The sequence below is a fragment of the Micromonospora okii genome, from assembly GCF_020884795.1.
In the GTDB taxonomy this organism is placed as follows: Bacteria; Actinomycetota; Actinomycetes; order Mycobacteriales; family Micromonosporaceae; genus Micromonospora; species Micromonospora okii.
Genome location: NZ_BBZF01000013.1, coordinates 567,428 through 625,098, shown reverse-complemented (window position 1 = coordinate 625,098; position 57,671 = coordinate 567,428). Strand labels below are relative to the sequence as shown.

General features: G+C 71.8%; 53 protein-coding genes (2 of these 53 running past the window's edge). 45 read left to right on the top strand and 8 right to left on the bottom strand.

What is annotated here, in order from left to right; translation table 11 throughout:
* The 12 genes from dpgC to LPU43_RS05905 form a co-directional block, all read left to right on the top strand.
* A protein-coding gene (gene dpgC / locus LPU43_RS28650; protein WP_305073493.1) for a (3,5-dihydroxyphenyl)acetyl-CoA 1,2-dioxygenase DpgC crosses the window boundary here: on the top strand, nt 1-492 show its end. It extends 825 nt beyond the left edge of the window; 492 of the gene's 1,317 nt are visible here — the last part of the coding sequence; its start codon lies off the left edge, out of view; the stop codon is at nt 490-492.
* Nucleotides 489-1,862 (top strand): aminotransferase-like domain-containing protein, encoded by a 1,374-nt coding sequence (locus LPU43_RS05955; RefSeq protein WP_229399199.1) that lies wholly within the window; start codon nt 489-491, stop codon nt 1,860-1,862. Before dpgC ends, LPU43_RS05955 begins: the two co-directional genes overlap by 4 nt.
* Entirely contained in the window at nt 1,859-3,172 is a 1,314-nt protein-coding gene (locus tag LPU43_RS05950) for a preATP grasp domain-containing protein (RefSeq protein ID WP_229399198.1), read from the top strand. The genes LPU43_RS05955 and LPU43_RS05950 overlap by 4 nt, the downstream gene beginning before the upstream one ends.
* Before the next feature lie 12 nt (nt 3,173-3,184).
* Nucleotides 3,185-4,399, top strand: coding sequence for a DegT/DnrJ/EryC1/StrS family aminotransferase (locus LPU43_RS05945; RefSeq protein ID WP_229399197.1), 1,215 nt, complete (start codon nt 3,185-3,187; stop codon nt 4,397-4,399).
* The gene (locus LPU43_RS05940) at nt 4,392-6,152 is read left to right on the top strand and encodes a carbamoyltransferase family protein (protein ID WP_229399196.1); all 1,761 of its coding nucleotides are present in this window, start codon (nt 4,392-4,394) and stop codon (nt 6,150-6,152) included. The genes LPU43_RS05945 and LPU43_RS05940 overlap by 8 nt, the downstream gene beginning before the upstream one ends.
* The gene (locus tag LPU43_RS05935; protein ID WP_229399195.1) at nt 6,152-6,829 is read left to right on the top strand and encodes a PIG-L deacetylase family protein; all 678 of its coding nucleotides are present in this window, start codon (nt 6,152-6,154) and stop codon (nt 6,827-6,829) included. Before LPU43_RS05940 ends, LPU43_RS05935 begins: the two co-directional genes overlap by 1 nt.
* 27 nt (nt 6,830-6,856) lie before the next feature.
* The gene (gene pseB, locus LPU43_RS05930; RefSeq protein ID WP_229399194.1) at nt 6,857-7,864 is read left to right on the top strand and encodes a UDP-N-acetylglucosamine 4,6-dehydratase (inverting); all 1,008 of its coding nucleotides are present in this window, start codon (nt 6,857-6,859) and stop codon (nt 7,862-7,864) included.
* Entirely contained in the window at nt 7,861-9,513 is a 1,653-nt protein-coding gene (locus tag LPU43_RS05925) for a hypothetical protein (RefSeq protein ID WP_229399193.1), read from the top strand. Before pseB ends, LPU43_RS05925 begins: the two co-directional genes overlap by 4 nt.
* Nucleotides 9,504-10,259, top strand: a complete 756-nt coding sequence (locus LPU43_RS05920) for a protein phosphatase 2C domain-containing protein (protein ID WP_229399192.1) — start codon at nt 9,504-9,506, stop codon at nt 10,257-10,259. Before LPU43_RS05925 ends, LPU43_RS05920 begins: the two co-directional genes overlap by 10 nt.
* Nucleotides 10,260-10,408: 149 nt before the next feature.
* The gene (locus LPU43_RS05915; RefSeq protein WP_229399191.1) at nt 10,409-12,004 is read left to right on the top strand and encodes an ABC transporter ATP-binding protein; all 1,596 of its coding nucleotides are present in this window, start codon (nt 10,409-10,411) and stop codon (nt 12,002-12,004) included.
* Nucleotides 12,001-13,743 carry an ABC transporter ATP-binding protein gene (locus tag LPU43_RS05910; RefSeq protein WP_229399190.1) on the top strand — a complete coding sequence of 581 codons (1,743 nt, stop codon included), beginning with the start codon at nt 12,001-12,003 and terminating at the stop codon, nt 13,741-13,743. Before LPU43_RS05915 ends, LPU43_RS05910 begins: the two co-directional genes overlap by 4 nt.
* A 614-nt stretch (nt 13,744-14,357) precedes the next feature.
* Entirely contained in the window at nt 14,358-15,233 is an 876-nt protein-coding gene (locus LPU43_RS05905) for an alpha/beta fold hydrolase (protein ID WP_229399189.1), read from the top strand.
* A gap of 149 nt (nt 15,234-15,382) precedes the next feature.
* Here the strand turns inward: LPU43_RS05905 and LPU43_RS05900 are convergent, their stop codons facing one another.
* Together LPU43_RS05900 and LPU43_RS05895 are read right to left on the bottom strand one after the other, a co-directional pair.
* Nucleotides 15,383-15,565 carry a DUF397 domain-containing protein gene (locus LPU43_RS05900; protein WP_229399188.1) on the bottom strand — a complete coding sequence of 61 codons (183 nt, stop codon included), beginning with the start codon at nt 15,563-15,565 and terminating at the stop codon, nt 15,383-15,385.
* A gap of 14 nt (nt 15,566-15,579) precedes the next feature.
* The gene (locus LPU43_RS05895) at nt 15,580-16,458 is read right to left on the bottom strand and encodes a helix-turn-helix domain-containing protein (RefSeq protein ID WP_229399187.1); all 879 of its coding nucleotides are present in this window, start codon (nt 16,456-16,458) and stop codon (nt 15,580-15,582) included.
* A gap of 517 nt (nt 16,459-16,975) precedes the next feature.
* Between LPU43_RS05895 and LPU43_RS05890 the strand changes: the two genes are divergently transcribed.
* The 6 genes from LPU43_RS05890 to LPU43_RS05865 all read left to right on the top strand — a co-directional run bounded on the left by LPU43_RS05890 (nt 16,976) and on the right by LPU43_RS05865 (nt 25,044).
* Complete coding sequence (locus LPU43_RS05890) at nt 16,976-18,178, top strand: helix-turn-helix domain-containing protein (protein WP_229399186.1); 1,203 nt, start codon at nt 16,976-16,978, stop codon at nt 18,176-18,178.
* Nucleotides 18,179-18,180: 2 nt separating this feature from the next.
* Nucleotides 18,181-18,447 (top strand): hypothetical protein, encoded by a 267-nt coding sequence (locus LPU43_RS05885; RefSeq protein ID WP_229399185.1) that lies wholly within the window; start codon nt 18,181-18,183, stop codon nt 18,445-18,447.
* Between the two features lie 59 nt (nt 18,448-18,506).
* On the top strand, nt 18,507-20,024 hold the full coding sequence (locus LPU43_RS05880) for a type I restriction-modification system subunit M (RefSeq protein WP_229399184.1): 1,518 nt from the start codon (nt 18,507-18,509) through the stop codon (nt 20,022-20,024).
* Entirely contained in the window at nt 20,021-21,178 is a 1,158-nt protein-coding gene (locus LPU43_RS05875) for a restriction endonuclease subunit S (RefSeq protein WP_255684273.1), read from the top strand. The genes LPU43_RS05880 and LPU43_RS05875 overlap by 4 nt, the downstream gene beginning before the upstream one ends.
* Before the next feature lie 43 nt (nt 21,179-21,221).
* Nucleotides 21,222-24,653 (top strand): DEAD/DEAH box helicase family protein, encoded by a 3,432-nt coding sequence (locus LPU43_RS05870; protein WP_229399182.1) that lies wholly within the window; start codon nt 21,222-21,224, stop codon nt 24,651-24,653.
* A 193-nt stretch (nt 24,654-24,846) separates the two neighbouring features.
* Nucleotides 24,847-25,044: a hypothetical protein gene (locus LPU43_RS05865; RefSeq protein ID WP_229399181.1), complete on the top strand. Its 198-nt coding sequence runs from the start codon at nt 24,847-24,849 to the stop codon at nt 25,042-25,044.
* 54 nt (nt 25,045-25,098) lie between these two features.
* Here the strand turns inward: LPU43_RS05865 and LPU43_RS05860 are convergent, their stop codons facing one another.
* From LPU43_RS05860 to LPU43_RS05850, 3 genes are all read right to left on the bottom strand, one after another.
* Nucleotides 25,099-25,491 carry a type II toxin-antitoxin system VapC family toxin gene (locus tag LPU43_RS05860; RefSeq protein WP_229399180.1) on the bottom strand — a complete coding sequence of 131 codons (393 nt, stop codon included), beginning with the start codon at nt 25,489-25,491 and terminating at the stop codon, nt 25,099-25,101.
* Nucleotides 25,488-25,772 (bottom strand): type II toxin-antitoxin system Phd/YefM family antitoxin, encoded by a 285-nt coding sequence (locus LPU43_RS05855; RefSeq protein WP_229399179.1) that lies wholly within the window; start codon nt 25,770-25,772, stop codon nt 25,488-25,490. The genes LPU43_RS05860 and LPU43_RS05855 overlap by 4 nt, the downstream gene beginning before the upstream one ends.
* Before the next feature lie 89 nt (nt 25,773-25,861).
* Nucleotides 25,862-27,112, bottom strand: coding sequence for a glycosyltransferase (locus LPU43_RS05850; protein WP_229399178.1), 1,251 nt, complete (start codon nt 27,110-27,112; stop codon nt 25,862-25,864).
* Nucleotides 27,113-27,192: 80 nt separating this feature from the next.
* On the opposite strand from LPU43_RS05850, the gene LPU43_RS05845 reads away from it, so the two are divergent.
* The 4 genes from LPU43_RS05845 (at nt 27,193) to LPU43_RS05830 (ending at nt 31,931) form a co-directional block, all read left to right on the top strand.
* Nucleotides 27,193-28,053, top strand: a complete 861-nt coding sequence (locus tag LPU43_RS05845; protein WP_229399177.1) for an Fpg/Nei family DNA glycosylase — start codon at nt 27,193-27,195, stop codon at nt 28,051-28,053.
* Between the two features lie 264 nt (nt 28,054-28,317).
* Nucleotides 28,318-29,889 (top strand): sugar transferase, encoded by a 1,572-nt coding sequence (locus LPU43_RS05840; RefSeq protein WP_229399342.1) that lies wholly within the window; start codon nt 28,318-28,320, stop codon nt 29,887-29,889.
* A gap of 33 nt (nt 29,890-29,922) precedes the next feature.
* The gene (locus LPU43_RS05835; RefSeq protein WP_229399176.1) at nt 29,923-31,146 is read left to right on the top strand and encodes a sensor histidine kinase; all 1,224 of its coding nucleotides are present in this window, start codon (nt 29,923-29,925) and stop codon (nt 31,144-31,146) included.
* Between the two features lie 23 nt (nt 31,147-31,169).
* A complete protein-coding gene (locus LPU43_RS05830) occupies nt 31,170-31,931 on the top strand; it encodes a LytR/AlgR family response regulator transcription factor (RefSeq protein ID WP_229399341.1) in 762 nt (253 codons plus the stop codon).
* Nucleotides 31,932-31,937: 6 nt separating this feature from the next.
* Here the strand turns inward: LPU43_RS05830 and LPU43_RS05825 are convergent, their stop codons facing one another.
* Nucleotides 31,938-32,489 carry a Uma2 family endonuclease gene (locus tag LPU43_RS05825; protein WP_229399175.1) on the bottom strand — a complete coding sequence of 184 codons (552 nt, stop codon included), beginning with the start codon at nt 32,487-32,489 and terminating at the stop codon, nt 31,938-31,940.
* A 159-nt stretch (nt 32,490-32,648) separates the two neighbouring features.
* On the opposite strand from LPU43_RS05825, the gene LPU43_RS05820 reads away from it, so the two are divergent.
* The 7 genes from LPU43_RS05820 (at nt 32,649) to LPU43_RS05790 (ending at nt 41,111) form a co-directional block, all read left to right on the top strand.
* Complete coding sequence (locus LPU43_RS05820) at nt 32,649-33,326, top strand: response regulator transcription factor (RefSeq protein WP_229399174.1); 678 nt, start codon at nt 32,649-32,651, stop codon at nt 33,324-33,326.
* Nucleotides 33,323-34,375, top strand: a complete 1,053-nt coding sequence (locus tag LPU43_RS05815) for a HAMP domain-containing sensor histidine kinase (RefSeq protein WP_229399173.1) — start codon at nt 33,323-33,325, stop codon at nt 34,373-34,375. The genes LPU43_RS05820 and LPU43_RS05815 overlap by 4 nt, the downstream gene beginning before the upstream one ends.
* Nucleotides 34,376-34,422: 47 nt before the next feature.
* Entirely contained in the window at nt 34,423-36,333 is a 1,911-nt protein-coding gene (locus LPU43_RS05810) for a DUF4153 domain-containing protein (protein WP_229399172.1), read from the top strand.
* Between the two features lie 163 nt (nt 36,334-36,496).
* Nucleotides 36,497-36,847, top strand: coding sequence for a DUF485 domain-containing protein (locus LPU43_RS05805; RefSeq protein ID WP_229399340.1), 351 nt, complete (start codon nt 36,497-36,499; stop codon nt 36,845-36,847).
* A 1-nt stretch (nt 36,848) separates the two neighbouring features.
* Nucleotides 36,849-38,507 (top strand): sodium/solute symporter, encoded by a 1,659-nt coding sequence (locus tag LPU43_RS05800; protein ID WP_229399171.1) that lies wholly within the window; start codon nt 36,849-36,851, stop codon nt 38,505-38,507.
* A gap of 139 nt (nt 38,508-38,646) precedes the next feature.
* Complete coding sequence (locus tag LPU43_RS05795) at nt 38,647-39,411, top strand: ABC transporter ATP-binding protein (RefSeq protein ID WP_229399170.1); 765 nt, start codon at nt 38,647-38,649, stop codon at nt 39,409-39,411.
* The gene (locus LPU43_RS05790; protein WP_373321654.1) at nt 39,396-41,111 is read left to right on the top strand and encodes an ABC transporter permease; all 1,716 of its coding nucleotides are present in this window, start codon (nt 39,396-39,398) and stop codon (nt 41,109-41,111) included. The genes LPU43_RS05795 and LPU43_RS05790 overlap by 16 nt, the downstream gene beginning before the upstream one ends.
* A 25-nt stretch (nt 41,112-41,136) precedes the next feature.
* Here LPU43_RS05790 and LPU43_RS05785 read toward each other — a convergent pair whose 3' ends face one another.
* Nucleotides 41,137-41,433, bottom strand: a complete 297-nt coding sequence (locus LPU43_RS05785) for a hypothetical protein (protein ID WP_229399169.1) — start codon at nt 41,431-41,433, stop codon at nt 41,137-41,139.
* Between the two features lie 173 nt (nt 41,434-41,606).
* Here LPU43_RS05785 and LPU43_RS05780 point away from each other — a divergent pair, with 173 nt between their 5' ends.
* From LPU43_RS05780 to LPU43_RS05720, 13 genes are all read left to right on the top strand, one after another.
* Nucleotides 41,607-42,101: an SRPBCC family protein gene (locus tag LPU43_RS05780; RefSeq protein WP_229399168.1), complete on the top strand. Its 495-nt coding sequence runs from the start codon at nt 41,607-41,609 to the stop codon at nt 42,099-42,101.
* An 82-nt stretch (nt 42,102-42,183) separates the two neighbouring features.
* Nucleotides 42,184-42,714: a flavin reductase family protein gene (locus LPU43_RS05775; protein WP_229399167.1), complete on the top strand. Its 531-nt coding sequence runs from the start codon at nt 42,184-42,186 to the stop codon at nt 42,712-42,714.
* 336 nt (nt 42,715-43,050) lie between these two features.
* A complete protein-coding gene (locus tag LPU43_RS05770; RefSeq protein ID WP_229399166.1) occupies nt 43,051-43,446 on the top strand; it encodes a DUF485 domain-containing protein in 396 nt (131 codons plus the stop codon).
* Nucleotides 43,424-45,097 (top strand): monocarboxylic acid transporter, encoded by a 1,674-nt coding sequence (locus LPU43_RS05765; protein WP_229399165.1) that lies wholly within the window; start codon nt 43,424-43,426, stop codon nt 45,095-45,097. The genes LPU43_RS05770 and LPU43_RS05765 overlap by 23 nt, the downstream gene beginning before the upstream one ends.
* Nucleotides 45,098-45,207: 110 nt before the next feature.
* Nucleotides 45,208-46,185 (top strand): NAD-dependent epimerase/dehydratase family protein, encoded by a 978-nt coding sequence (locus LPU43_RS05760; RefSeq protein WP_229399164.1) that lies wholly within the window; start codon nt 45,208-45,210, stop codon nt 46,183-46,185.
* 77 nt (nt 46,186-46,262) lie between these two features.
* Entirely contained in the window at nt 46,263-47,486 is a 1,224-nt protein-coding gene (locus LPU43_RS05755; RefSeq protein ID WP_229399163.1) for an LCP family protein, read from the top strand.
* Nucleotides 47,487-47,707: 221 nt separating this feature from the next.
* On the top strand, nt 47,708-48,913 hold the full coding sequence (locus LPU43_RS05750; protein ID WP_229399162.1) for an LCP family protein: 1,206 nt from the start codon (nt 47,708-47,710) through the stop codon (nt 48,911-48,913).
* 181 nt (nt 48,914-49,094) lie between these two features.
* Nucleotides 49,095-50,060, top strand: coding sequence for an LCP family protein (locus LPU43_RS05745; protein ID WP_229399161.1), 966 nt, complete (start codon nt 49,095-49,097; stop codon nt 50,058-50,060).
* Between the two features lie 143 nt (nt 50,061-50,203).
* A complete protein-coding gene (locus LPU43_RS05740; RefSeq protein ID WP_229399338.1) occupies nt 50,204-50,539 on the top strand; it encodes a rhodanese-like domain-containing protein in 336 nt (111 codons plus the stop codon).
* An 11-nt stretch (nt 50,540-50,550) separates the two neighbouring features.
* Entirely contained in the window at nt 50,551-51,342 is a 792-nt protein-coding gene (locus LPU43_RS05735; RefSeq protein WP_229399160.1) for a glycerophosphodiester phosphodiesterase, read from the top strand.
* Nucleotides 51,343-51,449: 107 nt separating this feature from the next.
* The gene (locus tag LPU43_RS05730; protein ID WP_229399159.1) at nt 51,450-52,901 is read left to right on the top strand and encodes a sensor histidine kinase; all 1,452 of its coding nucleotides are present in this window, start codon (nt 51,450-51,452) and stop codon (nt 52,899-52,901) included.
* Between the two features lie 36 nt (nt 52,902-52,937).
* Nucleotides 52,938-53,387, top strand: a complete 450-nt coding sequence (locus tag LPU43_RS05725; protein WP_229399158.1) for an ATP-binding protein — start codon at nt 52,938-52,940, stop codon at nt 53,385-53,387.
* 118 nt (nt 53,388-53,505) lie between these two features.
* Nucleotides 53,506-54,390, top strand: coding sequence for a DUF5926 family protein (locus LPU43_RS05720; RefSeq protein ID WP_229399157.1), 885 nt, complete (start codon nt 53,506-53,508; stop codon nt 54,388-54,390).
* Between the two features lie 60 nt (nt 54,391-54,450).
* On the opposite strand, the gene LPU43_RS05715 is transcribed toward LPU43_RS05720, so the two are convergent.
* The gene (locus LPU43_RS05715; protein WP_229399156.1) at nt 54,451-55,659 is read right to left on the bottom strand and encodes an arginine deiminase; all 1,209 of its coding nucleotides are present in this window, start codon (nt 55,657-55,659) and stop codon (nt 54,451-54,453) included.
* A 164-nt stretch (nt 55,660-55,823) separates the two neighbouring features.
* Between LPU43_RS05715 and LPU43_RS05710 the strand changes: the two genes are divergently transcribed.
* The 3 genes from LPU43_RS05710 to LPU43_RS05700 form a co-directional block, all read left to right on the top strand.
* Nucleotides 55,824-56,561 carry a hypothetical protein gene (locus LPU43_RS05710; protein WP_229399155.1) on the top strand — a complete coding sequence of 246 codons (738 nt, stop codon included), beginning with the start codon at nt 55,824-55,826 and terminating at the stop codon, nt 56,559-56,561.
* A 180-nt stretch (nt 56,562-56,741) separates the two neighbouring features.
* Nucleotides 56,742-57,197 carry a PAS domain-containing protein gene (locus LPU43_RS05705; RefSeq protein ID WP_229399154.1) on the top strand — a complete coding sequence of 152 codons (456 nt, stop codon included), beginning with the start codon at nt 56,742-56,744 and terminating at the stop codon, nt 57,195-57,197.
* A 93-nt stretch (nt 57,198-57,290) separates the two neighbouring features.
* A protein-coding gene (locus LPU43_RS05700) for an ACT domain-containing protein (RefSeq protein ID WP_229399153.1) crosses the window boundary here: on the top strand, nt 57,291-57,671 show its 5' portion. Its footprint extends 3 nt past the window's final position; the window shows 381 of its 384 coding nt (coding positions 1-381); its start codon is at nt 57,291-57,293; the stop codon falls past the right edge of the window.

Genomic DNA, 57,671 nt, shown 5'->3' with positions numbered 1-57,671 from the left:
CACGGGCTGCGACTCGACGACGGCACAGACGTGCAGAGGCCGTGGGTCGCGGCGGTCGACACGTTCGCGATCGGCGGCGGAATGCAGCTGCTGCTCGTCGCCGACCGTGTCATTGCCGGCGCGGACGCGTGGTTCAGCCTGCCGGCGGCGAAGGAGGGCATCGTCCCGGGCGCAGCGAACCTGCGCCTCGCCAGGCTGACAGGGGCCCGGCTGGCCCGCCGGATCATCCTCGGCGGCAGGCGCATCCACGCCCGCGACCCCGACGCCGGGCTCGTCTGCGACGACGTCGTACCGCCGGAGGAGGTGGGCTCCACGGCGGAACGTGCGTCCGCCGAGCTGGGCTCCGCGGCGGTCCTGGCCAACCGTCGAATGCTCAACCTCGCCGAGGAGCCGACCGACGGGCTACGCGCCTACCTGGCCGAGTTCGCCTACGTCCAGGCATGCCGCCTGCACAGCCCCGACGTCGTCGCCAAGGCTGGAGCCCTGGGATGACCGGCGCCGTCGTGCGGGTCCGACTCGACGAGGAGCTGCTGCACCCGTCGCTGCGCGACCCCGCGCTGAGCTCGATCGGCTTCCTCAACGAGGTGATGAACCGCTATCCCGAGGCGATCTCGTTCGCGCCGGGCGCTCCCGACCTGAGCCACCTGGCCGACACCGACCTGGCCGGGTACGTCGACGCCTACCTGGCGCACGTACGACAGACCCGTGGCATCGGGCCGGAGCGGGCGCGCCGGCTGCTGCACGAGTACGGGCCGAGCGCCGGGCTGATCAACGACCTCGTGGCCGCGGCCCTGCGCGCCGACGGCGGACCCGACGTGCCGCCCGAGGCGATCGTCGTGACGGTCGGCGCCCAGGAGGCGATGTTGCTGGTCCTGCGGGCGCTCTTCCGCGACGGCGCTGACGTGCTCGCCGTGACCAGCCCGTGCTTCCCGGGAATCACCGGGGCCGCCCGGATGCTCGACATCGCCGTCGCACCGTTCCCCGAGTCCGCCGGTGGCCCGGACCTCGAGCGGCTGGCCGTCCTCTGCGCAGAAGCGCGCAGCCGGAACCAACGTGTCCGGGCGGTTTACGTCGCACCCGACTACGCCAACCCGAGCGGCGCCCGCATGAGCTTGCTCGACCGACGGTGCCTGCTCGCACTGGCCGAGCGGGAGGACCTGTTGGTCGTCGAGGACAACGTCTACGGGTTCACCGCACCGCCCGGCCACGAACTGCCCGGTCTCAAGGACCTCGACGAGACCGGCAGGGTCGTCATGGTCGGATCGTTCGCCAAGGTCTGCCTGCCCGGCGCGCGCGTCGGCTTCGTCGTGGCCGACCAGACGGTGCGCGGTCCCGCCGGCGACCGGCTGCTCGCCGCCGAACTGGCCGCGCTCAAGGGCATGACCACGGTCAACACGGCACCTGTCTGCCAGGCCGTCGTCGGCGGCATGTTACTGCGCCACGGCGGGTCGCTGGCCGCGCTCGGCCGGGCGCGGGCCGGCACGTACCAGCGCAACATGCGCCGGCTGCTCGACGCGCTGGAACGCCACGTCGCGCCGGTCGCACCGCCGGGCGTGCGGTGGAACCGGCCTGGCGGCGGCTTCTTCGTGCTGATGGACCTGCCGGTCCCGGCGGACCTCGCGCTGCTGTCGCACTGCGCGGAGCGCTACGGCGTGCTGTGGACCCCGATGGCGGGCTTCCACCCCGACGGCGGTGGCCGCCACCGGCTGCGGTTGTCCTGCAGCTACCTGACCGAGGACCGGATCGAGGAGGGAGTCGCCCGCCTGGCCCGGTTCCTGAGCCGGCTGCCCTCGCATCACGACGGGGCCGGCGTATCCGCACCCACACGCACCAACCGGACGAGTGAGGATGTGACGCGGTGAGACTGCTCATCGGCAACAGTACGAACATCGACCTGGTCGGTGAGTTCGAGAAGGCCGGGGCGGCCTGGTGGGCACAGCGGCTGGTCTGGTTCGCCCGCGAGGGTGACGTACTGGTGCTGCCGGCGCTACCGGAGGACGACTACGTCGACTACGTCACGGGTGTGCTTGGCGTCGACCGGGATTCGCTGCGGCTGCTGGTGCCACCGCCCGGCGCCGACGGGTCGGCCCGGTTGACGGGAGACCGCCTGGCCGACCCGTCGTTCCTGGCCGCCGTCGAGGCGGCCCTGGCCGGCCGCACGGTCGAGCAGGTCTTCGCCACCTGGCCCGACGCGTCCGTCGCCGCCCTCGCCCGCCGGCTCGGCGTGGCGGACAGGCTGCCCGGCCAGGCGTTCGCCGGTCAGGGCGGCGGCGCGCTGGTCAACAGCAAGGCGGTCTTCCGGGCCGTCGCCGCGGGCGCCGGCGTGCCGATCCCGCCGGGCGCTGTCTGCGCCAACCCGGTGGACGCGGAACAGGCGATCTGGGACCTGCTCGCCGAGGACCGCTCGGTGATCATCAAGCACGAGTTCTACTCCGGCGGCGTCGGCAACCACATCCTCAGCCGACGCGAGGGCGTCCAACCCTACGGCGCCCCGCGCGTCTCGATCATGTCGGACCGGACGGCGGTCGCGAAGTTCCTCGTCGCCGAGTGGGACAGGTTCACCAGCGCGGGCCGACACCGCCTCGTCGTCGAGGAGTACTTCCCGGGAAGCCGGGCGGTCTTCTCCGAACTGCTCGTCACCGATGGCGGAATCCAGTTCGGCGCAGACGGCGAGATGTTCTATGTACCGATCGCCAACGCGCAGGCCATCCCGGCACCGGACCAGCCGGCGGACCGCATGGCCAAGGTCACAGAGCACGCCCGGCGGCTCTGCGAGCCGCTGCGCGCGATGGGCTACCGGGGCTGGCTCTCCGCCGACGCGATCGTGACGCCGGGCGGCGCTCTCTACTTCACCGAGTACAACGGCCGGGTCACCGGCTCCACCCACCTGCACGAGGTCCTCGGCCGCCAGGTCGTGGGGCCGGACTTCGCCCGCGACCGGGTGCTGTTCGAACGGGTCGGCTGGAGGGCCCCGTCCTTCCGGGAGGCGCTCGAAGCGGTCGAGGCCGCCGGGCTGGCGTACGACCCTGCCACCCGTACCGGCGTGCTGTTCTGCAGCGCCTACGACCCGGACGCGGGGTCGGTCTGGTACTGCGCCGTGGCACCTGACATGGACGCGATCAGGGTGCTGGAGGAGCGGCTCGCGTCGCTGTTCCCGCAGGACCCGAGCTGAGAGGGGTGGGCGATGTCTGAGAAGAAACCGGTGTTGCTCGGCGGCCGTCCGCTGCTCACCGAGGCGCCGCCGCTGGCGCGGCCTCCACTGCTACGCGACCCCGGTGACCTCCTGGCCGTCTTCGGCGACATCGTCGCCGGCGGCATCCTGACCAAGGGCGGTCACCTCGCCGCGCTGGAAGTCGAGCTGGCGCGGTTCCTCGGGGTGGCACACGCCGTAGCGGTGTCCAGCTGTACGAGCGGGCTGATGCTGCTCATGCGCAGCCTGGGCACGGGCGGTGAGGTTGTCATGCCCAGCTTCACGTTCATGGCCAGCGCGCACGCCGCGCGTTGGAACGGCATGAGGCCGGCCTTCGCCGACATCGAATCCTGCGGGTTCGGCCTGTCAGCGGCGGACGCGTCCGCTGCGGTCGGCGACCGCACCGTGGCGATCCTCGGGGTGCACGTCTTCGGCACCCCGTGCGACGCCGACGCCCTTGCCGAGGTCGCGGCGGCGCGCGGGGTGCCGCTGCTGCTCGACGCGGCCCCGGCGTTCGGCGCGGTCTACAGCGACGGAACGCGCGTCGGCGGCAAGGGTCTCGCCGAGGTCTTCAGCCTCAGCCCGACCAAGCCGTTCACCGCCGGTGAGGGCGGCATCATCACCACCGCGGACGAGGATCTCGCCCGGGAGCTGCGCACCGCCCGGGAGTACGGCAACCCGGGCAGCTACGACAGTGTCTTCGCCGGCCTCAACGCCCGGATGCCGGAGCTGTCCGCAGCGCTCGCCCTGCACCAGCTTCCCGATTTTCCGGATTTGCTGGCCCGCCGGTTGGCGCTCGTGGAGCGCTATCGCGCAGCCCTGGCCGACGTGCCCGGGATCGGGTTCCCCTGGGTGCCGCCAGGCGCAACGAGCACCCACAAGGACCTCTCCCTCACGATCGATCCGGCGCTGTTCGGCATCGACCGCGACACTTTGGTCGTCGCGCTGCGCGCGGAGAACGTCCCGACCCGCAACTACTTCCACCCGCCCGTGCACCGCCAGACCGCCTACCGCGACGTGGCCTCCGGGCCGCTACCCAACACCGAGGCCCGCGCGGCGGCGGTCGTCGCGGTCCCGCTGTACAGCGGAATGACCGACGACGTCGTGGACAGGATCTGTGCGGCCGTCCGCCGTATCCAGGCCCACGCCGACGGTATCGCGCAGGCCGTTCGGCCGACCCCGCCGATGAGGAGTGTGGAACATGCCTGACCAGGTGTTCCTCGGCATATCCACTGCCGAGTTCGATCCGGCGGTGGCTGCGGTCGTCGACGGTCGCGTCATCGCATACGCCGAGGAGGAACGTTTCCTGCGGACGAAGCACGCGCCGGGGCGCTACCCGGACCGGGCGCTGCGCTACTGCCTGGAGGCAGCCGGGGTACGGCTCGACGAGGTCGCCTCGGTCACCGTCGGCTACGACCTGGCCGCCTACACGGAAGGCCGGATGCGGCAGTTCTTCGACGGAATGGCGCAGGAGTGGCCGCTGGACCAGGCGACCCTCGACTGGCAGCGTGGCTGTCTGCGCGAGTTCGACATCGCGGGGCAGACGGCGAAGCACCGTTACCACTGGCGGCGTCAGTTCGGCGACATCGCGTTCCCGCCGATCCGCTTCGCGCCGCACCACTACACCCACGCGTTCCAGTCGGCGATGGAGTCGCCGTTCGCGTCGGCCGTCGTGCTGACCCTGGACGGCTCCGGGGATCAGCACACCACCGTACTCTGGCTCAAGCAGGGCGCGGAGCTCACGCCCCTGCGCGAGTTGTGCATGCCGCATTCCCTCGGTTGGTTCTACGCCGCGTTCACCGAGTATCTCGGGTTCGACGCCTACGACGGCGAGTACAAGGTGATGGGCCTCGCCGCGCACGGAGAGCCGAACCCCACCCTGGCGGACCTGGTCGGCCAGGTGCTGCTGCCGGCGTCCGACGGGGTGGAGTATCGGCTCGACCCGTCCTACATCCACTACGGAGAGCACTCCTACTCCCGGCGGTTCACCGACAAGCTCGTCAAGCTGCTCGGTGCGGCGCCTCGCCTGCCCCGCGACCCGGTGACCCGCTGGCACATGGACCTCGCACTCGCGGTGCAACAGGCGCTGGAGGACGCGGCCTGCCGGTTGATCCGTTGGGGAGTCGCGCACACCGGCGTGACCGACGTCTGTGTCGGCGGCGGGGTCGGCCTGAACGTGAAGATGAACTCGCGGATCTTCTCGCTGCCCGAGGTCACCGACGTCTTCGCCCACCCGCTCTGCGGGGACAACGGTCAGGCGGCGGGCGCCGCGCTGGTTACCTGCCATCGGGAGACAGGGGCGCTGCCGCCGCCGCTCACCTCCCTCGCGTGGGGCCCGGAGCAGGGCGACGAGGAGATCGAGGGAATCCTGCGCAACGCCGGGGTAGCGTTCACCCGCAGCGACGACATCTGCGAGACGATCGCCGTCGACCTGGCTGCGGGCCGGCTCGTGGCCTGGTGCCAGGGGCGGCTGGAGGCAGGGCCACGGGCCCTCGGCCAGCGCAGCATCCTCGCCGATCCACGCACCGTCGAGGTCCGTGACCGGGTCAACGCGGCAGTCAAGCAGCGGGAGTTGTGGCGCCCGTTTGGTCCGTCCATGATCGCCTCGGCGGCCGGGCGCTACCTGGAGCACCACACCGACTCGCGGTACATGACGATGGCGTTCCCGGCGAGCGAAGCGCTGTGCCGCGACGCTCCGGCGATCGTGCACACCGACGGCAGCTCCCGGGTGCAGCTCGTGCATGCGTCGGCGAACCCCCGCTACCACCGGCTCATCGAACGCTTCGGCGAGCTCACCGGCGTGCCGGTCGTGCTCAACACGTCGTTCAACGTCCGGGGTGAGCCGATCGTGTCCACGACGGAGGACGCGCTGCGGACCTTCTTCGCCACCGGCTTGGACGTGCTGGCCGTCGGCGACTTCGTCGTGCGTAAGGACCAGACCGACGAGGCAGGAGACAGGTGATGGCCCAACGGCGCATCCTCGTCGTCGCGGCACACCCCGACGACGAGATCCTCGGTATGGGCGGGACCATCGCGAAGCACGCGCTGCACGAGGACGCGGAGGTCGCGGTGTTGTGGGTCTCCGAGGGCAGTTCGACCCAGTATCCGGGTGACGAACAGATCGCCCAGCAAAAGTTCCGCGAGGCCGAGGCGGCGGCCAAGACCCTCGGGGTGAGGCACTGCATACAGCGCATGCTGCCCGACATGCGCCTGGACACCGTAGGGCACGTCGAGGTGAACCGGGTCGTGGAGGACGCAGTCGACGAGTTCGGCCCCGACACGGTGTACACCGTTCATCCGGACGTCAACATGGACCACCGAACGGTTTTCCACTCGGTGATGGTGGCAACGCGTCCCTACGCCGGCGGTTCGGTGCGACGGGTGCTCAGCTACGCCACCACGTCCGGCATCGAATGGGCGCCACCGTTCGAGGCGTCGTTCGCGCCGAACGTCTTCGTCGATGTCACTGCCACCATCGAGGCCAAGGTGTCCGCCTTCTCCTGCTACCAGACGGAGAGCCGGCCGTGGCCGCACCCGCGGTCGTCTCGCGCGATCCGGTCGAACGCCGAGAGCTGGGGCAGCGGCGTCGGCTGGGCCTACGCGGAGCCCTTCGTCCTGATCCGTGAACTGCGCACCTGACGGGTCGGCCCGAAAAGGAATGAGCCCATGAGCGTCCTTCGCAATTCCACCATTCTCATCACCGGCGGCACCGGGTCGTTCGGCAAGGCGTTCGTCCAGTACGCGCTGTCGATCCTGGACCCCGAACTGGTCCTCGTCTACTCCCGTGACGAGCTCAAGCAGTACGAGATGCGCCAGCTCTTCCCCGGCGAGACGCGGCTGCGCCAGCTCATCGGCGACATCCGCGACCGGGATCGGCTCACGCACTGCATGCGTGGGGTGGATTTCGTGGTGCACGCGGCCGCGCTGAAGCAGGTCGACACGGCCGAGGGGCACGCCTTCGAGTTCGTCAAAACCAACGTCGTGGGCTCGCAGAACGTCATCGACGCCGCCATGGCCAATGGCGTCCGGCAGGTCGTGGCCCTCTCGACCGACAAGGCCTCCAGCCCGATCAACCTGTACGGTGCCACGAAGATGGTCGCGGACAAGCTGTTCACCTCCAGCGACGGCGGTGCGACCGGCTTTTCCGTGGTGCGCTACGGCAATGTCATCGGCAGCCGCGGCTCGGTCATCCCGCTGTTCCGGCGGCTGGCGCGTACCGGCGCGAGCCTGCCCATCACCGACAAGCGGATGACCCGCTACCTCATCACCCTGGACGAGGCGGTCCGGTTCGTCGTGGAGACCTTCGACGTGATGCGGGGTGGCGAGCTGTACGTGCCGAAGATCCCGAGCGTACGAATCTCGGACCTGGCCGAGGCCATCGCGCCGGGCTGCCCCACGTACGAGGTCGGCATCCGCCCGGGAGAGAAGGTGCACGAGGAGTTGATCGCCGCGGAGGACAGCCAGCGTACGTTCCAGGCCGCCGACCGCTACGTCGTCATGCCGACCATCCGGCGCGTCGGCTACCCCGTTCCGGAGGGGTGTCAGCAGGTCGAGGAGGGCTTCTGCTATCGGTCCGACCTGAACACCGCCTGGCTCGGCGTCGAGGAGCTGCGCGAGCTGGTTGAGATCATCGAACGACCGGGGGAGCCGGGCGCCCTGGTGGCGTCGCGGTGAGCGCGGCCGTTCGGCTCACCGGCGCGGTCATGGCACATCCCCGCCGGCTCGCTCCCGGCCGGGAGCTGCTGGCCGTCACCCCGCCCGGGTTTCTGGAGCTGGTACTGGATCCGCAGCCGGAAGGGCCGCCGACCGGCCTGCGTACGGCGATGCGGGCGTGGTCGTCGATCCCCTCGGGCTCGACGCACCACGTCGTGCTGGAGGACGACGCGATCCTGGTGCCGGGCTTCGCAGAGCACGCGGCCCGAGCCGCGGCGGGGGCACCGGACGCGGCCGTGGTGTTCCACGCCAACTGGTGCTCCCGCACCGGCGCAGCCGTTCGGCTCGGCGCGCTGGCCGGTGCCCGGTGGGTGCGCGCGGCGCAGGAGTACACCCCGACGGTGGCGCTCATGCTGCCGGCGGACGTCGGGGCGGGGTTCGCGGCGTTCGCGCGGCAACACGCGGGCACCTGGGCCGGCGACGTGGTGATGGCCCGCTACCTCGCCGCGCGCGGCGTCCGCACGTACGTGACCGTGCCGAACCTCGTCGAGCACGGCGACTTCCCCAGCGTCGCGGAGAACGACACCCACGGGCTGCGGCTCTCGGCGTGCTACGGGGAGCCCCCGGAGGGCGCAGACTGGGCGCTCGCCGGGACGGTGGAGCCGGAGGCGCTGCCCTTTTACAAGTTCGGCCTCGCGCTGTGTGCCGTGCGCGGGCCCGAAGGCCGCTGGTCGACGATCGGTCCGGAGCGCTGGAGCCACCGGCTCGGCGTCGACGTGGAAGATTGCGTCAAGACCTTCGACGCCGCGCTGCCCCGGTGCGCCGCGCTGCGCGGGCGGCTCCACGACGACGTGCTCTTCGAGGTGTGGCGCACGGCGTACGCGACGGGGGCGGTGAGCCGCCGGCCCGGCCAGGACGTGGCGGCGCTGACCAGGAACCCGCTGGTGGTGCGGGCCGCCCAGTCGATCGGTCCGGGTGGCCTCTGCACGAGCATCGGTTCCCGCGAGCTGTCGGCGCTGCGGCAACCGCTCGGTGAGCTCGCGCTGGCCGGGATCGTCGCCGGGCTGCGCGGCCCGGTGAGTACCCGCTCGCTCGGGCGCCGCCGGGTTGGCGCTCGCCACCGCAGGGTGGTCGTCGTGCCGTGCGCGCCGCAAACGGCTCGGTCGCTGGGGCGGACCCTGGCCGGTGAGCTGGCCGATCGGGGGCACGACGTGACGGTGGAGGTGACCGACGCGGCGGTCCGGGTCGTGGGCGCGGGCCCGCAGCCCGGCACCGTGACCGTGCACACCGGTGTCCCGTACGGTCCGGGCGTGCGCTGCCGGCCGCTCGACGACTACGTGGCCCGGTCGCTCGTCGCCCAGCCGATCGTCGTGGATCGCAGCTGCCGGACGACGTCGTACTCGCACGTGTGGGACATCGCCTCCGCGATCGCCCGGGCGCTCGACGGCGCACCGGCCAACCCACCCGACGCCGGGCCGCTCGTGGACCCGGCGGAGCTGGCCGTGCTGGTCTCGCGGGCAATCAAGCCGGTGCCGGTCCTGGACGGGGACGTCCCGTTCAGCCCGGCCGCCGCGCCGGTCGGCCGGGACGGGCCCGGGATCGGCCTCTCCGACGGCATCCGCACCGTCGGCCAGTGGCTGGCCTACGAGGCGGACGAGACGTGGAGGTGACGGTGTGCAGCCGCGCCGCGCCCGGCGGCGGCAACGAGGACGCCGTCGCGGTCGGTGACAGGTTCGCGGTGGTGCTGGACGGGGCGACCGCCGAGCCCGGATTCGGTTCCGGCTGCCGCCACGGGGTTCGCTGGTTCGCCCGCTCGATCGCGGCCGAACTGGGCCGGCTCCTCGGTACGGACGGAGACGGGGCATCGCTGCCGGTGCTCCTGGGCGACGCCGCTGGGACGGTCCGCGCCGCCCATTCGGGCACCTGCGACCTCGCAGATCCGCGCAGCCCGTCGGCGACCGTGGCGATGCTGCGGCTGCGCGGGGACCGGGTCGAGCACCTTGTCCTCGGCGACGCCGTGCTGCTGTTGCGGGACCGCGGAGGGGTGGTCACGGCGGTCACCGACGACCGGATCCGCCGGTTCTACCACCTGCCCTGGTCACAGATGCACGGCAAGCGCAACGTGCCGGGCGGCTTCTGGGTCGTCGGGGCACAGCCGGACGCCGCCGCCGAGGCCCTGACCGGCTCGGTGCCGGTGGCGGAGCTGGAGTGCGCCGCAGTCCTCACCGACGGGGCGGCCCGGCTGGTGGAGCGCTTCGGCTGGATGTGGGAAGACCTGCTCGCCGTGCTGACGCGGGACGGGCCGGCCGCCGTCGTGGCCGCGACCCGGGCGGCGGAGCGGGCCGAACCGCCCGCCGACCCCGACGACAAGGCGCACGACGATGCGACGGCGGCCTTCTGCCGCTTCCATGTTTGAATAGAAAGGATTGTTTCCTGTCCGCGTCCGCCTTCTCCCGGATACGAGGGTGCGTGCGAAACTTCCCGGAATCCTCAGTCGTCACAGCAGATTGTCGATCGTCGCTGCGGTATCTGTTCTGGCTCGCGGGCCAGTTCCGCGTACCGATCATGCTCGGCACCCTCGCCGGCATAGCCTGCATCGTCGCCCAGGCATTGATCCCGGCGGCGATCGGCGTGGCCATCGACGACGGCATCATCGACCGTGACCAAACAGCGCTGCTGTGGTGGGGTGCCGCGATCCTCGCCCTCGGTACGGTGCAGGCGCTGACAGGGCTCCTGCAGGACCGCTGCGGTCTCACCGCTTCGCTCGGTGCGGCGTACCGGACGCTGCAACTCGTCACCGCGCAGGCCACCAGGCTCGGCGGCACGCTGCGCAAGAAAGCCTCCACCGGCGAGGTCGTGAGCGTCGGCGTCGCGGACATCACCCAACTCGGCGCCACGCTGGAGACCACCGGCCGGTTCGTCGGCGCCGTCGTGGTGATCGTCGTGGTGGCCGGCATCATGCTTGCGACGTCCTGGCAGCTCGGTGTCGTCGTCCTCGTCGGCGTGCCCGTCATGGTCTGGGCGGTCGGGCTGCTCCTGCGACCGCTGCACGGTCGCCAGCAGCACCTGCGCGAGCAACAGGCCGACCTGACCACCCACGCCGTGGACATCAGCAGCGGCCTGCGCGTGTTGCGCAGCATCGGCGGCGAGGCACAGTTCTCCCGACGCTACCGACAGATGTCCCAGCGGGTGCGAGGAGCCGGCGTCCGGGTGGCCGGCGTCGAGGCGGCACTGGACTCCGCCAAGACCCTCCTGCCGGGGCTGCTGCTCGTCACCGTCGTGTGGCTGGGCGCGGAGTCGGTCCTCGCCGGCCGGCTCAGCGTCGGGCAGCTCGTCGCCTTCTACGGCTACGCGGTCTTCCTGGCGACCCCGCTGCGCCGCGTCGCCGACGGCGCCGACCAGTTCACCCGGGGCAACGTCGCTGCCGCGCGGGTGATCCGGCTGCTGCGCATCGAACCCGAGCACGGCTCGGGCACGACGCCGCTGCCCGACGGCCCGGCGGAACTCGTCGATCCCGACGCCGGGCTCCGGGTGCCACCCGGCCGGTTCCTGGCGGTGGCATGTGCGACCCCGTCGGACGCCGCGCTGCTCGCCGACCGCCTCGGCCGGCACACCGGCACGGCCGCCACATTCGGCGGCGTACCGCTGCGCGACGCGCCGCTGGAGCAGGTCCGCGCCCGCATCCTGGTCGCCACCAACGAGGACCGGCTCTTCGACGGCTCGCTGCGCGCCGAACTCGACCCCGCCGACCGCTCCGACGGGCTGCACGCCATGATCGAGGCGTCGTCGGCGCAGGACATCGTCGAGGCGCTGCCCGACGGCTTGGACCAGCCGGTCGTGGGCGCCGGGCAGGAGTTCTCCGGCGGGCAGCGGCAACGGCTGCGCCTCGCCCGCGCGCTGATGACCGGTCCGGACGTGCTCGTGCTCGTCGAGCCGACCAGCGCCGTCGACGCGCACACCGAGGCGCGCATCGCCCAGCGCCTGAGTCAGGCCCGGACCGGGCGTACGACAGTGGTCTTCACGACCAGCCCGATCATGCTGAACGCCGCGGATCGGATCGCCGTCGTCGTCGGGGGCAGGGTCGTCACCGAAGGAACGCACCAGGGGCTACGCGGCGATGCCCGGTACCGGCGCATCGTCGCCCGGGAGGACGAGGCGTGAAGACCGACGACACCGTGCACACCCTGCCCGTCGCGTCGGCGCGGGAGGTTCGGGCCCAGGCTCGCCGCATCGCCGCGCGGCACCGTGGCCCCCTGTTCTGCGCTGTCGCCCTGCACGCCCTCGCCGCCGCGTCCGGCCTGGTCACGCCACGGCTGCTCGGCGGCCTCATCGGCGAGGTGTCACGCGGCACCGCAGACGTCACCCGCGCCGTCGTGCTCATCCTGGTGTTCGTGGTGGCGCAGGCGGTCATCCTGGCCGCAGCCGTCTACGCCTCCGCCCGCCTCGGCGAGACCGTCCTGGCCGAGCTGCGCGAGGAGTTCGTCGACAACGTCCTGACGCTACCGCTGGCCACGGTCGAGCGGGCCGGCACCGGCGACCTGGTCAATCGCACCACCCGCGATGTCGACATGCTCTCCCGCGCGGTGCGCCAGGCTGTGCCGGATACGTTGTTCGCCGGCACGACCATCGTGCTGACTGTCGGCGCGCTGATCCTCGTCGACCCGTTGCTGGCCCTGCCGTGCCTGGTCGCGGTGCCCGTGCTGTGGGCCGCCACCCGCTGGTACCTGCGCCGCGCCCGTGACGGCTACCTGCGGCAGAGTGCCTCGTACGCGCGCATCACCGACGGGTTGACCGACACCGCAGAGGGCGCCCGTACCGTCGAGGCCCTGCGTATCGCCCACCGTCGCACGGCCCGCGCCGACGCCGACATCACCGAGTCCTACCAGGCGGAGCGCTACACGCTGTACCTGCGCTCGGTGTTCCTACCGATCTGCGACGTCGCGTACGTGCTGCCCGTCGCGGCGACGCTGGTGCTCGGCGGCGTGTTCTACCTCAACGGGCTCGTCACGCTGGCCGCGGTCGCCACGGCCACCCTCTACGTGCAGCAGGTCATCGTCCCGGTCGACGTGCTGCTGTACTGGATGAACGAGCTCCAGATCGGCGGCGCGTCGCTCGCGAGAACCCTCGGCGTGCGCGGCGCCACCCCGGCCCGCGCGTCACTTCCGTCACCCGACACCGGCGACGGCAGGGTCGAGCTGGACGCCGTCAGCTTCGCCTACCGGGAGGGCCACGACGTCCTGTGCGATGTCACCCTGCGGGTCGAACCGGGTGAGCGAATCGCGGTCGTCGGTCCGTCCGGCGCCGGCAAGTCGACCCTCGGCCGGCTCGTCGCCGGCATCGAGCCGCCGACGACCGGCACGGTCACCATCGACGGCGTGGCCCTGGCCGACCTGGCCGTCGACGACCTGCGCCGCCGGGTCGCGCTTGTCACCCAGGAGCACTACGTCTTCGCCGGCACACTGCGCGAGAACCTCGTCATGGCGAGACCCTCGGCCACCGACGACGACCTGGAGAAGGTTCTCAAGGCCCTGGACGCCTGGGACTGGGTCGCGGAGCACGGCCTTGACACCGCCGTCGGGGCGGGCGGAGCCGCACTGTCTCCCGCACAGGCCCAGCAGTTGGCGCTGGCACGGTTGGCGCTGGCAGACCCGCAGGTGGTGGTCCTGGACGAGGCGACGTCGCTGCTCGCCCCGAGAGCCGCGCGGCACGTCGAACGGTCCCTCGCGGCGGTCCTGGAGGGACGCACCGTCATCGCCATCGCCCACCGGCTGCACACCGCCCACGACGCCGACCGCATCGTGGTGCTGGAGGACGGCCGGATCGTGGAGTCGGGCAGCCACGACGAACTCGTGCGGGCCGAAGGTGCGTACGCAGCCCTCTGGCGCTCCTGGCATGGCTAGCAGCCCATGACCCCCGACATGCTCAACCGGGGCGACCCGACACAGCAGCACGGGCCTGCCGCCCCAGCGGCGCCGGAATCGGCGTCGATCGGGGGCGACATATGCCAATTGGAGTCCTACGTCGTCGACGTGCTTCAGGCGACCCATCCCCTACGCCTCGGCCTGGCACTACGCCGAGCGGAGGAAACGGCGAGGGCTTGCTGGCCGAGGGAGCAGGTGAATGCCGTCTTCGAGCGGGCCATCCTGCTCGCGCTTCGCCAGGACGACGCCTGATCCGGGGGCGAGGCAGCGGACCACGCTCACCGTCCAGTCGGTGGCCGGCACGCCGGACGCCCGCCTGGCAGGTGTCGCCCGGCTCACCGGCGCGCTGCGTCTCAGCGGGCGCGGCCTGCCGCTGGTTCCCTCCGGGCCGCCGGACTCATCACGACCACCCGACGCAGGCAGAGCGTCCTCCACGTCCTCACCCCGACCGGCCGTTCCCTCGGCGCGGGCCGGGCCGGCGTCCCGTCGGCGGCGGGGTGGTGACTGGCCGGCGGTGACCGGCCGGTGATGAGCCGCAACCTCAGAGCACCACGGGCGGATGTTCCTCGTAGCCGGGCATAGGAGGGGGCGCGTTGCAGGCGATTCAGAGGGTCCGCCATCGACAGGCCGACATCGGCGACCTGGAAATCTTCTTCCGCGAGGCTGGCCGCCCCGGCCAGCCGACCGTACTGCTGCTGCACGGGTTTCCCAGCTCGTCGCACACGTTCCGGCAGGTCATGCCCGCTCTGGCCGACGTCGCGTACGTAATCGCGCCTGATCTTCCCGGCTTCGGGATGTCCGCGTCGCCGACTGTCGACCGGTACGACTACACCTTCGAGAACCTCTCAAGGACGGTCGAGAACCTCCTCGACCAGCTCGGGGCCGAGCGCTTCTTCGTCTACCTGCACGACTTCGGCGCACCGGTGGGATACCACCTGGCCACCCGCGACCCGAGTCGCATCCGCGGCCTCGTCGTCCAGAGTGGCAACGCGCACGAGGACGGCCTCGGCGAGCAGTGGGACAGCGCCAGGGCGTACTGGGCCGACCCGACCGATGACAGGCGTGCCGATCTGCCGGACTGGTTGAACTTCGCGGGCACCCGCGACCAGTACCTCGCCGAGCTGCCCGAGCGCCTGCGCACGCTGCACCCGCCCGAGTCGTGGCACCTCGACTGGGCGCGCATGAGCCGCCCCGGCAACATCGACGCGCAGTTCGCGCTGTTCGGCGACTACGCCAGCCACGTCGCCCGGTTCCGTGAGATCGCCGAGTACCACCGGGCTCACCAGCCGCCGGCGCTCGTGCTGTGGGGACGGCGGGACGCGTACTTCGATGTCGAGGAGGTCATCGCGTACCACCGCGCTCTTGATCGCATGGACGCGCACATCTACGACGCCGGGCACTTCCTGCTGGAGACGCACGCGGCCGAGTGCGCCCAGCTCATGCGGGCATTCGTGCTCGACAACACCTGACAGGTCCTCTCCCGCAGCCGGGCTGGCCCTGGGCTTCCCGTTCACGGCTGAGCAGCTCCGCAGCACGGACGGTTGTCGACGCAGCAAACCCGGCTCCGGAGATGGGAGCCGGGGCACCTTACTGCCTCATCCAGTACGGAGAGGTAGCGCTAGTTGCTCTTGAGCGAGTCAATGAAGGTGCGCCAGCCCCGGGCGTCGAAGGCCAGCGTGGGGCCGAACTTGTCCTTGCTGTCCCGGACGGCCACCCCGTCACGGCGGTCCGCGACCTCGACACACTGGCCGTTGGCGTCGCTTCGGCTGCTCTTGCGCCACACCGCAGTTGACCAGTCCATTGCCGCGACTCTCCCTACGTGATGTCCTTGGCGATGGCGGCGATCAGCTCCCGGGACTTGCTGACGCTGAGCGCTGCCGCGTGCAGGTGAGTATAGGCAAGCGTAACGCGCCGTAAGTCATCCTCGCGTTCGAGATAGGCGTCTCCCGCCTGGCTGACCACGTACGCGACTGGGCTGTGGATGTCCTCAGGGAACTCCAGGATCGAGAAGGAGCCCACGGTGCCGGGATGCCACCCTTCACTGAACGGCAGCACCTGAAGCTCGATGTTCGGCCGTTCGCTCATCTCGATGAGGTGGTGAAGCTGGGCGCGCATGACGTCCGGGCCGCCGGTCTGACGGTGTAGCACGCCCTCGTCCACGATGCCCCAGAGCTTCAAGGCCGGCTCTTCAATCAGGCAAGCCTGCCTGGTCATCCGCACCTCGACCCGGCGGCGTGCCTCCTCGCTCTGGCCAGGCCATGCGGCACTGGTGATCGCATAGGCGTACGCCTCGGTCTGGAGCAACCCCGGCACAACGGCCAGCTCGAAGTTGCGCACTGCAGTCGCTGCCGACTCCAGGCCGATATACATGCTGTAGGCGTTCGGGAGCTGGCCGAACTTCGCCCACCAACCGCGTTCCTTGCCTTGACGCTGAAGGTCGAGGGCGGTTTGCCGAATCCCGTCGTCGCTGACGCCGTAGCGGGTGAGCATCACGATCACGTCGGCCCGGCTGACGCCGACGACCCCGGATTCGACCTTGTAGATCTTCGATTCCGAGCAGCCCAGCTCGGTCGCGATCTCCTTGTGTGAAACACCGGCGGCCACTCGGAGCCTCTGCAGCTCTCGGCCGAGCTGCCATCGCGCAATCGTCGGGCCGCTTGCCCTCGCCACGTCAACCTCCAGGATCGCGAACACCGTCAGTGTTCTCCTCTCCACCTCTGAGATCAAGGCACGCCGAGCGAACCAAATCATCCAAAGAAATCTTCCATGGAAGTCTAGATTTCTCAGCACAGCCTTGTCACTCTTTGTTTGGAGGTCACTACTCTCGGGAGGACCAATGGCTCGGCATGCGAAGAACCCGACGCGCCCCGGCTTGCTGCGCAGGCTGTGGCCGTTCAACCGCCGTCGTACGAACCCACTCGACCGCCTGCGCCCGGCACCGGCCTGTCCGAAGTGGGCAGGCACATACCGGGCCGTCGGCGTGGCAAAGGTGACCTACCTGCCGCAGCGGCCGTTGCTGACCCTCGCCGGGGAGCACCGGTCGGGTCGCTGGTCATGAGGGCGAGGTGGAAGCCCGACGGCGAGGATCGAGGCGCGCAGATCCAGGCGGCGGAGCATGAGGCGGCGAAGCAACGAATTCTTGCCCAAGCCGAGGCGGAACGGATACCGGCCGAGGAGACCACCCGGGCAAAGCCGGACCGGCGTTGGCGTCGTGAACAGCCCTGAGCTGCTGCCGGTCGGTCGGCGGGTGGCGTACTGGCGGACGCGGCGGAAGCTGTCGCAGCAGGTGTTCGCCGATCGGCTCGGCAAGTCGAAGTCCTGGGTCGACAAGGTCGAGCGAGGCGTCCGGTCACTCGACAAGGTGTCGACGCTGCGGGAGATCGCCGCCGCCCTGCGCATCGACACCGCCGTACTGCTCGGCCGGGACGCCCAACCCGCCGCGATGGCCGGGCAGGTCGAGGGGGTGGAGCGGATACGAGAGGCCCTGTCGGCGTACGAGATGGCTTTTGGCCAGCCGCTGACCCAGCCTTCCGTGCCGGCGGCCGACCGGGTGGGGCGGGACGTCGAGCACGCCTGGGTGACGTTCCAGCATGCCCGGTACCCGCAGGTGATCGCCGTCCTGCCGCGCCTGCTGGCCAGCGTGCAGCGTGTCGTCGCCGACGGGTCCGGGTGGGGTCGCCCGCTGCTGGTGGAGGCGTACCGGCTCACCGCCTCGCTGCTGGTGAAGCTCGGCGAGGTCGAGCTGGGCTGGCTGGCCGCCGACCGGGCCATGACCGCCGCGACCGGCGATCCCGTGTCGGTGGCCGCCGCTGCGGTGCAGCTCGGCCAGGTGTTCCGCGCCTCCGGGCGGGCACGGGCGGCGCAGTCGGCGGCGCTGACCGCCGCGTACCGGATCGCACCGCTCGATCCGTGTGGCGGCTCCCCCGGCGCGTTGTCGTTGTGCGGAACACTGCTCGTGCAGGCCGCCCTGGCGGCGGCCCGCCGGGGCGACGACCGCGCCACCGCCGAACTCCTCGACGAGGCCGCCGGCATGGCCGCCCGGGTCGGCGAGGGCCACGACCATCACCGTACGGCGTTCGGGCCGACGGCCGTCGACCTCGCCCGTGCCGCCGCAGCCCTCGACCTGGGCGACGCGAGCGAGGCGGTCGCCTGGCACGAGAAGACGACCCGGCGGGACGCCTGGCGCTGGCTGCCGCTGGAGCACCGGGCGGCGCACCTGGTCGACGCTGCCCGCGCCTACGTCCAGGCCGACGACCCGGTCGGCGCGGGCCGCGTGCTGGTCGAGGCCGACCGGTTGGCACCCGCCGAGGTACGCCACCGGCCCGCCGCCCGGGAGGTGCTCGCCCAGGTGGCCCGCGACCGGAACGCCCCGGCCACGATCATCCGGCTCGCCGCCGCCCTCGGGGTGAGCTGAGCATGACCGCGCCGTTCCTGTCGCTGGCCCAGATCCGCAACCGGCTGATCCTCACTGCCCGAGCGATCCTCCGCGACCACGAGACCGGGCCGGACGGCCGCTGCCGGGTGTGCCGGATCGCGGACTGCCGGGTGGCGACCGCCGCCCGCGACGTCATCCGCGCCGCCGAAGAGCCACCGCAGCAAAGCCCAGCAGCCTCACCGACCGAGGCCAAGCCCGATGGCCTCCTGCGCCCGGAAGATGCGCCCGATCTACATCAGACTGAGTAGCCGCTCAGAGAGTAGCCTGTGGACGATCGTGACAAGCGACGCCGTGGGGACGAGGGCACGTGGTAACCGGAGAACTGAAGAGCAAGATCGACCGCGTCTGGGATGCTTTCTGGTCGGGTGGCATCTCGAACCCGCTGGAGGTGATCGAACAGATCACCTACCTGTTATTCATCAAGCGACTTGACGAGATCGAGACGCGTGAACTGAAAAAGGCGGAGCGTCTCCCGAACGCCTCCGTCACGCTGCGGTTCGGGCCGGACCAGCAGGAACTTCGGTGGTCTCAGTTCAAGGACCGAGACCCGGAGACAATGTTCAAGATCGTCGCCCATCAGGTCTTCCCATACCTTCAGACGCTCGGTAGCGATGGGTCGACGTACTCGCACCACATGAGAGACGCCCGGTTCACCATTCCCAGTCCGGGCCTGCTCACCCGCGTGGTCGACATGCTCGACAAGATCCCCATGGAGGACAGGGACACCAAGGGCGATCTGTACGAGTACATGCTCGGCAAGATCGCTACAGCCGGCCACAACGGACAATTCCGCACGTCACGGCACATCATACAACTAATGGTTGAGATGACGGCCCCGACGCCGAGCGACGAGATCTGCGACCCGGCCTGTGGCACCGCAGGCTTCCTCGTTGAGGCTGGGGAGTACGTACGCCGCAACCATCAGGACGCACTGCTCGACGCGAAGCAGCGGAAGCACTTCCACGAGAGCATGTTCCACGGCTTCGACTTCGACAACACGATGCTGCGGATCGGCAGCATGAACATGCTCCTGCACGGCGTCGACAGCCCAGATATTCGCTACCGCGACTCGCTGGCCGAGAACGTCAGCGGCGAGTCAAAGAAGTACTCGTTAATCCTGGCCAACCCGCCGTTTGCCGGCAGTCTCGACTACGAGAGCACATCCAAGGACCTCCAGCGAATCGTCAAGACCAAGAAGACCGAACTGCTCTTCCTCGCTCTCTTCCTTCGGCTCCTCAAGCCCGGCGGACGGGCAGCGGTAATCGTGCCGGACGGCGTGCTCTTTGGGTCGAGCAAGGCGCACAAGGAACTGCGCCGGATGCTGGTGGAGGACCAGAAGCTCGATGGTGTGGTGAAGCTGCCCAGCGGCACCTTCAAGCCCTACTCGGGCGTCTCCACGGCGATCCTGCTCTTCACCAAGACCAACAGCGGTGGCACTGAAAATGTTTGGTTCTACGAGGTAACCGCTGACGGCTGGAGCTTGGATGACAAGCGGACCCGGTTGCTGCCTTGCGAGAAACTCGGACCGGTGCCGGATGTGACACTGACCGAAGACGAGCACGCGAGGAACAACCTGCCTGACGCCCTGGCACGATGGTCCCGCCGGGATAGCAATGAGTTACAGCGAGCGCGAACCGAGCAGAGCTTCTGCGTCCCCAAGGCCGACATCGTTGAACAGGGCTACGATCTCAGCCTCAATCGCTACAAGGAAATCGTCCACGAAGAGTTCGAGCACCGTGCGCCGCTAGATATTTTGTCCGACCTGGAACGCTTGGAGTCCGAGATCCAGCAGGGCATGTCCGACCTGAAGGCGATGTTGGCATGAAATGGGCATTTCGCAGGCTGGACGACGTATGTAGCGTGATAATGGGCCAAGCGCCGCCGGGGGACGCCTATAACAACGACAGTATAGGCTGGCCACTCATCGCAGGCGCGGGTGACTTCGTAAACGGTCGCCCTGCCCCTAAAAAACACACCAGGGAAGCCACCAAAACCTCCGCAGCCGGAGACATCATCCTGGGTATCAGGGCTTCTATCGGCGAGAAGGTGCTATCCGATGGCGAGTATTGCCTGGGACGGGGCGTCGCCGGCCTGCGGCCCTCAACAGATCTGGACGGCCGGTTCCTGTGGCATTGGCTAACCGTCGTGGCACCAAACCTAGCAGCAAAAGGTCGCGGGGCAACATTCAAGCAGGTCAACCGAAATGACATCGGCGAGCTGTCGATCCCGCTCCCCAGCTTGAAGGATCAGCGGAGAATTGTAAAGGTGTTGGATCGGGCGGACGAAATGCGCGTCAAGCGCCGCGAAGCCCTCGCCGATCTCGACGAGCTTACCCGGTCCATCTTCCTCGACATGTTCGGCAGCGCGACGCATAACCCTTTCGCCTGGCCGATTGCTCATATAGGGGCGCTAGCTGACGTCCAAGGCGGTCTCCAATTGAGCGCATCACGCTCCAAGCATCCTATCGAGGTGCAATATCTGCGGGTCGCGAATGTCCATCGGGGACGTCTCCATCTAGCTGAAATTAAAACACTTAAGGCATCACCTGCTGAAATCTCTAGAACCTCCCTGAAGGACCAAGACCTACTCATCGTCGAAGGCCACGGGAATTCCGAGGAGATTGGCCGGGCAGCACTCTGGGATGACTCCGTCACACCGTGCGTTCATCAAAACCACTTAATTCGAGCTAGATTCGACCCCGCAAGAATTGTTCCTATTTTTGCCTGCCATTATGTAAATTCACCGGGCGGCCGCCGGCACTTACTTAGGGCAGCCAAGACCACTTCGGGCTTGAATACGATTAGCGTCTCTGACGTTCGCTCTACACCGCTTGCCACCCCACCGCTTGATCTACAACACGCGTTCGCTCATCGAGTTGCGAAGGTTGAAGACCTCAAAGCAGCCCATCAGAGGAGCCTCACGGAGCTGGACGCCCTGTTCGCGTCGTTGCAAGATCGGGCTTTCCGGGGGTTGCTCTGATGTGAGACGATCGGCGGCTGTCCACTGTGGGGGGTAGACGTCGATGAGCAACTTTGCGTTCCTGCGGGCCGAGTGGCCCGACCTGCTTGACGAGGCCCTGCGGGCCGAGCGACTTGCCGTCGCCGACCCGCGGGGCTCGTGTTTCTACGCCCGGCGCACCCTGGAACTCGCGCTCGGCTGGCTCTTCGACGCCGACGCGACACTCGCCAGGCCGTACAAGACGGACCTCTCCGCGAAGATCCACGAGCCGACGCTGCGCAACCTGGTGGGCACCGACCTCCAGGCGAAGATGAACGTCATCCGCAAGCAGGGCAATCGAGCCGTGCACGAGCGGAGGCCGGTGACGAAAGAGGAATCGGAAGCCGTCCTCCGCGAGCTGTTCCACGTAACGTACTGGATTGCCCGGCACTACACCCGCGACCAGGAGCAGGTTCCGGCGAGCGCCCTCGCCTTCGACCGGAACCTGATTCCCCGATCGGTCCCCTCCGAGGTGCGGCAGCAGAGCCAGGCCGAGCTGAAGGCGATTGCTGAGCAGCTTGCCGCCCGGGACGCTGCGCTGGCCGCCGAACGGGAGCGCTCCGCCACCCTCGACGCTGAGTTGGCGAAGCTGCGCGCCGAGATCGCCGACGCGAAGGCCGCCAACCTGGCCCGGCCCGACGACCATGACTACGACGAGGCGCAGACCCGCGACCTCTTCATCGACATCCTGCTGGCCGAGGCCGGCTGGCGGCTCGACGGGCCGGACGACCGCGAGTTCAGGGCGACCCGCGAGTGCCCGGTCACCGGCATGCCCAACAAGACGGGCACCGGCAGCGTCGACTACGTCCTGTGGGGTGACGACGGCAAGCCACTCGCCGTGGTCGAGGCCAAGCGCGCCCGGCGGGACCCCATCATCGGCCAGCAGCAGGCCAAGCTCTACGTCGACTGCCTGGAGCAGCGGTACGGCCAACGGCCGGTCATCTTCTACACCAACGGCTACGACACCTGGCTCTGGGACGACACCGCCTACCCGCCCCGCCCGGTGCAGGGCTTCTACACCAAGGACGAGCTTCAGCTCCTCGTCCAGCGTCGCGCCATCCGCCGGCCGCTCGGAGACGTAGACATCAAGACCGAGATCGTCGAGCGGCACTACCAGCGCCGGGCGATTCTGAAGATCGGCGAGGCGTTCGAGCGGGACCGGCAGCGCCAGGCGCTCGTGGTGATGGCCACCGGCGCCGGCAAGACCCGTACCGTGATCGCCCTGGTCGACGTGCTGATGCGGGCCAACTGGGTCAAGCGGGTGCTCTTCCTTGCCGACCGCACCGCGCTGGTCAACCAGGCGGTCAACGCGTTCAAGGCGCACCTGCCCGAGGCGGCCACGGTCAACCTGGTCACCGAGAAGGACGTCGAGGGTCGGGTGTACGTCTCGACGTACCCGACCATGATGGGCCTGATCAACGAGACCGCGAGCGGTGGGCGGCGCTTCGGGCCGGGCTACTTCGACTTGGTCGTCATCGACGAGGCGCACCGGTCGGTGTACCAGAAGTATCGGTCGATCTTCTCCTGGTTCGACAGCCTCCTGGTCGGGCTCACCGCGACCCCGCGCAACGAGATCGACCGCAACACCTACAGCCTGTTCCACCTCGAGGACGGCGTCCCAACCGACCACTACGACCTTGACGAGGCGGTGAAGGACCATTACCTCGTCCCGCTGCGTGCGATCTCCGCGACGCCGAGGATCATGCGTGACGGCCTCCGCTATGACGACCTCAGCGAGGAGGAGAAGGACGAATGGGACTCGCTCGACTGGGGTGACGACGGGCCGCCGGACGGCGTCGAGGCGGCCGAGATCAACCGGCGGGTGTTCAACGCCGCCACCGTGGACAAGGTCCTGGAGGCGTTGATGACCCTCGGTCACCGGGTGGCCGGCGGTGACCGGATCGGTAAGACGATCATCTTCGCCGCGAACGAGAAGCACGCGGAGTTCATCCAGGCGCGGTTCGACGACGCATACCCGGAGCACCGCGGTCACCTGGCCCGGGTCATCACCCACCGGACAAAGTATGCGCAGAGCCTCATCGACGCGTTCTCGGACAAGGATAAGGCCCCGCACATCGCGATCTCGGTGGACATGCTCGACACCGGCATCGACGTGCCCGAGGTCGTCAACCTGGTCTTCTTCAAGATCGTTCGCTCGAAGTCGAAGTTCCTCCAGATGATCGGCCGAGGCACCCGACTCTGCAAGGACCTCTACGGCCCCGGGCAGGACAAGAAGGACTTCTTCGTCTTCGACGTCTGCCGGAACTTCGAGTACTTCAACCAGAACCCGGAGCAGGTGGAGGGGAGGCTGGGTGAGCCGCTGTCCAAGCGGCTGTTCAAGGCCCGGCTCGACCTGATCTACCGCCTCGACCAGCGTCTCCCCACCGACGTCGGCCCGGGGACCGAGGCCGACGGGACGGAGAGCGAGACGGGCCTGCGCTGGGAACTCGCCCGGGACCTCCACGCCCGGGTAAAGGAGATCCACCCGGACAACTTCGTCGTACGCCCCAAGCGGCGCCTGGTGGAGTACTACCTCGACTTCACGCGCTGGCACCGACTCAGCCGCGAAGCGGTGGACGAGATCGGCGACAACCTCTCAGACCTTCCCACCGCCGTGAAGGACGACGACGAGGCGGCCAAGCGCTTCGACCTGATGGTGCTGCGCCTCCAGCTCGGCCAGTTCGACGTGGTGCCCGACTACAAGCGACTGCGGGGGCAGGTGCAGGAAATCGCCTCGGCGCTGCTGGAGCAAACCAGCATCCCGGCGATCCGCGAGCAGCAGCAGCTCCTCGACGAGGTGGCCGGTGACGAGTGGTGGCAGGACGTGACCCTGCCGATGCTGGAGCTGATGCGCCGCCGTCTGCGCGGATTGGCGAGGTTGATCTCGCGGTCCAGGCGGGAGATCGTCTACACCGACTTCGCCGACGAGCTGGGGGAGATCTCGGCCGTCTCGCTGAACAACAGCAGGATCGGCACGGACTTCGGCCGGTTCCTCGACAAGGCTCGGGCGTACCTGCGCGCCCACGAGGACCACCTGGCCTTGCAGAAGCTGCGCCGCAACAAGCAGCTCTCCCCCACCGACCTCGACGAGCTGGAACGGATGCTCGCGGCCAGCGGTGGCAGCACCGAGGACATCGACCGGGCGCGCCGCTCGTCCGAGGGCCTCGGGCTCTTCGTCCGCTCGCTGGTCGGGCTCGAGCGGGAGGCTGTGAACGAGGCGTTCAGCGAGTTCCTGGTCGGCCGCACCCTCACGGCCAACCAGATCAGCTTCATCAACATGATGATCACTGAGCTGACCCGGAACGGCGTCATGGAGCCCGCTCGGCTCTACGAGTCCCCCTTCAGTGACATCGCGCCAGACCCGGACGCGATGTTCCCGTCCGCCGACGTCGATCGCATGGTCGCGATCCTCCGCTCCGTCAAGGACACCGCCGTCCCAGTGAGCGAAGTGGCATAGGCGACGACTGAGTCCGGTCGGCTCAGTTGACCTTGACCTGGTCGATTGAGCCGACCACCTGCCCGGTCGATCAAGATCATTGAACGCACTCGGCACGGTGAGCGCGAATCCCTGGTGGCTGGCCATGACGTGCGGGTGTCTCGCCGTCAGAGATGCGAGAATCGACGGCGATTTGAGAGGCCGGAGGTAGGCCGTGACGTCGAGCACCGAACAGTTGCCTGAGTGGCCGACCGCCGAGCACGTGTCGGCTGGGGATCTGGTTCGTCGTCAGGGTGTCCGGCCAGTCGCCTCCGTTGACGACCTCGCCCGGCCGGACCTGTTCGAGTCCGACGACGAGCTGGACGACTTCCTCGCCGACCTGTACGCCTCCCGACGGGCCGGCGCCGCGTGAGCCTGGTAGTCCTGGACACCGACGTCGCGTCGGCCATCCTGCCTGGTCGGGGCGCTAGTCGGTCCCAGGAGCCACGACCGGCAAGCCCACCGAGGCAGCGATGTCCGCCATCCGCTTGTCGTACGTGACCAGCACGTCGAGCGCGTCACCGATAACCTGGGCGCTCGCCACGTGCAGCGCGTCCAACGTCCGGATGCCGGCAGGGAGAGCCGCCGCCAAGTCCCGGACTTCCTCGGTCAACAGGATCTCGGTGAAGTTCCGGGCCAACATCTGCATGGCGTCCGGATAGTCGCCGATCCGGTCGAGGGTGCGCACCGTCTCGACGAATCCCACGGAGCTGACCGCCATCGGCACACCAGCCCGGTCTTCCAGGAAATCCCGCAGCTCGGTGGCGTAGGTGCGTCCGGAGAGCAGCGTAATCAAGGCGGACGAGTCGAGGTAGATCACCGCTCATCGTCCTCGCGCTCAGCCAGCAGCAGATCGAGGGGCGACACATCAGGCGGTACGTCGTAACGGGGTAGCCGGTCGATGTCGCTCGTCGTGGTCGCCTTGAGGCGGATCACGCCTTTGGCTACCAGGGACGAGTATCTGCCGAGCGTCCCCGAACCCGGCAACAGCACGGCGATCACGCTGCCGTGCCTCGTCACCTCGATCGTCTCGCCGCGCTCCACTCGGGCGAACATCGCGCTGGGATTGTAGGAGAACTCGCGCACGGACACGGTGCTCACACCACGCCTCCCTTGTGCCGACAACGCCATCATTGTACCTACAAGAAGCTCCACGATTCCCTTTTCAGGGGCTCGCGGGCGCGGGCCGGTCAGCCGAGCGAGGCGTACACGTCGATCAGGCGCTTCGTGACCACGTCCGGATGGAACGTGCGCTCGTACCGCGCCCGGGCCGCCGGGGCCACCCCCGCCGCACCCGCCCGCGCCACCGGCAGCGCGGCGGCCATCGCCGCCGGCTCCGGGGCCACCACCCAGCCCGCCTCGCCCGCCTGCACCCCGTGCGGCAGCGGGACGGGGCCGACCCCGGGCACAGCGGTGGCGACGGCGGCCGGGCCGGTGCCGGCGGGCTCGCGGGGGGCGTCCGCGCCGACCAGGTACGGAATGCCGCCGAGCGCGGTGCCGAGCACCGGCCGCCCGCTCGCCATCGCCTCCAGGATCACCGTCGGCAGCACGTCGTGCCAGGTAGAGGCTGCGATGATCACCGCGCTGGCCTCGACCGCCGCGCGCACCCCGGCGCGGTCCAGCGGCCCGAGGTACGTCACGTCGGCGCGCTCGGCGGCGGCGGCCTCGGCCAGGTGGCGCAGTTCGCCGTCCCCGGCGATGCGCAGCGGGCCGAGCGAGCCGTCGGGGTGCCGCCGCCAGGCGTCCAGCAACAGGCCCAGCCCCTTCTCGGGGGAGAGCCGGGCCATGTAGAGGAAGCCGTCGCCGAGCGGGGCGGGCGTGCCCGGGTCGGGGATGCCGTTGGGCTTGACCACGATCCGGTCGTCCGGCACCCCGTAGTCGCGCAGGTGGTCGGCGACGGCGCTGGTCAGGGCGATGAAGCGGTCCACGGACTTCCAGGTGGGGCGGTGCACGGCGAGCGTGGTGGCCATCAGCGCGCTCTGCACCCGCGACCCCCGGTAGCAGCGGTGCACGATCGCCGGCACGCCCAGCGCCCTGCCCCGGCAGTCCTGGCAGATGACGCCGTCGCGGAAGTACAGCCCCGAGGAGCAGACCTGCCGGTAGTTGTGGACCGTCTGCACCACCGGCACGCCGTGCTTGTGCGCGGTCCGCACCACCCAGGGCGAGAGCAGCGGGTACGGGTTGTGCAGGTGCAGCACGTCCGGCCGGTGCTCGGTGATCAGCCGGCTCAGCTCCTGCTGGGCGCGCGGGGCGTAGATCGGCGAGACGGGCAGCAGCGCCTTGGCGGACTTCGGCATGCTCGGGATCTCGTCGGAGCTGCGAAGGAACGGCAGCACCTCGACCCCGGCCGCCGAGAGCTGGGCGATCTCCGCGTCGACGATCGTGTTCTCGCCGGAGGGCTGGGCTTCCCGGTACCGGTTGTGCGCCACCACGATTCTCACAGTGCTGCCCTTTCGTTCGCGACTGCGGGACTCGCAAGCTCATTCCTCGCGCTCACGGTTCGAAAGGCTACCGTTGGTTGATGCCCGAACTTCCCGAGGTGGAAGCGCTCGCCGGCTACCTGCGGGAGCGCGCCGTCGGACGGCGTGTCGACCGGGTCGAGGTGGCCGCGATCAGCGCCCTGAAGACGTACGACCCGCCGCCCGCCGCCGCGTCGGGCCGCGTGGTGACCGACGCCCGGCGGCACGGCAAGTTCCTCGACGTGCTGCTCGGGGACGACCTGCACCTGGTGGTGCACCTGGCCCGGGCGGGCTGGCTGCACTACCGGGAGTCGTTCCCCTCCGCCGTCCCGTTGCGCCCGGCGAAGGGGCCGATCGCCCTGCGGGTCCGGCTCGACGACGGCTCGGGCTTCGACCTGACCGAGGCGGGCACCCAGAAGAAGCTGGCCGCGTACCTGGTGGCGGACCCGGCCGAGGTGCCCGGGGTGGCGAAGCTGGGGCCGGACGCGCTCGCCGTCGACGCGGCCACCTTCGCCGAGCGCCTCCGCAGTCGGCGAGGGCAGGTCAAGGGGGTACTGACCGACCAGGCGGTGCTGGCCGGGGTGGGGAACGCGTACTCGGACGAGATCCTGCACGCGGCGAGGCTGTCGCCGTTCGCGCTCACCGACCGGCTCTCCGACGATCAGATCGCAGCCCTGCACGAGGCGACCCGCCGGGTGCTGGGCGACGCCGTTTCCCGGTCACTGGGACAGAAGGCGGCGGAGTTGAAGGGCGAGAAGCGTTCGGGGCTCGCGGTGCACGCCCGGACGGGTCTGCCCTGCCCGACCTGCGGCGACGCGATCCGCGAGGTGTCGTTCGCCGACTCCAGCCTCCAGTACTGCCCGACCTGTCAGACCGGCGGCAAGCCGCTAGCTGACCGACGGTTGTCACGATTGGTACGGTGAGTGACGCCACAGGTCGTTACGGAGCGGAATCGCCGCCGGAGCGCCGATCCTCCCGGTCCGCGCCTCTACCGGGCCCACCATCCATCGGTATAGTGGCCCGGTCCCCGGCTTACGCACCTGAGGTGGAGCCGGCCGGATCCCAGGCGGCACGCCGGCCGCGAAGTCTCTCGGGTCTGCGTCCGGTGCGATCCCCGCGTGGGAAACTGAACGGTGGGCGACCCGGGCCCTCACTTCGAGTGAGCGGCGCGCGTCATGCGGGAGGACATGGGTGAGGTGACGACAAGCCTCCAGCGCCCGGTTACCAACACATACCGGAGCAATAACGTGCGGCACGTCGACAGCTTCGAGATCCAGCCGCCGACACCGCCGACACACAACGGCGTCCCCAGGTCGGCCTGGGCGCGGGCCCGTCGGCGGGTCTCCCGCTGGCACCGCCCGTACACCACCATCCTGCTGCTGCTCGACTTCGCGGCGGCGGCGCTGGCCAGCTTCCTCGCCATCCAGATCTTCGACCAGGCGGCCTCCGGCTTCTACGGGGTGAAGGAGAATCCCACCTGGTTCCACACGGTCGCCTTCGGCCTGCTGCCGCTCGGCTGGGTGGTGATCCTCTGGGGCAACCGGGCGTACGACCGCCGGTACCTGGGTCTGGGCCCGGACGAGTTCAAGCGGGTGATCCGGGCCGGCGTCGCGGTCGCCGCGACGGTCTCCTTCCTCGCCTTCGCCACCGTGACGCAGCTCTCCCGGTGGACGGTCGGCTTCGCGCTGCTCGGGGCGCTGCTGCTGATCCTGCTGGGCCGGATGATCGCCCGGTTCACGCTGCACGCCGTCCGCCGCCGGGCCGGGCAGGCCGGGCACCGGATGGTGCTCGTGGGCACCCTGCCGGAGTGCCTGGAGGTCTACACGGCGGTCACCCGCAACCCGGGCGCCGGCCTCGTGCCGGTGGCCATCCACATCACCGACGGGTACGCCGCCGCCCGGGGCATCCAGACCCCCGTGCCGGTGTACGCGGGCCGCGACGTCCTCGCGCTGGTCCGGGAGGTCGGCGGCGACACGATCGCGGTCTGCGGCTCGGCCAGCTCCGAGCCGGGCGAGCTGCGCCGGCTGGCCTGGCTGCTCGAAGGCTCCGGCGTCGACCTGGTCGTCGCACCGCAGCTCACCGACATCGCCGGCCCCCGGGTGCACATCCGCCCGATCGAGGGGCTGCCGCTGCTGCACGTCGAGGAGCCGACCCTGTCGGGCCCGGCGCTGCTGATGAAGAACCTCATGGACCGGGTGGCCGCCGGCCTCGGCCTGCTGCTGCTCGTCCCGGTCTTCCTGGCCATCGGGGCCGCCATCCGGCTCTCCGACCCCGGTCCGGTCTTCTTCCGCCAGCCCCGGGTCGGCCACGAGGGGCGCACCTTCCGGGTGTGGAAGTTCCGCACCATGTACGTCGACGCGGAGGACCGGCTGGCCAGCCTGGTCGACCAGAACGAGACCGACGGCATGCTGTTCAAGATGAAGGAGGACCCCCGGGTCTTTCCGGTGGGCCGCTTCCTGCGGGCCTCCTCGCTGGACGAGCTGCCCCAGTTGATCAACGTGCTCTGGGGTGAGATGTCGCTGGTCGGGCCGCGCCCGCTGCCCGCCGACGACGGCGACTTCCTCGGCGACGTGCGCCGCCGGCTGCTGGTCCGGCCGGGCATGACCGGGCTGTGGCAGGTCTCCGGCCGCTCCGACCTCTCCTGGGACGAGGCGGTCCGGCTCGACCTCTACTACGTCGACAACTGGTCGCTCGCGTACGACCTGAGCATCCTGTGGCGCACCGTGGGCGTGGTGCTGGCCCGCAAGGGCGCGTACTAGCGCCGCGCCCCACCCACCCGGCAGGATCGCCGCGTGGGTGGCAACGTCTCCGCCGTGGTCGGCGTGGTCTCGCTGGTGACCGCGCTGGCCGCGGCCCTGTACGCGGTGGTCCGGCTGCGCGCCCGCCGGGGCATCGCCACCGCCACCCAGCGGGCCACCTACGAGGTGCTGCACACCGCCGGGCTGGCCGCCGAGCCGCTGCGGGCCGGCCTGAGCGCGGCGGGCGCGGCGAAGGCCGTACGCCACCTGCGGGCCCTGGTCGGGGCGGCCGGGCTGGCCCTGACGGACCGGGACGCGCTGCTCGCCCTCGACGGGCGCGGCACGCACCACGCCGACCAGCTCGTCGCGGCGGCCCGCCGGGCGGTGTCCGGCGGGCGGTCGACCGTGCTGGGCGAGTCGGAGCTGAGCTGCGACCGGGTGGACTGCCCGGTCCGGGGCGCGGTGGTCGCCCCGCTGCGCGCCGACGACCGGGTGGTCGGGGCGCTGGTCGCGGTCGCCGACGGCCCGCCCGCGCCGGGGCTGGTGCAGGCCACCCTGGAGACCGCGCACTGGGCCGGCAACCAGCTCGCCCTGGCCGAGCTGGACGCCTCCCGGGAGCGGCTGGCCCGCGCCGAGGTGCGCGCGCTGCGCGCCCAGATCAGCCCGCACTTCATCTACAACGCGCTGACGGCCATCGGCTCGTTCGTCCGCACCGACCCCGAGCGGGCCCGGGAGCTGATCCTGGAGTTCGCCGAGTTCACCCGGTACTCGTTCCGGGCGCACGGCGAGTTCACCACGCTCGCCGAGGAGCTGCGCTCGATCGACCACTACCTGACCATCGAGCGGGCCCGGTTCGGCGACCGCCTCCAGGTGCGCCTGCAGATCGCCCCGGAGGTGCTGCCGGTGACCCTGCCGTTCCTCTGCCTCCAGCCGCTGGTGGAGAACGCCGTACGGCACGGGTTGTCCCGCAAGCCCGGCACCGGCATGGTGAGCATCGAGGCCCGCGACGCGGGCGCCGAGTGCCACATCACCGTGGAGGACGACGGAGTGGGCATGGACCCGACCACGCTGACCGCCGGCATCGCCGAACTGGCCGGCGCCGGCAGCGACCCCGCCGACGACCCGGGCCAGCACGTCGGCCTCTCCAACGTCGACGAGCGGCTCCGCTCGGCGTTCGGGGACCGGTTCGGCCTGGTCGTGGAGACGGGCCTCGGCTCGGGCACGAAGGTGAGCATGCGGGTGCCGAAGTTCCACCCCGGCGTACGGGCCGGCTCGTGAGCGAGGGCGCGACCCCCGGCGGCCTGGCCACCGGCGCCTTCCTGCGGGTGCTCGCCGTGGACGACGAGCCGCCGGCGCTGGACGAGTTGGCGTACCACCTGCGGGTCGACCCCCGGGTGGCCCGCCTGCACACGGCCGGGGACGCCACCGAGGCGCTGCGGGTGCTCCGCGACGGCGACGTGGACGTGGTCTTCCTGGACATCCGGATGCCCGGCCTGGACGGCATGGAGCTGGCCCGGGTGCTGCGCCGCTTCGCCCGGCCCCCGGCGATCGTCTTCGTCACCGCGTACGACGACGGCGCGGCGGACGCCTTCGACCTGGGCGCGACGGACTACGTGCGCAAGCCGGTGCGGGCGGAGCGGCTGGCCGAGTCGCTGCGCCGGGTGATCGGCTCCCGGGTCGTCCCGGCGCACCCGGCGGTCCTGGCCCGCGCCGAGGAGGACCCGACGATCCCGGTCGAGCTGGCCGGCAGCACCCGGATGCTGCCCCGCTCGGCGGTGCGCTGGGTGGAGGCGCAGGGCGACTACGCCCGCCTGCACACCGCCGACGGCTCGCACCTGGTGCGGGTGTCGCTGGCCACGCTCGCCGAGCGCTGGGCGGACGCCGGGTTCGTCCGCATCCACCGGTCGTACCTGGTGCAGTTGCGGCTCATCGCCGAGCTGCGGCTGGTCAACTCCGGGTACGTGGTGGTGGTCGACGCCACGGAGCTGCCGGTGAGCCGGCGGCACACCCGGGAGCTGAAGGACAAGCTGGTCCGCGCCGCGAAGCAGGACTGGAGCCGCTGAGGCCGGTCAGAAGACGTGGGCGAGGCACAGCGCAAGCGGGAACGGCCGGTCGGCCCGGTAGGTGCCGTCGACGGGGACGACGTCCGCCTCACGGTAGCCGCCGCCGACGTTCTCCAGCACGGTCAGGGTCTGTTTGCGCGGCTCGACCAGCCAGTAGAGCGGGATGCCCGCGACGGCGTACTCGTGCCGCTTGAGGACGAGGTCGCGCCCGGCGTTGCTCGGGGAGACCACCTCGACCACCAGCAGCACGTCGGCCGGCGGGAGGGCGGGACCCCCACGGTCGAGGGCGCTCTCCCGGGCTACGAAGAGATCCGGGACGAAGTACGACGAGCGCTTGGCGCTGACCCCGATGTCCTGCCCGACGAGCAGGCCCGGTGGGGCCTGCCGGTCCAGCGCCCGGCGGAGCCGGTTGGCGACCGCACCGTGGAAGACGTCCGCGTGGGGGGACACGAGCAGGCTCCCGTCGAAGATCTCGTACGTCTGGCCGTCCTCGGGCAGCTCCTGGAGGTCGTCGACCGTCCAGGCGTCGCCGTGGCCCGGCTTGGCAGGGCTGGTCACCGTCACCCCTCCTCTCCACCCGTCCACCCTCACACCTCGGGTGTCGGTGCACAACGATCGACCTACCCACAGGGTTATCCACAGGCTGTGGAGTTTCTCCACAGGTTGTTCACAACGCGCCCCACCGATCTCCACGGCCACTGCCTACAGTCACCTGCCATGAGGGAGCGCAGGATCCTGGTGGTCGAGGACGAGCGGACGATCGCCGAGTCGGTCGCCGCCCGGCTGCGGGTCGAGGGCTTCGCCGTGGAGATCGCCGGGGACGGGCCGACGGCGGTGGCCCGGTTCCGCGCGTGCCAGCCCGACCTCGTCGTGCTCGACGTGATGCTGCCCGGCTTCGACGGCCTGGAGGTGTGCCGGCGCATCCAGGCCGACCGGCCCGTCCCGGTCCTCATGCTCACCGCCCGCGACGACGAGACCGACCTGCTCGTCGGGCTGGCCGTCGGCGCGGACGACTACCTCACCAAGCCGTTCTCGATGCGGGAGCTGGCCGCCCGGGTGCACGTGCTGCTGCGCCGGGTCGAACGGGCGGCGGCGGCAGCGCCCGCCGCGCTCACCGTCGGCGACGTGGAGATCAACCAGGCCGAGCGCCGGGTGTGGCGCGACGGCGTCGAGGTGCGCCTGACCCCCACCGAGTTCGACCTGCTGGTGCACCTCGCGGGCCGGCCGCGCGCGGTGCTGCCCCGCGAGCGGCTGCTCGCCGACGTGTGGGGGTGGGCCGACGGCTCCGGCACGCGGACGGTCGACAGCCACGTCAAGGCGCTGCGCCGCAAGCTCGGGGCGGACCTGATCCGCACCGTGCACGGCGTCGGGTACGCCCTGGAGGTGCAGCCGTGACCGACCGCCTGGCGACCTGGCTGAACCGGGTGCTGCCCCGCCCGCTCGACCCGGTCCGCTCGATCAAGGTGAAGCTGGGCGTCCTGCTGGTCACCTCGGGCGCGGCCGGCCTCTCCTACTTCTGGTACGCCATCGGCTGGCTGCCGCCGATGACCTCGGCGACGGCGATCGGCCTGGCCCTGTTCACCTCGCAGGTGCTCGCGCACGGCATGACCTCGCCGCTGCGCGAGATGACGGCGGCGGCCGGGGCGATGGCCCGGGGCGACTACTCGCGGCGGGTGCGCGCCACCTCCCGGGACGAGGTGGGCGAGCTGGCCCACGCGTTCAACAAGATGGCCACCGACCTCGCCGCGGCCGACCAGCGGCGGCGCGAGCTGATCGCGAACGTCTCGCACGAGCTGCGTACGCCGATCACGGCGCTGCGGGCGGTGCTGGAGAACCTGGTCGACGGGGTCGCGCCCACCGAGCCGGCCGCGCTGCGGACCGCGCTGGCCCAGACCGAGCGGCTCGGGCACCTCGTCGGCGACCTGCTCGACCTGTCCCGGCTGGACGCCGGGGTGGTGCCGCTGCGTCGGGTGCGGATCGACCTCGCGGACTTCCTCGACGAGGCGGTGGAGCACGCGGCGGCCACCGCCACCGGGGTCGGGCGGGACGTCCGCTTCCGGCTCGTCCCGCCGACGGCCCCGCTGACCGTGCACGCCGACCCGTCGCGGCTGCACCAGGTCTTCGCCAACCTGCTGGACAACGCCGCCCGGCACAGCCCGCCCGGCGGAACCGTGCTGGTCCGCGCCGAGGAGCGGGACGGCGAGCTGCACCTGGAGGTGAGCGACGAGGGGGAGGGCATCCCGCTCGCCGAGCGGTCCCGGGTGTTCGAGCGGTTCACCCGGGGCGACCGGTCTGGCGGCGGCGGCACCGGGCTGGGCCTGGCCATCGCGCGCTGGGTGGTGGAACTGCACGGCGGCACCATCGCCGTCCTGGACCCCCGTTCCTCCGCCACCGGCCATCCCGGCTGCCGCATCCGCGTCTCCCTCCCCCACCTCCCGAGCTGACCCCGTTCCCTGCCCGGCCACGTCCGTGCGTCGACCAAGGAGTTGCAGTGCCCGATAAAAGCGATGAGCCGGCGGAAGAGAACCCCCGCGAGGCCGGAACCGACGGGGGCGGCACGCCGCCGGGAGGGCCGGTCGCGCTGCGGCCGGGGGCACAGCTCCCACCACCGCCGGCCGGAACGGGGGCGGCGGTGCCCGCCCAGAAGACGGGCGCGCCGATCACGGACACCCAGGTCACGGACACCCAGGTCACGGCCGGGCAGGTCACGGCCGGACAGGTCACAGGCGCGCAGAAGACGGGCGCGCAGGTCGCGGGCGCGTGGGTAGCGGGCGGGCAGGTAGTGGGCCGGCCGGTCCCTGCGGGGCTGTCGCCCCGGCAGCCGTTCCCGTGGGAGCGGCGGTGGCCGGGCCCGGCCGGGGCCGCCCGGCCGGTGGTGCTCGGCGCGGTGGCCGTCGCCGCCGCGCTCGCGGCGTCCGTCGTGCCCCTCGGCCGGCCCGGTCTCGGCTGGCTGGTGGCGGCGCTAGCGGCCACCGCCGCGCTCGTCACGGCGGCCGTCGCACGGCGGGAACCGCCGGAGGGCGGGGGCGCGCCCGGGGCCCCGGAGAAAGCCGCCCGTCCCGACGCCACGGGGGCGCCGGGGCGGGCGGCGGAGCGGGTCACGGCGCTGACGCCGGGCCGGCTGGTCTGGGCCGCCGCCACCGTCGCCCTCGTCTCCGTCGGGTACGTCCGGGCGGCCGACTGGCTCTTCGTGCTCTGCCTGCTCGCGGCCATGGTGACCGGAGTCCTCGCCGTGGCGGGCGGGCGGACGCCGCTCGGTATGCTCGCCGCCGCCGCGTTCACCCCGGCGGCCCCGTTCCGGGCGCTGCCCTGGGCGGCGCGCGGGCTACCCCGGTCCGGCTCCAACGGGGCGGCGATCGGGCGGACCCTCGCCACCGTCGCCGCCTCGGTGGGGCTGCTGCTCGTGTTCGGGCTGCTCTTCTCGTCGGCCGACGCGATCTTCGCCGACCTGCTCGGCAGCCTGCTGCCCGAGGTGTCGCTGACGGGCACGATCGGCTGGGTGTTCCGCTTCGCCCTGATCGGCGCCGGCCTGCTGGGCGGGGCGTACCTGGTGACCGCGCCGGCCGACCTGGACGGGCTGCGGGCCGGCCCGGCCCGGCCCGTACGACGGCTGGAGTGGGCGGTGCCGCTGGCCCTGCTCGACGCGCTCTTCGCCGCGTTCGTGCTGGTGCAGCTCACCGTGCTGTTCGGCGGCTCCGCCCACGTGCTGCGCACCGCCGGCCTCAGCTACGCCCAGTACGCCCGGGGCGGGTTCTGGCAGCTCCTCGCGGTCTCCGCGCTGACCCTGCTCGTGATCGCCGGAGCGGCCCGCTGGGCACCCCGCGCCACCCGCGCCGACCGCCTGCTGATCCGGGTGCTGCTCGGCACGCTCACCGCGCTCAGCCTGGTCGTGGTCGCCTCGGCGCTGTACCGGATGCAGGTCTACGCCGACGCGTACGGGGTGACCCGGCTGCGGCTGGTGGTGGCCACCGCCGAACTGTGGCTCGGGGCGCTCTTCGTGCTGGTCGGGGTGGCCGCGATCCGGCTGCGGGTCGGCTGGCTGCCCCGGCTGGTGGTGGGCACGGCGGTGCTCGCCCTGCTCGGGCTGGCGGCCGTCAACCCCGACCGGCTGATCGCCGAGCGCAACGTCGACCGGTACCGGCAGACCGGCGTGATCGACGTGGAGTACCTGTCCCGGCTCTCGGCCGATGCGGTGCCGGCGCTGAACCGGCTGCCCGAGTCGCTGCGCCTCTGCGCGCTGTGGGACATCGCGGCCGAGCTGCCGGACGACGACCTGATGTCGGCCAACCTGGGCCGGGCGGAGGCCCGCCGCCTGCTCGGCCCGACGCCGGCCGGTGCGACCGAGGAGACCGGGGAGACCGGGACCGCCGCCGGCGACTGCCCCGGCCAGCGGTACTGGTGAGGCCGGGCGGCCACCTCGACCGGTGGACGGCCGCCCTTGACAATCCCGCCGATCGGGCGAGACTGCCGGGGTGGCCGCAGCCGATCCTCCCGTACCGGCGCCCCGGACCCCGGCCCCGGCCGGACCGGCCGGCGGGGGGCCGGCCGGTGCGGGGCGGACCCGGATCGTGCTCGCCGAGGTGTCCCGCCGCGACCCCGACGCGGACCGCACCCGCGCCGAGCTGGCCCAGCAGACCCGAGTCGGGGAGGCGCTGGTGCGGGGGCTGGTGCGCGCGCAGCTCGCGCTGGCGCTGCGGCTGAGCCTGGTGGTGCTGATCGGCCTGGGCGGGCTGCCCTGGCTGTTCGCGGTCGCGCCCTCGGTCGGCCGGGTCACCGTGTTCGGGGTGAACCTGCCGTGGCTGCTGCTGGGGGTGGCCTCGTTCCCGTTCCTGATCGCGGTCGGCTGGGCGTACGTGCGGCTGGCCGAGCGCAACGAGCAGGACTTCACCGACCTGGTGCAGCGGCCGGAGCGCTGAGGTGGGCAACGGGTACGTGGTTCCCGCGATCGTCGCGGTCACCCTGGTCACGGTCGGGATCGGCTTCTACGGGCTGCGGCTGGCCCGGACCACCTCCGATTTCCTGGTGGCCTCCCGCTCGGTCAGCCCGACCTGGAACGCCGCCGCGATCGGCGGGGAGTACCTGTCGGCGGCGAGCTTCCTGGGCGTGGCCGGGCTGATCCTCAAGTACGGCGTGGACGTGCTCTGGTACCCGGTGGGCTTCGCCGCGGGCTACCTCGCCCTGCTGCTCTTCGTGGCCGCGCCGCTGCGTCGCTCCGGGGCGTTCACCCTGCCGGACTTCTGCGAGCTGCGGCTCGGCTCGCGCCGGCTGCGCGCCCTGGCCACGGCGTTCGTGATCTTCATCGGCTGGCTGTACCTGGTGCCGCAGCTCCAGGGGGCGGGGCTGACGCTGGCCACGCTGACCGGCTCGGCGTACCCGCTCGGGGCGGTGCTGGTGGCGGTGGTGGTCACCGCGAACGTGGCGCTGGGCGGGATGCGGGCCATCACCTTCGTCCAGGCGTTCCAGTACTGGCTGAAGCTGACCGCGCTCGCCGTACCGGCGATCTTCCTGATGTTGCAGTGGCAGGCCGACGGCCGCCCCGCGGTGACGCCGCCCGACGGCCCGGCGTTCCGCGCCGCGACCACCGTCGTGGTCGAGCACCGCGCGACCCTCACCCTCCCCGACGGCGACACCCGCGAGGTACGCCCCGGCGACCGCCTCGACTTCGCCGCCGGCGACCCGGTGCCGCAGGTCTCCGGCACGGCCGCCGACCCCGCCGACTGGCTGCTGCCGAGCACGACCGGGGACGCCGAGCGGGGGCTGTTCGCCACGTACTCGCTGATCCTGGCCACCTTCCTGGGCACGATGGGGTTGCCGCACGTGCTCGTGCGGTTCTACACCAACCCGGACGGGGCGGCGGCCCGGCGCACCACCCTGGTGGTGCTGGCCCTGGTCGGCGTCTTCTACCTGCTTCCCACCCTGTACGGGGTGCTGGGCCGGATCTACGCCCCGCACCTGCTGGTCACCGGGCAGACCGACGCGGTGGTGGTGCTGCTGCCCGGTGCGGCGCTCGGCGACGGCACGACCGGCCGGCTGCTCGCCGCGCTGGTCGCGGCCGGGGCGTTCGCGGCGTTCCTGTCGACCTCGTCGGGGCTGCTCACCAGCGTGGCCGGGGTGATCTCCACGGACGTGCTGGGGCGCGGCTCGGTGCGCGGGTTCAGGCTGGCCACGGTCATCGCGGGCGGGGTGCCGACGGTGCTCGCGCTGAACGTCTCGGGCCTCGACGTCTCCCAGGTGGTCGGCCTGGCGTTCGCGGTGGCCGCGTCCAGCTTCTGCCCGCTGCTGGTGCTCGGCATCTGGTGGCGGGGGCTCACCGACGTGGGGGCCGCCGCCGGGGTGCTGGTCGGCGGCGGCGCGGCGGTGGTCGCGGTGCTGGTCACGGTGGTCGGCCCGCCGCTGTCCGGCTGGCCGGCGACGCTGACCACCCAGCCGGCGGCCTGGACGGTCCCGCTCGCCTTCACGGTCATGGTCGCGGTGTCGGCGGCGTCCCGGCGGCGGCTGCCGGCCGAGGTCGCGGGCATCATGCTCCGGCTGCACTCCCCGGAGGCGCTCCGCTCCGAAGGAAGGGCCCCTTCTTAACGCATACGGTAGAGAAGGGTCCCCTTCTCACGGCCGTGCCCGAAACGGCGGGGCGGGTGGGGCTTCTCCTGCCCGAGGATGAGAGGCGGTCGTCCCGTGGCGGGAGCGGTCCCCGGCTGCGGGCGGATACGGTCGCAACATGACTCATGAGCAGCCCGCGCTCGCGCTGCGTGGCCTCGCCAAGCGGTTCGACGGCAAGGTGGCGGTCGCCGGCGTCGACCTCGACGTCCCGGCCGGCTCCTTCTACGGGCTGCTCGGCCCCAACGGCGCCGGCAAGACCACCACCCTGTCCATGGCGGTCGGGCTGCTCCGCCCCGACGCGGGTGGGGCGTGGGTGCTCGGGCACGACGTGTGGGCCGACCCGGTGCGCGCGAAGCAGCTCCTCGGCGTCATGCCCGACGGCGTGCGGCTGTTCGACCGGCTCAACGGCGCGGAGCTGCTGGCGTACCACGGTCTGCTGCGCGGCATGGACCCGGCGGTGGTCGACCAGCGGGCGGCGGAGCTGCTCGACGTGCTCGCCCTCGGCGACGCCGGCCGGACCCTGGTGGTGGACTACTCCGCCGGCATGAAGAAGAAGATCGGCCTGGCCTGCGCCCTGCTGCACGGCCCCCGGCTGCTGGTGCTCGACGAGCCGTTCGAGGCGGTCGACCCGGTGTCGGCGGCGCTGATCCGCGACATCCTGCACCGGTACGTCGTCGGCGGCGGCACGGTGGTCTTCTCCAGCCACGTCATGGAGGTCGTGGAGCGGCTCTGCTCGCACGTGGCGATCCTCGCCGACGGGACGATCAAGCGGGTCGGCACCCTGACCGAGGTGCGCGGGGAGCGCTCGCTGGAGGACGTCTTCGTCGAGGTCGTCGGCGGGCGCACCGCCACGGGCGAGGAGCTGGCGTGGCTGTCCCGGTGACCGCGCCCGAGGTCCCCGCGTCCCCGACCACAGACGCCGACCGGGTCCGGCCGGTCTCCGCCCGGCACTTCGTGAAGCTGAAGCTGCGGGTGATGGGGAACAACTTCCGCGGCCAGGGCTGGCGGATCGCGATGTTCGTCGGCGGGGTGATCGCCGGGCTGTGGTTCGCCGTGCTGGGGTTCTTCCTGCTCGCGGCCCCCGGGCTGGCGGGCGAGCCCACGTACGCGCTGATGGTCTCCGCGTTCGGCGGGGGCCTGCTCGTGCTCGGCTGGCTGCTGCTGCCGCTGGTCTTCTTCGGCGTGGACGAGACGCTCGACCCGGCCCGGTTCGCGCTGCTGCCGCTGTCCCGCCGCACCCTGGTCACCGGGCTGTTCGCCGCCGCGCTGGTCAGCGTCCCGGCGGTGGCCGCGCTGGTCGCGACGGGCGGGCTGGTGCTCACCGCCGGTGCGCTCGGCGGCCCGGCGGCGGCGCTGGTCGCGGCCGTCGGGGTGGTCGCCGGGATGCTGGTCTGCGTGGCGGCCAGTCGGGCGATGACCAGCGCGTTCGCCACCATGCTGCGGTCCCGGCGGGTACGCGACCTGGCGGCCGTGCTGCTCGCGGTGGCCGCCGCGCTGTTCGGCCCGCTACAGATCGCGGTCATGGCCGCCCTCCAGGACGCCGACTGGACCCGGCTGACCGGGGTGGCCCGGGTCGTCGGCTGGACGCCGTTCGGCGCGCCGTGGACCATGGGCGTGGACGTGGCCGAGGGGCGGGCCTGGGCCGTACCGGTGAAGTTGCTGGTCACGGCGGCGACCATCGGCGCGCTGCTGTGGTGGTGGTCCCGCTCCCTGGAGTCGGCGATGGTCGGCGCGGCCAGCTCCGGCCCGGCCAAGCAGCGTGGCGGCCCGGTCGGCGGCGCGGTCACGCAGCTCTTCCCCGGGGCGCTGGGCTGGGCCCGACGGGGCCGGTTCGGCGCGCTGATGGCCCGCGAGTGCCGCTACTGGTGGCGGGACGCCCGGCGGCGGGCCAACCTCATCACGATCGCGGTGATCGGTCTCTTCGTGCCGTTGATGGTCAACGTGGGCGGGACGAACCTCCCGTCCGACAGCGGGCTGGACCTGTCCACCGTCGGCTCGTCCCCGGTGCTGGTCAGCGTCTCGCTGGTCTTCGTCGGGGTGCTCGCCTCGATCACCCTGGCCAACCAGTTCGGCTTCGACGGCAGCGCGTACGCGGCGAACGTGGTCGCCGGGGTGCCGGGGCGGCTGGAGCTGCGCGCTCGGATGGCCGCGTTCTCCGTGTACGTGGTGCCGATGCTGGCCGTCGTCGCGATCGTGCTGGGCGTCGTGCTGGGCCGGCCGGCCTGGCTGGGGGTGATGGCCGGCGCCCTGCTCGCCTCGTACGGGGCGGGGCTGGCGATCAACGCGTTCGTCTCGGTGCTCGGGGCGTACTCGCTGCCGGAGACGAGCAACCCGTTCGCGATGAACACGGGGGCCGGGGTCGCGAAGGGCTTCCTCACCCTGCTGTCGATGATCGCCTCGGCGGTCGCCGCCCTGCCGATGGTGATCGCGGCGGCGCTGCTCGGCGACGCGTGGCTCTGGCTGGCGCTGCCGTTCGGCCTCGCGTACGGGCTCGGGGCGGCGCTGCTCGGCGCGTACCTGGCGGGGGACGTGCTCGACCGGCGGACCCCGGAGCTGCTGACGGCCGTCACGCCGCGTCGCTGAGGGGTCTCACCTCCTCTCGCGGCCGTCAGCCCGCGCCGCCGACGGGGCGACCGGGCGGGCTGCTCGCCGGGCGGCGGCGCAGGAACGCGTAGAGCAGTTGACCGCTGCCGCCCGGGGTGACGTTGACCAGGTCCCAGCCGTAGTACGAGAGGTACTCGACGGCCTCCAGGAGCTCGGTGACGCCGCTGCCGGTGAAGCGCGGGCGGCCGACGATCGCCAGGTGGTGGTAGGGGTAGCCGCGGAAGTCCACCTCGTTGCGGAGCACCGCGTCGGCGGGGACGAGACGGGTCTGCGCGAGCTGCTGCGGCGTCACGGGGGACATACCGGCACGATAGGAGGCGCGCGCATCCCCGCCGGCCGCCGCCCGGCGGAGTTGGCGGGCACCGCCCGGCGGAGGTTGGCGGGCACCGCCCGGCGGACGTTGGTGGGCACCGCCCGGCGGAGGTTGACGGCCGCCGCCCGGCGGAGGTTGGCGGGCGGCGGCACACTGGGGCGGTGCCCGTCGTCGAAGCGGTGATCACCGTTCCTGTGCCCCCCGAGCTGGCCTTCGCCGTCTCGCAGACCGTCGCGCCAGTGCGCTACCGCTGGGACCCGTTCGTCCGCGAGCAGCACTTCACCGACGGCGCGACCCGCGCGGGCAAGGGGGTGCGGACCTTCACCCGGTCGCGGCACGGCCTGGCCATGATCAGCGAGTACGTCTCCTTCGCGCCGCCCAGCCACGTCGGGATGAAGATGGTGCGGGGCCCGTGGTTCTTCGAGATGTTCGCGGGCGGCTGGCGGTTCGCGCCCGGCAAGGAGCCGGAAACGACCGTCGCCACCTGGCGGTACCACTTCCGCTGCCGGCCGACCTTCCTCCGCCCGGTCGCCGACCGGATCGGGACGTGGCTGCTGGGCCGCGACATCCGCCGCCGGATCGCCGGGTACGCCGCCGGCTGCGCCGACCCCGAGGTCCTGGCCGCCGCCCGGCGCTCCCTCGCCGCTGACGCCTGAGCTACCGCTGCCCCCTCGCCCCGGCCCTCTCGCCGCCGACGCCTGAGCCGATCCCGGGCCGGACCCCGGCGGGGGCGGCACAATGTTTCACGTGAATCATCAGCCGGGCGTCGAGATCCACCGCACCGACCCGTTCGCCGTACCGTCCGGGCAGAAGTCCCCGGCCCGCCGCCTGCGCGGCCGGCTAGCCGCGCCGGTCACGCTCTGGACCGCGCCGGGGCCCGCCGGGCTGACGGTGTCCTCCACGCTGGTCGCCGAGGGCGAGCCGGACCGGCTGCTCGGGCTCGTCGACCCGGAGTCGGACCTGTGGGCGGCGGTCGAGGAGGCCGGGCGGTTCGCCGTCACGCCGCTGGGCCCGCCGCACCGGCAGCTCGCCGACCGGTTCGCCGGCCTCTTCCCGTCGCCGGGCGGCCTCTTCGCCACCGGCTCCTGGACGGACACCGGGTACGGCCCGGTCCCCGCCGACGCGGGCGGCTGGGCCGGCTGCCGCCTCGACTCCGCCCGCGAGTACGGCTGGGCGCTGCTCGTCGAGGCCACCATCGAGGCCGTCACCCTGACCGAGGAGACCGCGCCCCTGCTGCACTACCGGGGCCGGTACCACGAGCTGGGCTGAGCGGCCGGCGCGCAGCGAGCCGGGACGGCCGGCGCACGGATGGGTTCGAGACGATGCCGCACGGTAGGCGCGGGACGATGCCGCACGGTAGGCGCGGGACGATGCCGCACGGTAGGCGCGGGACGATGCCGCGCGGTAGGCCGGGACGGCCGCCGCGCGTCCACCAGGGGCTTCCGGGCGGCGGCCGGTCACCGGAGTGACCTGGGTCACTCGGCGCAGGCAGGCGACCGTTCGGCGCAGTGGATGACCGAGGTCGATGGATGCCTTCCCGGGCGGGGGGCGCGGTTCCTACCGTGCGCGAAACTCCCCCACGCCTGTGAAGGTGGTGATCCACAGATGTCCACGGACACACCCACGCCGGACACACCCCCGGCCGAGACGCCGACGCCGGCCGCGCCGACGACGGACCGGTACCTCGCCGTCCAGCGGTCGGACGAGTTCGCCGGGCTGCGCCGCGCGCTGCGCGGCTTCGTCTTCCCGATGACCGTCGCGTTCTTCCTCTGGTACGCGCTCTACGTGATCCTCTCCGCGTACGCGCGGGACTTCATGGGCACGAAGCTGTTCGGCAGCAACATCAACGTGGCCCTGGTCTTCGGGCTGCTCCAGTTCGTCTCGACGTTCCTCATCGCCTGGCTGTACTCGCGGTTCGCCGACCGGAGGCTCGACCCCGTCGCCGACCGGATCCGCGCCGAGATCGGGGAGGTGACCCATGAACACGGTCCTCGCGGCTGAGGCGGGCGGCGGCACCGCCCGCAACCTCACCATCACGCTGTTCCTGGTCTTCGTGGCGGTGACGCTGGCCATCACCGTCTGGGCCAGCCGGCAGACCAAGACCGCCACCGACTTCTACGCGGGCGGCCGGTCCTTCTCCGGCTTCCAGAACGGCATGGCGATCGGCGGCGACTACATGTCGGCGGCGTCGTTCCTCGGCATCGCCGGCATCATCGCGCTGTACGGCTACGACGGCTTCCTCTACTCGATCGGCTTCCTGGTCGCCTGGCTGGTGGCGCTGCTGCTCGTCGCCGAACTGCTGCGCAACTCGGGCCGGTACACGATGGCGGACGTGCTGGCGTTCCGGATGCGCCAGCGGCCCGTCCGCACGGCGGCGGCGGTCTCCACCATCACCGTGTCGATCTTCTACCTGCTGGCCCAGATGGTCGGCGCGGGCGCGCTGGTGGCGCTGCTGCTGGGCATCCGGCCGGGCACCACGTTCCTCGGCATGGACGCCGACACCGCGAAGGTCGCCACGATCATCATGGTCGGCGCCCTGATGATCGTCTACGTCACCGTGGGCGGCATGAAGGGCACCACGTACGTCCAGATCGTCAAGGCGTTCCTGCTGATGTCCGGCGCGTTGGTGATGACCCTGCTGGTGCTCGCCAAGTACAACTTCAACCTGTCGGAGCTGCTCGGCGACGCCGCCGCCTCCTCCGGCAAGGGCGACGCCTTCCTCGAACCGGGCCTGCGGTACGGCGTGGAGGTGGCCGGGAACGCCACCCAGACCTTCTACAACAAGGTCGACCTGCTCTCCCTCGGCATCGCGCTGGTGCTCGGCACGGCCGGCCTGCCGCACATCCTGATCCGCTTCTACACCGTGCCGACCGCCAAGGCGGCCCGCAAGAGCGTGCTCTGGGCGATCGGCATCATCGGCGCGTTCTACCTGCTCACCCTCGCCCTGGGCTTCGGCGCGGCGGCACTGGTGGGCAGCAAGGACATCGTGGCCCAGGACAAGGCCGGGAACACGGCCGCGCCGCAGCTCGCCGAGGCCCTCGGCATCGAGTTCCTCGGCGGCGACCTCGGCGGGGCGACCCTGCTGGCGATCATCGCGGCCGTCGCGTTCGCCACCATCCTGGCCGTGGTCGCCGGGCTCACGCTGGCCTCGTCGTCCAGCCTGGCGCACGATTTCTACGCCAACGTCATCAAGAACGGCCAGGCGTCGGAGCGCCAGGAGGTCCGGGTGGCCCGGGTGTCGGCCCTCGTCATCGGCGCGGTCTCGATCGCCCTGTCGATCTACGCGCAGAGCCTGAACGTGGCCTTCCTCGTGGCGCTCGCCTTCGCGGTGGCCGCCTCGGGGAACCTGCCGGCGATTCTCTACAGCCTGTTCTGGAAGCGGTTCAACACCTCCGGCGCGGTCTGGGCGATCTACGGCGGGCTGCTCTCGGCCGTGCTGCTGGTCTTCTTCTCGCCGGTGGTCTCCGGCGCGCCGACCTCGATGTTCCCGGACCACGACTGGCAGTGGTTCCCGCTGTCCAACCCGGGCATCCTCTCCATCCCGTTCGGGTTCCTGTGCGGGTGGATCGGCACGGTCATCTCCAAGGAGCACGACGAGGAGAAGTACGCCGAGCTGGAGGTGCGCGCGCTCACCGGCGCCGGCGCGCACTGAGCCGGGCCGCCCGGCCCGCCCTGCCTCACGCGGGCCAACTGTTTGGAAGGGCCCCCTGTACAACGTTTTGCGTTAACAGGGGGCCCTTCCTTACACGTTAGGCTGGCGGCATGAAGGTTGCTCCGCGCTTCGGTCCCGGTCACCGCGTCCTCGTCACCGGCGGCGCCGGCTTCGTCCCGTCGCACCTGGTGGACGCCCTCGTCGCCCGTGGCTGCACGGTGGTGGCGCTGGACAACTTCGTCACCGGCTCGAAGGACAACGTCGCCCACCTGCTGGAGAAGCCCACCTTCACGCTGGTCGAGGCGGACATCTCGGACGGGCTGCCGACCCATCACCCGGCCCTGGCCGAGCGGTTCGACGCGATCCTGCACATGGCCTCCCCGGCCAGCCCCACCGACTTCGCCACGCTGCCCGTGGAGATCCTCCGGGTCGGGTCGGTGGCCACCCTGCACCTGCTGGACCGCGCGGTCGCCGACGGGGCGCGCTTCCTGATGGCGTCGACCTCCGAGGCGTACGGGGACCCGAAGGAGCACCCGCAGCGCGAGACGTACTGGGGCAACGTCAACCCGATCGGCGTGCGCAGCGTCTACGACGAGGCGAAGCGGTTCTCCGAGGCGGCCACCATGGCGTACCACCGGTACCGGGGGCTGGACGCCGCGATCGTGCGGATCTTCAACACGTACGGCCCGCGGATGCGGCCGGACGACGGCCGGGCCATCCCGACGTTCATCTCCCAGGCGCTGCGCGGGGAGCCGATCACCGTGCACGGCACGGGGAACCAGACCCGCTCGATCTGCTACGTCGCGGACCTGGTGCGCGGCATCCTGCTGCTGCTCGACTCGACCGAGACCGGCCCGGTCAACTGCGGCACCGAGCACGAGCTGACGATGCGGCAACTCGCCGAGTTGATCGTGTCACTCTCCGAAAGCACGTCACAGGTGACGTACGTCACCCGGGCCGCCGACGACCCGGAGATGCGCCGCCCGGACCTCACGCTGGCCCGTGAGCTGCTGGGATACGAGCCCTCCGTCGCGCCCGAAGAGGGCCTGCGGCGCACGATCGAGCACTTCCGCGAGCGGCTAGGGTAGCTCGGCCACGCGCCACGACCCCCGGGCCGACCTGCGGTTCCGGGCGACCCTCGACGGGGCTACGTACCCTCGGGTACATGTCAGCGACCACTCCCGCCGGTGTCCCGCACCCGTACCTGGGTCGCATTTCCGGACGCGCCTCGGCCCCCGGGCCCGACCGGGGCGGCCCGGGGCGCGCCCGCGTGCCCGGCGCCCAGCGGCGTCCCTCGGACGACCCCCGCCCGGCCGGCGGCTTCGACGACCCGGGCGGCCCCGGCGGCCCGGCCGGCCCCGGCAGGCGGGCGGGCGGGGGCGGTCCGCGCCCGCGCTGGGGCCGCATCGCGACGGTGGCCGGCGTGGCGGTGCTGGTGCTCGCGCTGCTCGGCGGGGCCGGGGCGTGGTTCTACACCCGAAGCCTCAACGAAGACCTGGCCCGCACGGACCCGTTCTCGGAGCTGACGGGCGGTCGCCCGGCCAAGGCGGTCGACGGGGCGCTGAACATCCTGCTGGTCGGCAGCGACTCGCGGGACCCGGACGCCCCGGTCGACCAGCAGAGCGAGTGGCGCGCGGACACGATCATCGTCATGCACATCCCGGCCGACCACAAGTCCGCCTACCTGGTCTCCATCCCCCGCGACCTGTACGTGCCGATCCCCGAGAGCGCCCAGGCCGAGTGCGGCACGGGCCAGCGCGGGAAGATCAACGGCGCGTTCGCGTTCGGCGGCCTGCCGCTGGCGGTGAAGACGGTGGAGTGCTTCACCGACGTGCGCCTCGACCACGTGATGGCGATCGACTTCGCCGGCTTCAAGCAGGTCACCGACGCCCTCGGCGGGGTCGACCTGAAGGTGGAGCGCACGGTCACCTCGATCCACAAGCCGTACCGGAAGTTCACCAAGGGCACCATGCACATGAACGGGACCGAGGCGCTGGACTGGATCCGGCAGCGCAAGCAGTTCCCCGACGGCGACTTCGCCCGGATGCGCCACCAGCAGGAGTTCCTGAAGGCGCTGATGGACAAGGCGGCCAGCACCGGCACCCTGGCAAACCCGGGGAAGCTGAACGCCTTCCTGAAGTCGGTCACCGACGCGGTCACCGTGGACGAGGGCTTCTCGCTGGTCGACATGGCGGTGCAGTTCCGCAGCCTGCGCGGGGAGAACCTGATCTTCGTCACCAGCCCGAACAGCGGCAGCGCCACGATCGACGGTGAGTCGGTGGTCGTCTCCGACCGGGAGCGGGCGCTGGGCATGTACCAGGCCATGACCAAGGACACGATGGCCGAATGGGTGAAGGCCAACCCGCCGACGACAGGTAACGGAAGCTGATTCCCGGCGGTCGTTACTTCGACGCGCGTCGACAACGGTCGGCGGAAGCCCGACGTCAATCGCGGAACTTCCGCCGACCGGTCGCCTCCGAATGGCCCGTTCGGACAATTCCCACCGATGCACCCCTGAACGAACCACAAATAGCCGTGCGACGAACTCGCCTTTAAGGATTGCGGTACGTACAGTGGTCCCGCCCCCCGATCGAGCGAGCTGGAGCACGCATGCCGGTTCACACCAGCCGTCGCCCTCCGTCGCTGGAACCCGTCGGCGCGGCCGCACGGGTTTCGTCGGTCGTTCCGGCGCAGCCCCGCAGTGGCGGCAGGCGGCGCCCCACCGACGGCCCGGCGAAGAAGCGCAAGCGCCGTAAGGACCCCCTCTGGGCCCGCCTCACCGTGGGCTTCGGCGTGCTGCTGATGGTGACCAGTGGGGTCGCCATCGTGGGCAGCAAGGCGGTCATCAGCCAGGCGACCGGAAGCATCTCCCAGCGCAACCTGCTCGGCGACGCCGGCAAGTCCAATGCCGAGGGCGGCGCGAACCTGGACGGCCCGATCGACATGCTGCTGCTCGGCGTGGACGCCCGCGAGCGCTGGGCCGCCGACGACGTCCGGGCGGACAGCATCATCGTGCTGCACATCCCCGCCTCGCACGACCAGGCGTACCTGATCTCCATCCCGCGTGACACGCAGACGCAGATCCCGGGTTACGGCGTCGAGAAGATCAACGCCGCCTTCCAGCACGGCGCCAGGAACGGCGGCGGCTGGGAGGGCGGCGCGCAGCTCATGGCGAAGACGATCAAGCAGATGACCGGGATCAGCTTCGACGGCGCGGGGATCATCAACTTCGGCGGCTTCAAGAAGGTCATCGACACCCTCGGCAGCGTGCGGATCTGCGTGGCCCAGGAGGTCAAGTCGATCCACATGTCGTACGTCGACGGCAAGCCGATGTGGAACGCCGACGCCAAGAAGACCGGCAAGCCGATGACCCCGGTGCTGCACAAGAAGGGTTGCCGGGAGATGGAGGGCTGGGCGGCGCTGGACTACTCCCGGCAGCGCAAGGGCCTGACCGGCGGCGACTACGACCGGCAGCAGAACCAGCAGCAGCTCATCAAGGCGATGGCGAAGAAGGCGACCGAGGACGGCACGCTGACCAACCCGGTGAAGCTCAACGCGCTGATGAAGGCGGCCGGCAAGGCGCTCGTGCTGGACACCGGCGGCGTCCCGATGATCGACCTCATCTTCACCATGCGCGGCGTCACCGGCAACGACCTGACGACGCTGCGCACCAACGGCGGGAAGTTCAACCCCACGGCCGACGGCACGAACGAGACGCTGAGCCCGCAGAGCATGGAGATGTTCCGGGCGGTCAAGGAGGACAAGCTCGCCGAGTTCGTGTACGCGAACCCGGGCGTGCTCTCGACCCGCAAGTAGCGCGGCCCCGGCTCCGCCGCCCCGCGTAGCGCGAAAGCCGCCCGCCCGCACCGACGCCCCCGTAGCCTGACGTGAGGAACTTTCACGTTCGGCCACGGGGGGCGTCACGGTCAGGCCAGGGGGAACCGGACGAGGACGGCGCGGGCCGGCCCGCCGGCGCGTACCCCGGTGGAGCCGGGTCATGCTCGGGGTCGGCCTCGCCCTCGCGCTGCTGGCCGCCGTCGCGGTGGTCGGCCTCAAGACCCTGACCCACCGGTACGACCGCACGGTGGCCCGGGGGGAGCTGCTCGACCCGAGCGCCCGGCGGGACCGGACCGACCTCGACGCCGCGCTCAACTACCTGCTGATCGGCTCGGACCGCCGGGCCGGCAGCACCGCCGAGGACCAGCGCTCGGACACGATCCTCGTGGTGCACGTGCCGGCCGACGCGCGGCAGGCGTACCTGATCTCCGTGCCGCGCGACCTGCTCGTGGCCATCCCGCCCGCGCCGAACGGCTACGGCGGCGGCAGCGACAAGATCAATGCCGCGTACGACCACGGCGGCGGCGGCGAGGCCGGCGTCCGGCTGCTCTCGGCCACCCTCGCCCGGCTCACCGGCCTGCGCTTCGACGGGGCCGCGCTGATCGACTTCCCCGGGTTGCGGCAGGTCGTCGACCTGCTCGGCGGGGTCCGGATGTGCGTCGACACCGAGGTGCGCTCGATCCACACCGGCACCCTCTTCACCCCCGGCTGCCAGCGGATGGACGGCGCGCGGGCGCTGGACTACGTACGCCAGCGGTACGACCTGCCGGGCGGCGACTACGACCGCCAGCGCCACCAGCAGCAGCTCCTGCGGGCGATGCTGGACCGGGCCGCCGAGACGGACCTGCGGCGCGACCCGGCGCGGCTCGACCGGCTGATCCGGGCGGTCGGCGCGTCGCTGACCGTGGACACCAACGGGGTGCCCCTGGAGGATCTGCTCCTCACCCTCCGGGACCTGCCCCCGAACGCGCTGACCGGCGTGCAGCTCCCCTCCCGCCCGCAGACCATCGACGAGGTCTCGTACGTGGTGCTGGAGAACGGCGGGAACGGGCTCTTCGACGCGCTCCGGGCCGCCCGCGTGCCCGGCTGGGCCCGGGCCAACCCGGCCTGGATCACCCGGCTCTGACGGCACCGGCCGGTCCCGCCGGTGGATTCGGCGGGTGGCGCGGCCAGCCCCGCCGGTCGCGGCGGCCCTTCGCGCGCCGGACCGGCCGCCGATCCCGCACGTCGCGCGCCGGCCCGCCGGGCGAGGATCTAGGCTTGGTGACCGTGTTCGGACCCCAGGTTCCCACCGTGCCCGTGACCGAGATCACCGACGACACCTACCTCCTCGACGTCCGCGAGGACGACGAGTGGGCCGCCGGCCACGCCCCCGGCGCCCATCATCTGCCGATGTCGGAGCTGCCCGGCCGGCTGGCCGAGGTGCCCACCGACCGGGACGTGGCGGTCGTCTGCCGCTCCGGCGGCCGGTCCGCGCAGGTGGTGGCGTACCTGATGAACAACGGCTGGGACCAGGTCCGCAACGCCGACGGCGGGATGCACCAGTGGGTTGCCGTCGGGCGGCCCGTGGTCGCCGAGGACGGGCAGCCCGGCCGGGTCCTCTAGGAGCGACGGGCATGGACGCCCCCCTCGTCTTCGCGCACCGCGGCTCCTCGGCCGACCTGCCGGAGCACACCCTCGCCGCGTACCTGCGGGCCCTCGACGAGGGCGCCGACGGGCTGGAGTGCGACGTCCGGCTGACCCGCGACGGTCACCTGGTCTGCGTCCACGACCGGCGGCTGGACCGCACCAGCAACGGCAGGGGCCGGGTCAGCGCCAGCACGCTCGCGGAGCTGGAGGCGCTGAACTTCGGCTCCTGGCACCCCGGCTGCCCGCCGGTGGACGGCGACGACCCGCCGGACGACCCGCACACCCGGCTGCTCACGCTGGAGCGGCTGCTCGACGCCGTGCTGGCCGCCGGCCGCCCGGTCCGGCTGCTGATCGAGACGAAGCACCCCTGCCGGCAGGCGGGGGACGTGGAGCGTCGCCTCGTGGCCCTGCTGCGCCGCTACGGCCTGGCCGAGCCGCGCGCCGACGCCCCGGTCCGGGTGACCGTCATGTCGTTCTCGCCGCTGGCGGTGCGCCGCGTCCACGCCCTCGCCCCCGGGCTGCCCACGGTGCTCCTACTGGACGTGCTGCCCCGCTGGCCACGGATCGGCGGGCTGCCGTTCGGCGCCCGGATCGCCGGCCCGGGGATCGGCCTGGTCCGGGCCCGCCCGCGGCTGCTGCCCGCGCTGCGGGCCGCCGGCCACCAGGTGTACGTCTGGACCGTCAACGAGCCGGCCGACCTGGAGCTGGTGCTCGACGCCGGCGTGGACGGGGTCATCACGGACCGGCCGGCGCAGGCGCTGGCCCGGTTGGGCCGATGAGCCGCCGCAACGGGGTCGTCCGCTGGCTCGCCCGGCCGGGTGGCGCACCGGGCGGGCCCGACCACGCGGGGGTGTCGGAGAACGGGCCGGCGCGGCACACTCGGGACATGCCGGAGCGCACCGACCTCGCCGCTCTGATCACCGGGCATGGCAGGGTTGTCGAAATGATCAACTCTGGTGAATCCGGCCTGCCGGTCCTCGCCCGGCTGCTCGACGTGGTCCAGCCGGCCATCGGGGCGACCTGCACGGCGTTCGTGGAGTTCGCGCCCACGGGCGGCCGGGTGATCGCCGCGACCGGCGACGCCGAGTGGGCCGTCGGGCGGCCCGTGCCGCCCACCGACCCGGCCACCGTCTGCCTGCTCTCCGGCCCCCGGGTCCGCGACATCCGGGTGGAGCGCATCCCGGGCCCGCTGGGCGTGGAGCTGGCCGAGCGCGGGCTGCGCCGAATGGTGGCCGCCCGGACCGAGATCGGCGGGCTGACGGTCGGCAGCCTGCACGCGTTCTACCCGGACGACGACCCGGGGACCGCCGGGCAGCACGAGGTGGTGGCGTACCTGGCCGCCTGCGTCGCGCACATGTACGGCGGTCAGAGCGGCCTGCCGGTGCACGGCGACGGGTCGGTGGTCGCGGCGCTGGCGGACGGTCTCGCCGTGGTCGACCGGGAGGGGTACGTCCGGCTCTGGAACCCCGCCGCCGCCCAGGTGACCGGCCGGTCGGTCCAGGAGGCGCTGCACCGCCCCCTGCCGTTCCCGCTCCCCCCGTCGGGGCAGGTCCTCGACCATCGGCTGCCCGAGGGGCGCTGGCTGAAGATCACCTCCGGGGAGCTGCCCGGCCAGGGGACGCTGCGGGTGGTCACCTTCCGCGACATCACCGACCAGCAGCTCCGCGACCAGGACCGGGACCTCTTCGTCGCGGTCACCAGCCACGAGCTGCGCACCCCGGTCACCGTCATCAAGGGGTACGCGGACACCCTCACCGACCACTGGGACTCGCTGACCGACTCGGACCGGCGACGGGCCGCCCGGGTCATCGGGCAGCGGGCCAACGACCTGGCCCGGCTGGTCGACCGGCTGCTCACCTCGGCCACCGAGGGCCGGCCCGGGGAGCCGGCGGTCCCGTTCGACCTGGCCGAGGCGCTGCGGGACGCGGTCGCGGACCTGCCGACCGACCTGCGTCGCCGGATCGTCCTCGACCTGCCGTCCGGTCTGCCCAGGGCGCTCGGCGGGCGGCACACCCTGGCCACGGTGCTCACCGAGCTGGGGACCAACGCCGAGAAGTACTCGCCGCCCGACTCACCCATCGAGATCACCGCCTCGGCCAACGAGGCGACCGTCTCGTTCCGCGTCTGCGACCGGGGCATCGGGATCCGGCCGGAGCACGTGGAGCGGGCGTTCGACCGGTTCTGGCAGGGCGAGTCCGGCGACCGCCGGCCGTACCCGGGGGCCGGCCTCGGCCTCTACCTCGTGCGCCGGATCGTGGAACAGCAGAATGGTTGGGTATCCCTCCGTCCGAGGCCGGGGGGCGGTACGGTCGCAGAGGTGCGGCTGCCGCGCGGCTGAGCGTCCGTGGGGAGCACGCCGGGAGAGGGAGCGACGGTGGCGGCAGGGCCGGTCGAGCGTTCGTGGTGCGTCGTGGTGCCGCACCATCCCACCGGCGCGCGCCTGGCCCGGCACCGGCTCGCCGCCGAGCTGGCCGACCTCGTCCCGGCCGTGCTCCTGGCCGACCTGGTGGCCGTCCTGGCCGAGCTGGTCGGCAACGCCGTACGGCACGCCGACCCGCTTCCGGGCGGGGTGATCCGGGTGGCCTGGCGGCTGCGCGAGATCCCCGGCGGGCGGCTCGTCCAGGTGCGGGTCACCGACGGCGGGGCGGCCGACGGGCCCCTGATGCGCGCCGCCGACCCGGACGCCGCCGACGGCCGCGGCCTGCACATCGTCTCCGGCCTGGCCAGCCGCTGGGGGGTCGAGCGGGACGGCCTCGGCCAAAGCGTCTGGGCCGAGTTCGACCCGGCGGGCACGCCCTGCCCCGACCTCGTCGCCGCCGGCTGACCTCTTCGGCCCGTTCCGACCCTCGCGCCACCCTGATCGCCACCGCCCCGCCCCGTCGCGGCCGGTCCGGGGCGGGTCGTCCCGCCCCCTCCAGCTCCGGCCTCTAGGCTGTGTCGCCGTGAGCAAGCGTCGAAAGAGCCAGCGCGCCGCCGAAGCCACCCCCAAGCGGGAGAAGGTACGGGACGTCTTCGTGCCCCGCCCCTTCGAGGGGCTGACCGACGAGCCGGAGTGGATCGCCCTGCGCGAGCTGGTCCCGGCCGCGTCCGCGCCGCTGCGGCTCGTCCCCGAACTGGTCGAGGAGCACGGCGACCGCCCGGTCACCCTGGCCACCGTGCTGCCGATGGCGGCCCCGGCGGTGACGAAGCCGGACGGCCGCGTCCTCATCGGGCTCCAGCGCCACCAGCAGTCCGGCGACGTCTCCCGGGACCTGGCCGAGGCCCTGCTGTGCGCGCTGCGCACCGAGCCGGGCAAGTCGGTGACGGTGCCGCCGCTGCCGGGTGTCGGCCCCCGGCTCCAGGACATCCTGGTCGACGGCCCGCTGGAGATCAGCATGCACGACGGGTTCGAGTTCTGGCTCGACCCGGGGGCCGCCGACGACCCGACGGTCCAGGCGTCCCTGGAGCGGGCCAACGCGGCGATCTACCCGACGGTGCGGCTGGCGGCGGCGCGGGCCGCGTACTGGTGCCAGGTGCCGGAGAAGGCGCACGTGCGCTGGGTGCTCCCGGACGCCGAGGACGCCGCCCTGGACGCGCTGGCGCGGCTGAGCGCCGCCGGCACGCTGCCCCTCGCCGGGAACACGAAGTTCGCCGGCATGTTCCGCGCGCACGGCCGCCTCGTGCCGGTCTGGGACCTGCCCGAGGACGTCCCGGCGGCCGAGTGGGAGGAGCCGGTGACGGAGTTCGCCAAGCGCTACGCCGAGGCCCTGGATGAGTCGCAGCCGCTGGACGCGGCGGGCCGCCGGGCGCGGCACGGCCTGCTCGGCCGCCAGCTCACGCTGCGCTGAGCCGCCGCAGGTTAGGAAGGGCCCCTTCCTATGCAGAATGCGTTAGCAGGGGGCCCTTCCTTACCGCTTCAGCGGTTCGCGGACCAGGGGGCAGGACATGCACCTCGGGCCGCCCCGCCCGGAGCCCAGCTCGGAGCCGGCGATCGGGATGACCTCGATGCCCGCGCGTTCGAGCTGGGCGTTGGTGCCGGTGTTGCGCTCGTAGCCGACGCAGAGCCGGGGCGCGAGGGCGAGGGTGTTGTTGCCGTCGTCCCACTGTTCACGCTCGGCGGTCACCGGGTCGAGGCCGGTGTCGATCACCCGGAGCTGGTCGAGGTCCATCGCGTCGGCGGCGGCCCGCAGGAACGGCGCGGGGCCGTCCACCTGCGGCTCGCCGTCCGGCCCGGCGACCACCGTGTACGCGGACAGGGCGTCCGCGACGTTCGCGTACATCAGCACGGCGTCGACGTCGACCATGGTGCAGATCGTGTCCAGGTGCATGGTGGCGCGCTCCTGGGCGATCGGGACCACCAGGATGGTGTGCGCCAGCCCGGCGGCGAAGACCTGCCGGCCGAGCCGCTCCGCGCCGGCGGGGGTGGTCCGCTCGCCGACGCCGACGGCGAGCACGCCGGGGGCGAGCAGTAGGACGTCGCCGCCCTCCAGGTGCTCCAGGCCGGGGTGGTAGACGAACTCGGTGCCGACGAACCGGGGGTGGTGGCGGTAGATGGCGTCGGTGAGCGTGGTCTCCCGGCGACGGGCCGGCATGGCCAGGCTGGTCACCGCCACCCGGTCCCCGATCCAGGTCGAGGAGTCCCGGGTGAACAGCAGGTTCGGCAGCGGGGCGATGACGAAGTCGTGCCGGTCCATCAGGGAGTAGACGAGCCCGCCCGGCCGCTCCGGGCTGATCCGCAGCTCCTCGTGGGCGAGCCCGGCGATGAGCACGTCGGCGAGGGTTGCCGGGTCGAGGTAGGCGAGGTGGTCGGCCACCCGGCGGCGCAGGGTGTCGCCGAGCCGGGGCGAGCCGAGCACCTGCTCGGTCAGCTCGGCGCGGGCCTCGGCGACGGCCAGCGTCTCGGTGAGCAGGGTGGCGAGGTGGAGCACCTCCACCCCGCGCTCGCGCAGCGCGGCGGCGAACGCGTCGTGCTCCTCCTGCGCGCGTCCAACCCATGGGATAGCGTCGAAGAGCAGGGAGTCGTTGTTCCGAGGGGTGAGTCGGGCCAGTTCCGGGCCGGGTCGATGCAGCAGCACCGTGCCGAGACGGCCGACTTCGCTGTCCACGTAGTGGGTCACCCGGCCTAGCGTAGGGCAGAGTTTGGCGGCATCCGGTAAAACGTGTGTGGGTGAATATGGCATTCATCCACACTCACTCCGGCGCTCCGACTTGCCGGGTACCCGGTGCGGCGACGTAGGGTAGTGAGGACATAACTTCGAGGGACCTTTTGCCGGAGGTCGCGATGACTGTCTTTCCCGCACGTCGAGCCGCGCCAACCCCGCGGGCACTGCCGCCCGTCACGGCGCCGCGCCCCGGGGAGGGTCCCGGGGCGCTCGAACCTGTGCGCCCGAACCCGCTGGAGTGGGCTCGCCGACGGCGCGCCGAGCGGGGCGCCCGCAGGTTGGAGGCGGCCGGCGCACGCGCGCTCGGCCGGCTCGACCACCTCGGGCCGGCGTGGCACGTCATCGAGTGGCCCCGCACCGACGCCTCCGACCTCCTCCTCGACCACGGTCAGGACGACCGGGCCGGGTTCCTCGCGATCGGGCCGGGCGGCCTGTTCGCGGTGACCATCGCCGATCACGGCCGGGCCCGGGTGCTGGTGGCGGGGGACGTGGTCCAGATCAACGGCAAGCGCCCGCCGTACGTGCAGGAGACCCGCCGCGACGCCAAGCGGGCGAGCAAGGTGCTCTCCGAGGCGGTGGGCCTGCCCATCCCGGTGACGCCGGTGCTGACCTTCGTCGGCTCCGGCGTCATCAGCGTGTACGGCCTGCCGAAGGACTGCCTCATGGCGACCCACCGCGAGCTGGACCGCCTGCTCGTGGCCGGGGGCAACCGGATCAGCCCGGTCACGGCCGAGAAGCTGGCCCGCGTCGCGCAGCACCCGGGCACGTGGATGAACGGCACGTACCGTCCAGCCGCCGACTACCGGTGGTACGAGGACGGCCGAACGGCGGCTGACAAGCCGGCCAACCGCCGGTAACGTCTCCGGCGACGCCACGCGGTCCGGTCGACACCCGGAGCAGCCACCGACCGCACCGTCGCCGGCCGCCCGGGTGAGGGAGATGTGTGATCACCGGCGACCCCGGCGGCCGAGCGAGGTCGGTGGTCGCCGTCACGACCGGCTGGCGTGGACAGACCGTCGGTGTACATAGGAGGCGCGGTGGCCCACGTCGAACTTTCGCTCTCGGACGTGTTCGTGCCCGCCGCCGACACACCGCTGGAGCAGGAGTGCGACAACTTCGTGCTGTGGTCCACCACCGTGTCCCACGCGGCCGAGCCCTGCCTGCTGATCGACGCCGACACCCGCATCGTCGCGGTCTCGGCGGCCGGCTGCGAGCTGCTCTGCCTGAGCTGTCCGGAGGACGTGATCGGCCTCCCGCTGCTCGACGGCTGCCTGCGCCTGCTCGACTTCACCGCCAACCGGGGCGAGCTGACCGAGCAGGAGACCGACAAGATCCCGCCGTTGCTCGCCCTGCACTCGAAGCGGCTCGCCCGGGGGCTGCTGCGGGTCCAGGCGGCGGCGGGCCGGACGGACCCGACGGTCGACGCCATCTCCACGCCGGTGCTGGCCGACGGCCAGGTTGCCGGTTCACTCACGTTCTTCTCCGAGGTCTGATTCCCTCATCGCGTGCCTGACCTGGACGAATGTGTCCTTCGCCGCACCTTTCGGGGCTGTGGCGAGCCCCCACCGAGGCCGTAGGGTTCCCTCATGCTCGATGTCGCTCTGCTGCCGGGGGAGTACGCGGTGTGTCGGTTTGCCGCCGACTCCACCCTCCGGCCCGCCCTCTGGGGCGAGCTGGGCGACGCCGAGGTGGTCAGCGTGAGCTGGGCGGCCGACGGGGTCTCGGTGATCTGCCCGGCCGCCCGCGCGCCGGCCGACGCCGAGACCGACTGGCGCTGCCTGCGGGTCGTCGGCCCGGTCGGCCAGGCGGTGACCGGCTCCCTCGCCGCGCTGGTCGGCCCGCTGGCCCAGGCGCGCGTCGAGGCGGTGGCGTTCTCCACGTACGACACCGACCACGTGCTGGTGCCCGCCGTCCGGCTGGCCGAGGCGACCGCCGCGCTGCGCCGGGCCGGTCACCGCGTCCTCGAT

Coding starts and splice junctions, on each gene's coding strand:
- LPU43_RS05900 (WP_229399188.1), bottom strand. CDS start 15,565: ATGGACTGGTCAACTGCGGTGTGGCGCAAGAGCAGCCGAAGCGACGCC.
- LPU43_RS05845 (WP_229399177.1), top strand. CDS start 27,193: ATGCCCGAACTTCCCGAGGTGGAAGCGCTCGCCGGCTACCTGCGGGAG.
- LPU43_RS05795 (WP_229399170.1), top strand. CDS start 38,647: ATGACTCATGAGCAGCCCGCGCTCGCGCTGCGTGGCCTCGCCAAGCGG.
- LPU43_RS05955 (WP_229399199.1), top strand. CDS start 489: ATGACCGGCGCCGTCGTGCGGGTCCGACTCGACGAGGAGCTGCTGCAC.
- LPU43_RS05940 (WP_229399196.1), top strand. CDS start 4,392: ATGCCTGACCAGGTGTTCCTCGGCATATCCACTGCCGAGTTCGATCCG.
- LPU43_RS05710 (WP_229399155.1), top strand. CDS start 55,824: ATGACTGTCTTTCCCGCACGTCGAGCCGCGCCAACCCCGCGGGCACTG.
- LPU43_RS05870 (WP_229399182.1), top strand. CDS start 21,222: ATGAGCAACTTTGCGTTCCTGCGGGCCGAGTGGCCCGACCTGCTTGAC.
- LPU43_RS05885 (WP_229399185.1), top strand. CDS start 18,181: ATGACCGCGCCGTTCCTGTCGCTGGCCCAGATCCGCAACCGGCTGATC.
- LPU43_RS05785 (WP_229399169.1), bottom strand. CDS start 41,433: ATGTCCCCCGTGACGCCGCAGCAGCTCGCGCAGACCCGTCTCGTCCCC.
- LPU43_RS05735 (WP_229399160.1), top strand. CDS start 50,551: ATGGACGCCCCCCTCGTCTTCGCGCACCGCGGCTCCTCGGCCGACCTG.
- LPU43_RS05755 (WP_229399163.1), top strand. CDS start 46,263: ATGTCAGCGACCACTCCCGCCGGTGTCCCGCACCCGTACCTGGGTCGC.
- LPU43_RS05760 (WP_229399164.1), top strand. CDS start 45,208: ATGAAGGTTGCTCCGCGCTTCGGTCCCGGTCACCGCGTCCTCGTCACC.
- LPU43_RS05945 (WP_229399197.1), top strand. CDS start 3,185: ATGTCTGAGAAGAAACCGGTGTTGCTCGGCGGCCGTCCGCTGCTCACC.
- LPU43_RS05750 (WP_229399162.1), top strand. CDS start 47,708: ATGCCGGTTCACACCAGCCGTCGCCCTCCGTCGCTGGAACCCGTCGGC.
- LPU43_RS05915 (WP_229399191.1), top strand. CDS start 10,409: ATGCTCGGCACCCTCGCCGGCATAGCCTGCATCGTCGCCCAGGCATTG.
- LPU43_RS05820 (WP_229399174.1), top strand. CDS start 32,649: ATGAGGGAGCGCAGGATCCTGGTGGTCGAGGACGAGCGGACGATCGCC.
- LPU43_RS05775 (WP_229399167.1), top strand. CDS start 42,184: ATGTTTCACGTGAATCATCAGCCGGGCGTCGAGATCCACCGCACCGAC.
- LPU43_RS05935 (WP_229399195.1), top strand. CDS start 6,152: ATGGCCCAACGGCGCATCCTCGTCGTCGCGGCACACCCCGACGACGAG.
- pseB (WP_229399194.1), top strand. CDS start 6,857: ATGAGCGTCCTTCGCAATTCCACCATTCTCATCACCGGCGGCACCGGG.
- LPU43_RS05840 (WP_229399342.1), top strand. CDS start 28,318: ATGGGTGAGGTGACGACAAGCCTCCAGCGCCCGGTTACCAACACATAC.
- LPU43_RS05875 (WP_255684273.1), top strand. CDS start 20,021: ATGAAATGGGCATTTCGCAGGCTGGACGACGTATGTAGCGTGATAATG.
- LPU43_RS05770 (WP_229399166.1), top strand. CDS start 43,051: ATGTCCACGGACACACCCACGCCGGACACACCCCCGGCCGAGACGCCG.
- LPU43_RS05765 (WP_229399165.1), top strand. CDS start 43,424: ATGAACACGGTCCTCGCGGCTGAGGCGGGCGGCGGCACCGCCCGCAAC.
- LPU43_RS05730 (WP_229399159.1), top strand. CDS start 51,450: ATGCCGGAGCGCACCGACCTCGCCGCTCTGATCACCGGGCATGGCAGG.
- LPU43_RS05745 (WP_229399161.1), top strand. CDS start 49,095: ATGCTCGGGGTCGGCCTCGCCCTCGCGCTGCTGGCCGCCGTCGCGGTG.